This is a genomic window from Seinonella peptonophila, from assembly GCF_900129355.1.
Classification (GTDB): Bacteria; Bacillota; Bacilli; order Thermoactinomycetales; family Thermoactinomycetaceae; genus Seinonella; species Seinonella peptonophila.
Genome location: NZ_FQVL01000006.1, coordinates 115,343 through 173,013, shown reverse-complemented (window position 1 = coordinate 173,013; position 57,671 = coordinate 115,343). Strand labels below are relative to the sequence as shown.

The window sequence follows — 57,671 nt, the reverse complement described above, 5'->3', positions numbered from 1 at the left end:
TTTCCGATCCTCCTTAAATATTTGGATCGAGCTTTATTTGTACGGTTAGTATCCATAAATCATCCCCAGCTCGACCCATTAATCATGGAAGTTTTTTCAAAAATTGATCCGAGTAAGATCGCACTTACTGCTACAGATGTGATTCCCTTTCTCAGCTCACCAAATACAGAACTGGTGGAGCGTACTCGAAGGTTCATTGAGCATCATTTTACCAAGTTACAATTCGATGTCGATGCATTATTTGCACTGACGATGATCCCCGGAGAGGCACATCAAGTATTTCTGACGCAATTTTTAGCTGACCGGATTTTATGGACGGTGCCATTTCTAACTGAATACTTACAAAAGTGTTGGAAACATATGCTTGATTCAAATGTAGATGAATCGATCCGTCTTTATTTATTAGAAGATATTTTAGGAAGTCTCTTCTTCCATGAGTTAAAAGAGACATCATTAGATCGTATCCTACTGCTTCTTCATAGTGATCAAAGTGCTTTTCAAGAATTTGGGGCACGTTTGCTTGCTCTTACACAGCCTGATCCACAACAGCTTTCGTTTCAACAGCTTTTAGAGCTTGCCCATTGCCCTGTCTTTCTAGTGCGTGAAGAAGCAAGAAAGATGATCGAGCGTCGCACGGAAGGCTTGCTGGATGATTGGATTGTAAACCTCATTGAGACGGATTGGGATGATACCAGAGAATGGATGATGAAGCATCTGCAACAATTATCCGCGGTTCGCCCAGCATTAATCTATGGACTACTTGATACAGCACGTACTGATGTTCAGCAAATTGCGATGCAATTGGTTAGCAAGCATGACGCACATCTGGATCTAAAAGAACTCTTTACCCATGCAGCAGAGAGTCCTTATCTTGTCGTACAAGATTATGCTTTATCACTGGCAGAGCGTTTAGATTTGGATCAGATGCTATTAGAGAAGATGGAGTTATTTTTTAGAACAGTACTTTTACATGTGAATAAAGGAAGTCAACTCAAGCAGGGCGCTTTCAAGCTATTACTACAAATAGGTAAACAGGATCAAACCAAGGCTGAATGGGTGAGTCGGCTGCTAAGCGATGTGGCTCGAAATGGAGGGAAACGAGACTTTGAACGAATTTTGGTTGCCTTGACCCAATTACAGGAACGCTATCCAAATATCAATACACCCATCTTGATCGGATAATAGGAGTGAGCATCTATGCTGTTTGAACAGAAATATGGAAAGTCAAGCGGAATAAGTCATGCAGGTGGACAAACAACAGTCGACTTCGCTCCTGATCTCGGACGTGAACCTACTTTTTTCCAAGGACAGATTTTAGAACCTGTTCGATATCGAGAAGCGATGTGTGCGCTGCGTGATGTCGTTGTTTCTGATCTGAACTATAAGCCAAAAGATCACTCTGCTTATCAAGCTTGGGTGCAAGAACAATATATTATTGATTTGGCTGAGGTATTAGAAAAGCGCTCGGAGATTGGGAAACAGATGAAAGAGGTTCAGGAACAGTTGCGGGAGGTACAAGCAAGACAAGCACGTCGCAAAGGGGATTTTTATAAAGCGCAACGCAGATATTTTGATTATCTCTATCAAGTGGATAAGGCGGCTTGGTGGGTGCTTGATCCTGTGATCACCGTTGCACCTGATCAAGTTTTCTTTGAGGCTTTCTCCCTTGATGAATCATCTTATGGACGTTTAGCTGTTCATAATGAATTATTTGATGATGTAAAAGAGTTTCAATATGGAACGACCAATATTGATTTTTCAGACGCATTATATAATGAAATTCAACGGATTCGAAGTTATCGTAAAACAGAATTTAAGATTGATCCAACTGGTTTTGAAGTAGCAGCGGAGCATCGAGAAGTATATAAGGAGAAGAAAATTGATGTACCAACAAGCTGGATTCGCGGATTTCTACAAGTTCAATCCGCAATGAGCTTGCCAACCACTTCTTTTGATATTCAGCCGATTGATCTATATAACCTCTGTCGTTTTCTCCGCTTAAATCGGGAGAGAAGAAGTCCACGTTCACTGAAGTTTATTTTTGAACCAGGGCAGCCCGTTCGTGTCGTCATTCAGCCATGGGATGAAGTACTTGTTTTCCAGGAATCGATTTATGAAGGAAAAGAGAAGCGAGAAATTCGGACTTGGGGAAGAAGACGAATTTTACTTTTAGAACGTCTACTTCCATTGACAAAAAAAATAACGGTACATCTATTAGGTAATGGTATGCCTAGTTTTTATGTAGCTGACCTAGGATCACTTAGTTTTACCCTTGGGCTCTCCGGTTGGACACGTAATGATTGGGCAGGAGCGGGTAATTTTGATTTATTGGTCGGTACGGCGAAAGATGTATCAGCCCGCGAAAGTGCACGTGTTTTCGCCCAGTTAAAAAAGCATAAGTCATTATCTGTTGAACAATTAGCGATCTTTAGCAACTTATCTCTTTCAAAAGTACAAGCTGCACTCCGTCAACTGTGTAGCGCAGGTCGTGTGATGTTTGACTTAGAGGTGGAGCTTTATCGATTACGAGAGCTAACACGTGATCCTTTGCCAATGGAGGAATTAGCGTATACCAATCCACAGGAAGAGAAAGCAGAGGATTTGGTCACATCAAAGCAGGTTGAATTGATTCAAGTGCAAGCAAAACCAAATGGCAATACATTCCTAACAGGTCGCGGGGAGCATGAAAAACGACCCTTTACTCCTGAAGTTACTCTTGACATAGATGGTCGGATTGTTGAGGCAAGCTGTAATTGCTACTTTTATCGGCAGAATCGTTTGATGAAAGGGCCTTGTGAGCATATCTTGGCAACGATGTCACTTCATCGTCAACAATCAGGGGGGGATCGCGATGTCTGAGGAAACACAACCATTGACCAAAGAAGAATGGCGAGAACGGATTCAGCGAGAAGGTAAGGAAGAGACGATTAAGCAAGAAATGATTCGACTAGGCTTTTGGACAGATAAACCGCTCACTCCTGAAGAGATGGCATCCGTTGAGGCTGATGATCAAGCAGAAGCAGCTCTCAAGTCAGAATTAAATAAACTACGTTCAGAGAGTCGAAAGTGGTCAGATACAGATCAATTGATTAAAAAGGCTCGTCAGAAGCGGATTGAGGAAAGTAAACAACGGCGAGCAGAACGTAAAAAAGCACGAGCTATCGAACGCAAACAGCAAGAGGAAAGATGGGCTGAGTATCGCCAAAATCACTTGGTTCATTTGGGTAATGGTGTGTCAGGAGGTTTGGAACAGTCAACTACAAATCAAGAGAGGCTCAAGCAGTTAGATTTGCCCTTGATAGAGACGCCTCAACAGCTAGCGTCCGAGATGGGCATCACCTTAGGGCGACTCAAGTGGTTGACTTACCATCGCGATTTAGCTACGCTATCTCACTATTATCCTTTCACCATTCCAAAAAAGAATGGCGGAATTCGAGAAATCTCTGCTCCAAAAAAAGAGCTGCGCGCTGCACAGGCATGGGTGAAGCAATCTCTTTTGGATCAGCTATCAACACATCCCGCCGCTTATGGATTTGTGCAAGGAAGAAATACTGTTGATCATGCGAAACAACATTTGAATCAAGCCATTGTTGTAAAGATGGACTTAGCCGATTTTTTCCCAACGATAACTTTTTATCGTGTTCGCGGGTTGTTTGCTTCATTTGGCTATAGTCAACAAATGAGTACAGTGTTTGCATTACTCTGTACAGAGCCTCCACGCAAACGAGTTCGCTTTGATGGTACGTATTATTATGTCGCGATGGGTGAGCGCCAACTTCCACAAGGAGCTTCTACTAGCCCTGCGATTACCAATCTGATCTGTCAAAGGTTGGATCAACGTTTATCAGGACTTGCAGAAAAGGAGAACTTTATTTATTCTCGCTATGCCGATGATCTAACTTTTTCAACAAGTGATCAGCAGGATCGTAGAGTTGGAGCGTTGCTACAAACAGTTCGCCAAATCATTCATTTTGAGGGCTTCCAACCCAATGAAGCGAAAACGCGAATTCTAAGAAAATCACGACGTCAACGTGTGACAGGAATCGTTGTAAATGAAAAAGCAAATCTAAGTCGACAAGATCAAAGACGATTTCGTGCTATTTTACATAACGTAGGAAAGAACGGATTTGATATAGAGAATCGTGATCATCATGATGATTTCTTAGCATATTTACAAGGATATATCAGTTATGCTCATATGGTACGTCCTGACTTAGCCGAAACATGGCAAAACCAGTTAGACCGTGCGATTGCCGCACATCTTAAAGATTAACAAAGCTAAAAACCCCCTCGTTTTTTTGTGAGGGGGTTTAGCTTGTAGACATAGTCATGTGATCGGCTCGTGATCGAGGTTCACGGCGGCGCTCCGATCCGGGCTTACAAAGATGTGTTGCTGTGTCGCGTTCTGTCAGCTTTTGCGGCCGGGCAAAACTCGCCTCCTCCGGCGTCCGCCTGCGGAGACTCGAACAGTTTGCCCGAAGGGAAAAAGCCGCTACAGCTGCCATTCCGCTAAGTTGCGCCCGAAATGGAGCTTTGCCGATCTCCTCTACACTCGCTTGTTAGGTCTGTCTACACGCATGATCGGCTTATGATTGAGGTACACAGCGACACTCTGATAGATTTAAACAGTTCTTCAGCATTGCATTTGCAAGTATACAACCTGAGCAAGGATTTGCATTTAGGTTGTATAAGGTCTTCATTTATGATGATTTAGGTGGCTCAACTGTTTGTTCTTCTTGCACTTCTTCTGATTCATGCACAGGCTCAAGATTGATAGGCTCTGTTGATGCTGGTTTGCTTTGTTGAACTCCGCTTAATTGTTGAATGATCTGATTCAGATCAACGCCAGAGACTTGTTTCACCATCTCAGGTGCTTGTGCCATCAATTTTGTAACATAGTTGCTAATGCGTGTGGCCCCATCGCCTTCGCCACCAGAGGAGTCAACGACGGTAATTTGATCAATGCTGCTAATTGGACTCGCAATTTGTTTGGCTAGCTCAGGGAGCATCTTCGCAACTAAATCAAGTACTGCTGCCTGTCCATATTGTTCGAAGGCTTCAGCAAGTTTTTGCTTGGCTTCCGCTTCAGCAAGACCTTTGGCACGGATAATCTCAGCTTCAGCATGTCCGCGCGCTTGGTTCGCTTCAGCATCGGCAAGTCCTTGCGCTTTAATTGCTGCCGCTTCTGCTTTGGCTGCTGCTTCTCGAGCGAATCGAGCCGCTTCCGCTGATTGTTCCTGTGCATAACGTTCAGCATCTGCTTTTTTACGAACTTCAGCATCGTATTGTTTTTCACGACGTGTGATCTCTTTTTCTTCTAACTCAATCATTTTTTGTTTTCGAACCAATTCAATCTTCATTTCTTCATCGACAACCTGCTGTTTGTAACGATTTTCCTGAAGATGATAGGCCTGGTCAGCTTCCGCCTTTTTCATATCCTGTTCGATTTTAAATTCAGCGACACGAATCTCTTTTCCTTTGACAGCTTCGGCAATGTTTGTTTCAGCAATAAGCGTTGCCTTTGTTCCTTCTTCTTTCGCTTTAGAGGTTTGAATTTCAGTATCACGAACTGCATGCGCCTCAGCGATGTCAGCATCGCGTTTTACTTGGGCAATGCGGGGACGACCGAGTGCTTCCAAATAGCCATTTTTGTCATGAATATCTTTGATTGTAAAAGAAACAATTTGCAGCCCCATTTTTTTAAGATCGGTTGCAGCTACTTGTTGAACTTCATCTGCGAATCGTTCTCTGTTTTTATAAATATCTTCAACTGTCATGGTTCCAAGAATGGCACGTAGATGACCTTCCAGTACTTCACGCGCTTCATCACAGAGAATGTCAGTTGATTTTCCCATGAATTGCTCTGCTGCTGTTGCTACCTCTTCAATGGAACCACCGACTTTAAAGATGGCAACACCATCTACTAATACAGGCACTCCTTGTTCGGTATACACTTCAGGAGTTGAAACTTCCAATTTATGTGAAAGCAGACTTAAATGTTCTACTCTTTGAAAGATTGGGAGAATGAAACTACCTCCACCACGTATGATCTTGATCTTACGACCTGATTCATCGGCAAAAACATTTTTACGCCCTAAATAATTACCTGTGATAATCATTGCTTCATCGGCACCGACAGTACGATAGCGCATCCAAAACCAGATATAACCTACAATAAGTACGACTACAATTATCACAATCAAAGATGAGACAGAGAGAGTAAGCACGCAATAAAGTCCCCTTTCATGATAAAAATCTATGTTAATCGTAACATATTTTTGATTTACATAGGCATATTTACTTCGAATATATAGATTTTCAATAATTGATCCTTAGTGTTAAAATATATTTTGAATTGATTATGGACACAAGTGCCTACCGGCATCTGACTCCAGGAGGAAGTAATGCCCGGAAAGCCCAAGCCTGGCGGCAGTACTGGCCCGGGAAGTGGACACGGTCCCCGTCCCCAGAAGCCGATCCAGCCGCCTCCGCCGAAGAAGGGCTCATAGAGTCAACCGGGTGTTTCAAGTAAAGCATCTCGTTTAGAGAATGCTTTAGGGGTCATTGAACCTCAGCGACCGTGATATCCTCACGGTCGACTGGTTATTATTAACCCAATATTCAGATAATAGGTAAAAAAGCGCCTCAAAAGCGCTTTTTCGATATGACCAATGTTGAACAAGAACTGGCTCAGATTAAAATTTCATCGTGACAAAGAAAATTAAGATAAGCATACATAGAACCGTAATATTTAACACCATGATGTATTTGCCCAAAATCTTCTTCCCTGCTTCAGCAGTGATATTTTCTCCTTGTAATGCTTTTACAAGACGACGTCCATAAAAGAGAATGAGCAGAATAAAAGCAATGACAACAAGACTGCCAAAACGCTCCTTGACTAGCATCCACAGCGCCTTTTCACCAGCGCCCCCTTTGACTAGCATATAAATGCCTGTGATCAAAGCAAGTACAGATGTAGGAATGATCATTGTTACATTCCAGCGTTGTGTTTTTTGAATCGCTTGATTCATTGTTGCCAGTTCAGCGCTGCGAGACGCATCTCTTAAAAACATAGCCATCATTGTGATACAGCCAAACCAAGTCGCTACAGAAAATACATGAATAAAAAGTGCAATTCGTATATCCAAAACAGTACCCTCCTAGGTGTTTTCAGATCGCTTCGTACAAATGAAGCTGAGCAAACCGCTCTTCAATTGAATTTACTTATCCTTTACTATATCATTTTTTATCAGAGCAACTTGGGAGAATTTCGTGAACAGGAGCGGGTAAATGATATATGGTATTGGTACTGATTTGGTTGAGTTGAAGCGATTTCAATCGATTGATTTACAGCGTTTTGCTTTGCGTATCTGTACGAAAGAGGAAATTGAACGATTGCCGCATCATCCCACTCGTTTTCTTGAATCATTAGCAGGGAGATTTGCTGCGAAAGAGGCGTTTTCAAAAGCCTGTGGCACTGGAATTGGAGCAAAGCTGGGCTGGCTCGACATAGAGATTCTACCAAATCAAGATGGGAAACCAGTATTACAAATTGCCAAACAAGCAAAAATGCGCCTATTTCCTGGAAAAGAAGTACACGCACATGTAAGTATCACTCATACTGAAAGTTATGCAATGGCGATGGTTGTCTTAGAAGAGATTCATAACCATTCATAAATGGACATAGATATATAACACGGTTAGGAGGGTCATTGTGTATCTTTGTACAACAGAAGAGATGCGAGAGCTTGACCGCTATACAATTGAAACAATTGGTATACCTGGGACAGTATTGATGGAACGAGCAGGTTTAGCTGTGACGCAAGCGATTCTATCCCGCTTTCCACTTCCAAAACGTGCCATCGTATTGATTGGAACAGGAAATAATGGCGGCGATGGCTGGGTGATTGCACGTCATCTGTGCCAAAGTGGATGGGAAGTGAAGGCTTGGCTACTTGGAGATCCTAGTAAGTTACCAGCTGACGCACGTTGCTTTTATGATGCATATCGTCATTTTGGAAGTGTTTCTGTTTTATCGGCTCAAGGGATGGATGGATTAGAAAGCGATTTGGAAGACACAGAAGTGATTGTAGATGCCCTTTTAGGAACAGGAGCAAAGGACGGGCTGCGCTTTCCGATTGATCAAGTTGTACAAAAGGTAAATCAATGTCATCGAGCGTGGACGATAGCTGTTGACCTTCCCACAGGTGTAAATGCTGATACAGGAAAAGTGATGGATCAGGCAATTTATGCTGATTATACGGTGACTTTTGCCTATCCCAAGTGGGCTTTTTATCTGTATCCAGGTGCTGATTATGTAGGCGATTGGGATGTCGTAGAGATTGGTACAGTATTGCCTGTTACGCCAAAGGTGCAAGTGAATCGACCCTCACTATGGGACAAAGCACTTTGTCATCGTTCCCCATGGTCACATAAAGGGAGATTTGGACATCTATTGGTGATCGGGGGAGCAGATGGCATGCTGGGGGCAGTGCGGATGGCTGGTGCGGCCGCTTATCGGTGTGGAACGGGTAAAGTAACACTTACTGTTCCACAGGGAAATGAGCAGAGTTTAAAAGGTGCTGTCATGCAGGAGATGGTCTGGTCATGGTCTGGAGACGATTATTTTGCTGATGAGAGCAGTTTGTCTTATCGATTACGGAGTGAGCAATTTTCAGCGGTTGTGATTGGACCAGGCTTAGGGCGATTTCCAGGTGAAGAGAAATGGCTAGGTCATTTGCTTGAGCAGATTGAACATCCTGTTATTCTCGATGCAGATGCAATCAACATTTTAGCTGATCACCCTCATTTATTAGATTTGAAAATAGCTGCCCCCTTGATTTGTACCCCGCATCCAGGTGAAATGGCTCGATTGTTGCGAACGACGACTCAGGATGTTGAACAGCGAAGAAATGAAGTCGCACGAGAATATGCGATGTCAACAGGAATGGTTGTTGTACTCAAGGGTCGCTTTACGATCATTGCATTTCCTGATGGTCGACAAGTTGTCAATCCAAGTGGTCATCCAGCGCTAGCAAAAGCGGGTTCAGGAGATGTGTTGACAGGGATGATTGGTGCTTGGCTAGCGCAAGGTGTCTCAATTGAAGAAGCTGTTTTGATGGCGGTCTATCTGCATGGTAAGGCAGGCGAACACAGCGTCACTTCTGCTGAACAGAGTGTTTCCGTAGATGAGATTCTAGCGGCCCTGGGTCCTGTGATTCAGCAATATTCATTCTAACCGATAAGCTAGGAAGGGATGGAAAGTGGATGCGTCGGTTTTCTATTATGCTGTTACTCTGTTTCGCTCTTTTGCTGACGGGATGTGGGCAGAAGAGCGAGCAAGAGGTTCTTCAGGACTTAGCAGAGCGAAAACAGGAGATGAATACCTATCAGAGTCGAGGTAAGATGGTGATTCAAACAGGAAAAGAGCCGATTACGTATGATGTAGAAGTATGGTATAAAAAGCCTTACTTTTACCGAGTAGCCGTCAAAAATGTCCAAAAAGATATTACGCAAGTATTGTTACGAAATCATGATGGTGTTTATGTTCTTACTCCTCACTTAAAAAAGAGTTTTCGGTTTCAAAGCAATTGGCCTGAAAGTGATGGTCAGGTTTACCTCTATCAGACACTGATCAAAAGTATTCTTCGAGATAAGAGTCGGAAATTTCGGACATCCAAGCATGATTATCAATTTGATGTATCTGTCGCCTTACCGCAGCATCCATCTCGTTCGAAACAACGGATTTGGTTGGACCATGATTTAAACCCAAAACGGGTGCAAGTGTTGAATGATGAACATCAAGTTATGATCGAAGTTACATTTCAACAATTTCAAAATCGAACTTCCTTCGATGTTGACTCTTTTGATATGAAACGAAATATGCAGCAGATTGGAACAGAAGGTGATCCAAAATCAGCCGCTGATGCCGTTGCTCCCGCTTATCTGCCTGCTGGGAGTCGTCTTGAGAGCGAAAGATCACTATCAAGCTTGAATGGACCTTTGACAGTCATGCGTTATCAGGGCAAGCATCCTTTTGCGATTACTGTGAGGCGTACGGATACTCTCCACCAAGAAATAGCTGGGAATGCGGTTCCTATTAATTTGCAACAAGCATTGGGAGTTCTAACAACAAAAGGGAAAGAACGGTCGCTGTCCTGGATTTATCAAGGGAATGAATATGAGCTTCTTGGTAAATTATCTGCGGCAGAAATGGTAAAAATAGCAAATACAACTTTTCAAGAGCCAACTAAGTAACCAACTCTTTACCCGACCCAACGTTTTGTTGTAAAGTGGTTCTATGAGACATCTCTTTTGGAAGAGATGAGTTTTTATTCTATTAACATAGAACCTAGGAATGAGAAAATGAATCGATTTTACGCCAGAGATACTGTGATCGAGGTCGATCTCGATGCGATTGCCCATAATGTAAAAGAATTTAAGCGTCATATTGGACCAGAAATACAAGTAATGGCAGTAGTCAAAGCAAATGCATATGGGCATGGTGCTGTCTATGTAGCACGTGAGGCTCTAGCAGCTGGAGCCACCTATTTAGGTGTATCCTTTGTAGATGAGGCAATTGAATTGCGGGAGGCAGGCATTACAGCTCCAATTCTTGTGTTGAGCTTTACACCTCCAGAGGCGTATTCACTCGCGATTCAACACAGGCTTGCTTTGACAATCTATGAAAAAGAGTTGCTTGCGCCACTACAAGCGGCTGCATTAGCAGCTGATCAGAAAGTGAAGGTTCACATAAAAGTGGACACAGGTATGGGCAGGATCGGTTTGCAACCAGAAGAGGTTCCTGATTTTCTCCATCAGGTGCAAAGCGAGTCGCAAATCGAAGTCGAAGGTCTGTATATGCATTATTCATCTGCTGATGAGGCAGATAAATCATATACACAGAGGCAACTTCGATCCTTTCAGGCGGTGTTGAAGGAGGTTGGTGATTCTTTCCCTTTGATTCATTCAGCGAATAGTGCTGCAGCCATTGAATTGCCTGACCAGCTTCATCAGATGATTCGTTTAGGGATTAGCTTATATGGCTACTATCCTTCTGTTGAAGTGAATCACCAAGCTGTATCATTACGACCTGCATTAACATTAAAGTCAAAGGTGATTCAGTGCAAGCAGCCACCTGAAGGTACTGGGATCAGTTATGGGAAAACATTTATTACTTCGGGTAAAGAGATCATTGCAACAGTTCCTGTTGGCTACGCTGATGGTTATAATCGACTACTCTCAAATAGTGGAGTAGCACTGATCCGCGGCCAACGCGTTCCAATTGTAGGTCGGGTTTGTATGGATCATTTGATGCTCGATGTCACTTCGATCGGTCCGATTGAGATTGGTGAAGAAGTAGTCCTATATGGACGACAAGGGCAGGAGACGATCCATATTGATGAGATTGCACGACAATTAGAAACGATTGATCATGAGATCACTTGCGCATTAAACCATCGTGTGCCACGTCAATATTTTCGAAATGGACAATTGATTGCAATACTAAATCGGTTGCGCAAAGAGAGAATCAAAATATATTCAAACAATTGACAACAAAAGTTGTTGAAAAAAGTAGAAGGAATTTTATTCTGCTGCGCGAATAAGTTTTATCATACTAGCGCACGAGTAAGCGCTTATGATTTTATAGGAAATTACCTAAGTGTACTCCTTTACATGTGGTGAGGTTGGATGATCATCTGCCTTATTTTATTCGCCTATATGGTGGAAGCCACGCGGAGTAGAGAGCCATACCTTATTTTCACCGCAGAGACTGCGGGTAGAGCCTGCTTGTAACGGTCGATAGACTGTTGATTGCAGGAATCTACCACCTTAAAAATGGTGGTAGTTGTTTCAGTTCTTATCTACAATCTCATGATTGTATATTTTTGCAATGCGATTAACATAATGTTAGTATTGTAAAGGAATTGCTACGGTGATGAATGGTTGGGGGTGTACGTCAAGTTGCCAAGTACAAAAAGGATCATGATTAGCCTTCCGAACAATCTGTTACAAGAAGTGGACGGTATCGTTCAAAAAGATAATTCCAATCGGAGCGAATTTATTCGACAGGCAATGAAGTTATATCTACGCGAACGAAAAAGTCGTTTGATTCGCGAAATGATGAAACGAGGATATATGGAGATGGCTCGGATCAATTTAAATATGGCTTCGGAAGCGTTTGATGCGGAAGAAGAGGCAGATGATACCCTGGATCGATTGGTCAGCGGGGTGTAACTAATTGATAGTAAAGCGTGGCGATGTTTATTTTGCTGATCTATCCCCTGTGGTCGGCTCGGAACAGGGTGGGGTGCGACCAGTCCTCGTTATACAGAACGACATTGGTAATCGATTTAGCCCCACAGTTATCGTCGCCGCGATTACGGCCCAGATCCAAAAGGCTAAATTGCCGACACACGTTGAAATCGATGCAAAAGCTTATGGATTTGATCGAGACTCTGTCATTCTCTTGGAACAGATTCGAACCATTGATAAACAAAGACTCACCGATAAAATTACTCATCTAGATCATGACATGATGAACAGAGTCAATGAAGCCTTGCAAATTAGCTTGGGTTTAATCAATTTCTAAACAAAAACTCATCCACTATGATTGTTATGGTGGTTGGGTTTTTGTTTTTTTGATAGAATAGATAATCAAACGTAGTTATATAAATACTAACAAATCTAATAATTTATCGGTCGATGATCGATCGAAATCCCTCACAGTTATTTAATCGATTCACCGATATTACCACGTAAATCTGTTGGTATATGCCGAACTCAAGGGGATTTTATTATGGATATCGATTTACAAAAACAATATGAGAGACTGCTTACAGCATATATAGAAGATCAGCGTGAGGACTATTTATATGGTGCTCAACAGCTATCAAAATGGATTATGGAACAACGCATTCCACCCGAAGAGATCGTCAATCTTCACTATCGATTTATCAAAACCTTATTGCCTGATCTACCAGAATCAGTCAAAAATTCCTTTGACATATTAATTGAGATGATGATTGGCTATGGGGTTGCTTATCAAGAGACAGAGAAATTGGCGACACGTCATCGAGAGTTAGAATATGAAATTGAAGTTGCTGTAGGCATGCAGCAAACCTTATTGCCCGAGGGGCCTCCTACTCTTGATGGTGTGGATATTGGCGTGCTATCTGTAGCTGCCAAACGGATGAGTGGAGACTACTATAATTTTGTTGATCATGGCAAGCATCATCTAGGGGTTGCGATCTCAGATATCATTGGAAAAGGAATCCCTGCTGCTCTATGCATGTCGATGATTAAGTATGCGATGGATCGTTTAGATGACCAGCCGCTCTCTCCTTCGGAAATTTTAAAGGATTTGAATACTGTAGTGGAACGAAATGTCGATCCAAGCATGTTTATCACGATGGTATATGGGGTATATGACTCGTTGAATCATCGATTCCGCTATGCAACGGCTGGTCATGAGCCCGGATTTTTCTATCAAGCTAGTAATGATCAGTTTACAGATATGGAAACACAAGGTTTGGTTCTTGGGGTTAATCGTGACGTGGATTATCCAGAGTATACGCTTTCATTGGAGGAGAATGATGCCATTATTCTGTTTTCAGATGGGATGACAGAGTGTAGGATCGGAGGGGAATTTTTAACACGAGAGAATCTTCAAGAGATCATTCACCAATATCTCCATCTACCAGCAATGGAGGCTGTTAATCAAATCTATCATAAACTATTCGAATTGGCGGATTATAAGATTGCGGATGACCAGACGATTTTGATTATAAAACGAACTGAATCGAGCAGTGGAGCAGAGTAGAGATCGGAGGTACTAGTAAAAAATGAATTTATCGATTACAACCAGTATAGATGCGAAAGAAAGAGTAACCATCAAAGTTGCTGGGGAGGTAGATGTATTTACCGCACCCGAACTGCGAAAAAAGTTGCTTCCTCTCTGTCAAGATAGTGGAACGATTGTGGTTGATCTTTCTGATGTTGGTTATATTGATAGTACAGGACTTGGTGTATTTATCGGTGCATATAAGATTCAACAGAACTCAAACCAAGGCGGATTGATTCTCACCGGAGTCAACCAACGTTTACGACGCCTTTTTCGAATCACTGGACTACAAGATATCATTGAAATCGAAGAAAAAGCGCAAGGGGATGGCGAATCATGAATGATCAACCAATCGACTTGGTGAGCATAACAATCCCAGCAAAGCCCGATTATGTAGGGATCGCGCGTTTAACCGTTTCGGGGATTGGTACCCGAATGGGATTTTCCTATGATGATATAGAGGATATCAAATTGGCAGTATCCGAAGCATGCACCAATGTTGTTGATCATGCGTATATGGATGGAATGGGGGAGATTGATCTTAGCTATTCAATCTATCCAAACAGACTTGTCATTGATGTAGTAGATCGAGGAAATAGCTTTAATGTAGAAGAAGTGATGGCTCGTACTGGGCCTATTAGCGTCGAACCGACCATGAACACGGTTCGTGAGAGAGGTTTAGGCATATACCTAATGCAGACTTTGATGGATCAAGTGGATATCAAAGGTGATATGATTGATGGTGTAATGGTAACGATGATCAAGTACATCCAAAAGGACGAGGTGGAGTCACATGTTGAATCGTCCAAACCCTACTCTGCTAGCCAGTGAGGATATCTATCAGATTATCAAACGTTATCAGGAGGATGGCGATCCAGAGGCACAAGAGCTTCTGGTTAATCATTTTCGCGATCTGGTAGAGACATTGGCCTTTAAGTTTGCCCGTGGCTCTGAACCTCATGAAGACTTAATCCAAGTGGGGATGATTGGTCTTTTAGCCTCTATGAAAAGATATGATCCAGACCTGGGGAAAAACTTTGAAGGATTTGCTGTTCCAACAATCGTAGGTGAGATCAAGCGTCATATCCGCGATAAGACTTGGAGTGTACATGTCCCTCGTCGAATTAAAGAGCTGGGGCCACGAATTAAAAATGCTGTGGAAGAACTGACGACAGATTTACAAAGGTCACCTCAGGTAGATGAAATTGCCCGCTATCTGGAAGTTACTGTTGAAGAGGTTCTAGAGACGATGGAGATGGGACGCAGCTATAATGCGGTCTCAGTCGATAGCCCCATCGAGGCAAACAACGATGGAAGTCAAGTTACCCTCTTGGATCTAATCGGTTCCGAGGATCATGGTTTTGATCAAATTGATCGTAAACTGCTTTTGGAAAAAGCATTTCACGTGTTAACCGAGCGAGAGATGGAGATTTTGAAGCTGACTTTCTTCGATAACCTCAGTCAAAAGCAGACTGGAGAGAAGTTGGGAATTTCTCAAATGCATGTTTCACGTCTACAACGACGAGCATTGCAAAAGTTGCGACAAGCCATTCATGTAGAGCCTTCAGAGTGCATCTGATAGGGTGATCTGCTTTACTCGGTTGACGAAAACAATCTGATTTCCCGCTCTTAGTTGTAAGTGGGTTGCCAAATGGCGACCCTTTTTATATGTGAAGAAGAAGGGGTAGAAAAATGGAAGAACAATTGATGTTACGCATGATTGCAGAAGAATTAAAATTAAGAACACCACAAGTGACAGCAGCAGTCCATCTCCTTACAGAAGGAAATACCATCCCTTTTATCGCGCGTTATCGTAAGGAACAAACAGGAGAGCTTGATGAGGAGCAGTTACGGCAAATCGAAGAGCGTTATCAATATCTGACGCAACTCAACAAGCGGCGTGAGGAAATTATCCGCCTGATTGATGAACAAGGGAAATTAACGGACGAGCTCCGTCAGTCGATTGACCAGGCCGTAAAATTGCAGGAATTAGAGGATTTATATCTCCCATACCGTCCCAAGAGAAAAACGCGGGCATCTAAGGCTAGAGAGAAAGGGTTAGAGCCATTAGCTCGTATTTTGCAAGCGGAGCAGGATGAAACGAAGATCACGATTGCAGCAGAAGGGTATATAGATGAAGAACTTGAAGTACACACTGCTGTAGAAGCATTGCAAGGCGCAATGGATATTTTGGCTGAAGAATTGGCAGAAAATGCAGAGATTCGAAAATGGTTGCGTCAATACGTGTGGGAACAAGGACAGCTTGTCTCAGTAGCAAAAGACCCAGAAGTGAGCTCGGTCTATGAGATGTACTATGATTATCATGAACCCGTTCGGAAAATGCCATCACACCGTGTCTTAGCTGTACAACGCGGTGAACGAGAAGAGATTCTGCGAGTGAAAATCTCTGTGCCAGAAGAATTGATCTTCAAAAAACTTTTGGCTACTTTTTCAGGTATCAGCCATACATATATCAACCAAGTTGTCCAAGACTCTTATAAACGCCTCTTAGCTCCAGCTATCGAGCGGGAGATTCGCAATCAAATGTTAGAGCATGCAGAGGAACAGGCGATCCATATCTTTGCTGAAAATTTGCGCCATCTACTGTTACAACCTCCTTTAGCTGGTAGAACAGTGTTAGGTGTTGACCCTGCATTTCGAACAGGCTGTAAACTAGCTGTTGTGGATGAAACCGGCAAATTGCTTACGGTTGATGTAATCTATCCTACCACTTCAAAAGGAAAAGTAGAGGAAGCGAAACAAAAATTAAACCAATTTTACCAACAATACCCCATTGACTTGATTGTCATTGGAAATGGGACAGCATCTCGCGAAACAGAGATGTTTATAGCAGAGTGGTTGCAAGAAATAGATCGGGAGATCTATTATCTGATCGTGAACGAGGCTGGAGCAAGTGTCTATTCTGCTTCTAAACTAGCAAAAGAAGAGTTTCCTACGCTTGATGTAGCAGAAAGAAGTGCGATCTCCATTGCCAGACGTGTACAGGACCCTTTAGCAGAGTTAGTAAAGATCGATCCCAAGTCAGTAGGAGTCGGACAGTACCAACATGATGTTTCCCAAAAGCGATTAAGTGAAAGCCTGGGATTTGTCGTTGAATCAGCCGTAAACTATGTGGGAGTTGATGTGAATACAGCGTCGAGCGCACTGTTGCAGTACGTATCAGGGATCAGTAAATCGGTTGCAAATAATATTGTTCTTCAACGAGAAGAAAAAGGGCGCTTTCAGTCACGTCATGAACTAAAAAATATTCCACGGCTTGGTGCGAAAACATATGAGCAATGTATTGGTTTTCTGCGAATTAATAGCGGTGACAACCCGTTAGATCGAACGGCGATCCATCCAGAGTCATATCCACTCGCAGAACAATTATTATCAACCCTTCAACTATCGATGGAACAAATAGGCACAAATGACTGGTATGAGAAACTGAGAAATGCCGATGTGGAACAGCTCGCAGAGCAATTAAATTGTGGGCTTCCAACACTGCGAGATATGATCGACGCATTACGTCGTCCAGGTCGAGATCCTCGGGAGGATTTACCAGCTCCCTTGTTACGTTCTGATGTATTAAAATTAGAAGATCTAAAGGTAGGGATGGAGTTAAAAGGTACAGTGCGCAATGTTGTTGACTTTGGTGCCTTTGTCGATATCGGCTTGAAAAATGATGGTCTCGTACATCTTTCTAAGATGAGTGATAGGTTTATTCGACATCCGATGGAAGTGGTTACCGTTGGTGACATTGTAACCGTATGGGTACTGAGCGTTGATGAGCAACGAGGACGTGTCTCTTTAAGTATGCTGCCGGTTCACTAGGATTGTGTCTACTGTTTTTGACGATAAGAGAACCAACATTCATTTAAGAGACGAATTTGCCGGCGATTCTTGTTCAAAAAAGCACTTTTTAATTGTTTCATCAGCCATTTTGGCACAGGGATCGCCTCCTTTTGCTTTATTACCATTAATTTATGATTGCTGTATAAAAATGTGTACTTCGCAAATTGTATATTTATCTGGAATATGCAGAATCATGGTTACCACACCGTATGATTGAAATAATCGATGCCGCAGATTCTGACTGTAAAGATGTTTTAAAACAACGTGTCTGCTCACTAGGGCAGTATCAATTCAGCTCTTAGGAGGATGCAAACGCTGATGGGTCACTAAATTTTCCAACATAAGGTTTTTCTTTGGTCTGAAAGCTGCCACAAGTTGAATCAATGGATGAAGGAGCGCGGGACATGAGTTTACGAATAGGCTTTATCGGTTTAGGGATTATGGGGTCACATATGGCACGACATATTTATGAAGCTGGTTTCCCTGTGACAGTATGGAATCGAACGGCGAGTAAAATGGAACAGGCGAAGCAGTGGGGTGCTCATACGGCTCATTCTCCTAAAGAAGTGGCTGAGCAGAGCGATCTTGTGATTACAATTGTTGGCGATACCCCTGATGTTCGTGAAGTGGTCACTGGGGAAAATGGGGTGCTTGCAGGTGCAAACCCTGGCATGATCTATATTGACATGAGTACGATTTCCCCAGAAGCGGCAAAAGAGTTAGCAGTAGTGGCAAAGGAACAAGGAGTTGATATGTTAGATGCTCCAGTTACAGGCGGTGATGTTGGAGCGAAAAACGGAACATTATCGATAATGGTTGGTGGGGAAGAAGATGTGTTCCTCAAAGCAAAACCGATTTTAGAGACGATGAGTCGCTCACTCGTACATGTCGGACCTAATGGTGCCGGGCAAACGGTCAAGGCTTGTAATCAAATTCTCTGCGGGGTTCATATTGCAGCCGTAACGGAAGCAATGGCATTTGCAGCAAAAGCCGGGGTTGATCTGGAAAAGATGCTTGCAGTTACCACAAGTGGCTCTGGCAGTTCATGGGCGCTTGAAAATTATGGACCTCGGATACTCAAAGGTGACTTAAATCCTGGATTTTCCATTCGCTTTCAGCAAAAAGATTTGCGGATTGTATTGCAGGAAGCGGAAAAAATGGAACTGCCACTGCTTGTCACTGCTGTTGTGAATCAATTATTACGTTCTCAACAAGCGCATGGGGGAAATGAGCTTGGAACGCAAAGTTTCATTCAGGTGATTGAACAGCTAGCAAATCAATCGATTACCCCAAAATCGTGATTCATTTTTTCAAATTCTTGATAGAATGATCGAATAGTATCTACGACTGCTTGTAGGCGATAGCGGTCGTTTTTTTGTTGTTCCCATACTGAAGCAGGTAAACGAAGCAATGCGAAAAGTAAATCCCCTGGGTAATATCGTCCTTCAATCATAGGATTGGATTCAATCAGCTCAAGGGCTAGAGGAACAAGATATTGTGGAGAAAATTGTTGGGTGAGCATGATCTGTAAATCGCTTGCAGTATACGCTTCTAATGGTCGGTTTCTATATAGTTCTGTGCATTTTTGGACTAATGAAGTGGGGTAGGTTGTAGGAATTTCCCATTTCGTCTTCTCTAATTGTTGAAGAGTAAAACGCCGGTTAAAAGAGGGGGTCATGTAAAACAATCCTTCCTTCATATGTGTATTTTCTTGATTATCGTACAACATATCAAGGGTTCATGTTTATATGAAAATTGAATAAAATTCTTAATGGAGATCAGAAGAAGTGAAAAATTTTGGATAGAAGATGATTTGAGTGAGCCAATATTTCGTGGAGGGGGCATCTGAGAAAAAGTTGAAAACGACTCGAACAAAGTGATGTAAGTTATCATATCTATCTCTCTTGTGCGTGACCCAGAGCTTAAGGACTCTGAGTCACGCATATTTGGAGATTGGCGGAGGAACTTTAGCCCATCAAGGCGATGTCCCGGAATCCACCGAAGATTGTCTGGGTCAAAAGGTGCTTCAGGCTTGAAGGGTCGCTGGACAGACAGTCCAGTTCTTGGCGAACCCTCTCTTGCCAGCCGAGCCACTCTGTTAGTTCACAGCCAGCAAGTTCATCCATGCTGTTCATGAGGATCTGGATGTAGTTGAGAAACCCGACACGGTTGGAAAGTTGCTGTTCCAGCGTTTCCGGTTTTCCTGAGACTGGGATTTCGACGATGCTCACACTATTGTCTCGACGAGCGCCCTCAGTGATGGAATGCGGCGGAGCGACGTCGCAAAGCCGCATGGCGACTCCGAAGAAATCTGTGACCTTGATGTGATCGATCTTCAGCCGCTTACCTTCCTCAGTGTTACCACCGTAGGTTGTGGCAGCGATCAAGAAGGAGATGAACAGTCGTGCTGGCACGGAGAAACCGAGTTCCTTAGCCAGCTTGTCTGCCGCACACATCGAGACGTACTCGGAGGCTACATCCTCTCCCATCCAAGGAAGGAACAGCTTTGTCTTCTGAGGCGCCTGCGATCGGAAGGTGGCACCACAGTGCCCACAATCATGCATGAGCCCAGCGAACAAGAACGCCTGCACCACGATCTCTGGGAACTGGTGTCCAGCCCTTTTCTGCAAGGTGTCGATCAGGTTGATCTGTGCCTCAAAGAAGTTAGAGAAGTGCTCCACATTGTGGTAGGCGTTGTTGAGCCCTCTCACGGTCTTGTGCGCTTCGATGAACGCACGCCGGAGAATGGCCTTAAGTTCCTCTGGAGTAAACGCGTTGAGCTCGTCGTTGTCCAGTTCGTAGGATGCTCTGACCAGGGGGAACCAGCTAGCAAAGTCTTGAAGTGGGATGTGCCTTTCGAAGACACCTAGCTTGGGACCAATTTCGGTGGGGTTCCAGTACAAGGTTTCCTCACGCTTTATTCGATTGTTCGGATGGTTATGTACCTTTTATCAGATAGACTGAACTTCGATCAATCTCTTCTTGATCGATCGCTACACTTATCGAGGGAAAGAGCTTTTTTCTGCTCAACTTCTCGAATAAGTTTGTCCAAATACATCTATAATAGACAATCATATTTTTTGGAATAAGTCAAATAGACACTTTTTTCGGTATATATTTATAAACTCCTATGTTTCCAAGCATAATAGACTGATTGAGATTAGCAAGTTATTTCATTTACTGTGATTTGTCACCATTTTTTCAAAAGTCCTTTTTTGTGCAATTAGATAATGTTAAGGACTGATGAAAAGAATATGAACGAATGCGATGCTTTGCATTTATTATGGGTAAATATGATATATTATATAGTAATTAACATTTTAAGAATCGAGGGATGAAAGTGGACAATTCACGTTATCCTAGATTTGGCATGGGTGGAGAAGCCTTTGCACGTACAAATAATCGCTTGATGAGCCGAGTCTTTTCTTGGATGTTTGTCGGACTGTTGATGACGGCGATTATTGCTTTTGTGCTCAGTATGAACCCAAGAGTACCCGCTTACTTTTCCGCACATCCAATGATTTTTGTGGGAATCGTGATCGCTGAAATCGCTGTCGTCCTCTTCTTATCGGTACGTATACAAAAGATGTCAGCATTTACAGCGACATTTAGCTTCTTTCTTTATGCAGCATTGAACGGAATTACATTTACCTCAGTCTTAGCATTCTTTAAGCTAGGGACTGTTACAACCGCATTTATCATTACAGCAGGAATGTTTGGGATTGCCGCGGTCATTGGTTATGTGACAAAAGTTGATCTAACACGCTTTGGCTTTATTGCTATGATGGCCTTGATTGGGCTTATATTAGCCACACTGGTCAATCTCTTTATACACAGCAGCACATTTACCATGATCATCTCCTATATCGGGGTTATCCTCTTCTCTTTCTTAACGGCCTACGATATCCAACGGATCAAAATGATGAGTGAAGCAGTCGTAGACTCCGAAGAATCAATGGCAAAAATGGCGATTATTGGTGCGCTGACACTCTATCTCGACTTTGTGAACATCTTCTTCTATCTATTACAGATTTTGAATAATGATGACTAAGTCATGCGGATATGGCTCCCGAAATGGGAGCTTTTTTGATCACACGCGATATCATCACTTGTAGGCTCATAGATGATTGAAAGACCAACAGTTTGATTGTCATCTAAACACTGAAAAAGAAAGAATATTTATAGAAAAGTCCAAACTGATGAAAACGCTAGCGAGCGAGTGGAGGGTGAGCAGCATCGCTCTTTCAAATCAATTGTATTTGGATGGCATGCTACATGTTCTACCCCAAGAATACGGTTAAATCCCAACAAGAATTAAACCCATTCCTTTTCAATTTGCTTTTGTATTTGTGCAACATAGCGGAATGGTAAATGCAGCAGTATTTTCCCTTCGGGCAAATAGTAGTCTCCACAGGCATATGCGGAGGAGGCGAGTTTTGCCCGACCGCGTAGGTTTGACAGGATGCGATAGTCATACATCCAAAAGCTTGGTCGGAGCCTTGGAGTGAATCATGGTCACAAGCAGATCCCCTGAAGTTGTCTTCAATCTCAGCAAGTCATATTTGCTGATTCAGTTATACCCATTTACTTGATGCAATTATGAGTGAGCGGTTCCAATTGCATTCCGCGTAAATTTTTTAAACAAAGTCTTGACTTACCACCTTCATTTAGATAAAATAATGATTGTCGCCTATCAATTATTCCTCAGTAGCTCAATGGTAGAGCACCCGGCTGTTAACCGGTAGGTTGTAGGTTCGAGTCCTACCTGGGGAGCCATATGGAGAGATACTCAAGAGGCCGAAGAGGGTGGTTTGCTAAACCGCTAGGGGGAGATACCTCCCCGCGAGGGTTCGAATCCCTCTCTCTCCGCCATAATAGAGATCCGTCAATCACACTGTTTTCGGCCTAGTGATTGGCGGATTTTCCGCTATGTAAATGAAGTGCAAAACTTACTGGGATAAAGGATTTTCATTTGTATCTAACATATGATTTGAAAGAAAGTCGTCCAATTTTTGGGCGGCTTCTTGTTGCATCTTTGGCATCAAATGAGAGTAAGTGTCCATAGTGATTGAGATTGATGAATGTCCTAATCGTTCTGAGATCACTTTAGGATGCTCCACTGTTGTACAATAAACTAGCGTGACAGTGAAGAAGACTGTGGAAATGAACATAAGGGACATCAAGCTGTTTGACAAGTTGGCTAAAATCATACGAGATATTGTTCATATCTAATGGTCGCCCACTTGGTCGTGCAAACACGAGGTCAAGATCAGAATAAGCAACACCCAATTTTTCTTTATCTTTCATCTGTCGTTGTTTGATCTGTTGCAAAAGGTTCATCACTGATTGCGAAATAGCAAGTGTTCTTCGGCTTCCTTTTGTTTTGGTTGTCTCACGGAGTCGGTAGCCGATGTTTTTATGATAATGTAGTGTATATCGAATGCAGATAGTCTGTGTTGTAAAGTTGACATCCTGCCAGCGAAGCCCAAAAATCTCACTTCGCCTCATCCCTGTTTGGATCGCAAAATAGACAATTTCATACATGGTTTGGTTCGTCATATGGTGTAATACCTTATGGATCTGTGATTTGGTTAGCACATTTATGTTTTTTTGTCTTGGTTTTGGAGGCATAACCGATTTTGCTGGGTTTTTCGGAATGAGTTGCCATTTTACCGCAAATTCAAGTGCTTTATGAAGTAAACGGTGATGATGTAGTACACTTCGCGCTGATAAACCACCACTACCATCGTGCCTTCCATGTTGCAATTTACGGGTGTAGTATCGTTGAATGTCTAGGGGTTTTAACTTTTCTAAGGTGATTTTCCCAATGGAACGAGCTACAGGGAAAGTTTGTTCATCTACTCCAGAACTTCGCGAGATGATCGAACTACCGAATGATTGGTGGATCAATCTGCGTCAATCATTCGATCACTGCCCACTCCACGCAAAGAATCAAAGTGACACAAGAAAAAATCTCCCAACCTTTTCGAGACGATTATGGTAAACAAGTTGATTCCCAAGTCTCCCATTGGACAACTGTACATGGCGATTTCCACTGTGGGAATCTCATGGCTCCTCAGCTCTGCATTCTTGACTGGGAGGGATGGGTTTTGCTCCTGCTGGAACCGTGCAGAATACCTATATTGCTTTAGCCTTCTGATACCGGAAATGACAGAAAAGGTATATCAGACGTTCGCTGAGATTCTCGACAATGAGTCGGGTAGGGTTGCAATCCTTAATGCTGCTACACGTACATTTAGAAGGATCAAGCAAGGTGATTTTGTGGAATTGGAGGGGCCGTTGAAAAGTGTAGTGAGAGAGATTGTGGGTTCTGTGTCAATCAGTATTTTGTCAAGTAGGTAGGCTCTGTATATTATAACTTGTATGGGGTTATGGTTTTTATATTGTTATGAGAATAAGGTTTTAAAAATATCAAGATAAGGAATATTTGAGAGCCCATTTGTGTTGTTTGATTATATCGATATTATGTGAGCAGATTTATTGGACTAGTAGTTCACCAGAATTCTGTATAATCAGATGATATTGATATACTTAATGCAGCTAGTAGGCTTGGACCATGTGAGTATAAGGTATTAAGGAGTTTGACAGATACTATTCTAACATTTTGGATGGAGATGCAGTAAATTGGGCAGACTACTTCGAATTTTGAAAGCACAAAGGATTTATAAAAGTAGCCGAAGCTGAAGTAGCAGTTGTTTTAGTTAAATCTGATCATAAACCTTTTAACCACGTAGATATCTCTATACTGCAAAAAATGGACAATTTTATCAGAGAGTTTTATTCAAAATATGATAAACCAATTTAGCTACCCAAGTTGTATTTCACTCAACGAATCTCATAACAATCATTTTTCCTGAACCTTTGCTGATCTAATCAAATACTTCGAATCAAAGGTCTTATTTGGGAAATTTACATATACCTAAACCAACCAAAACATAGCCCATATGTACGGTATATTATAATGGAGCTCAGGATAAGCGGTCGACAAATCACCACAAATACTCCTGTAAATAAATTAAAGAAGGACGACTATATGATTCCTCTAATAGTTGGGTTGTGATTAGAGAAATAACTCACAACTGGAACCTACCCCTATTCAGTTGAGTAGTTGCAAAGTTTTTCGCATGATTTACCAGAGGAAGAGGCAATTTATTGGTTTAGAGATAAAGAGTTATTGGATTCGGAGATTGGGGATTCCTGTTGAGGTATTAGGGCAGTAGATAGAGTTGGCAGGAATTGTTTTAGAGCGAGGTTAAAAACAAACAGGTATGGAGACAGATATAAACGTCTTCTTATATCAGAGAATGAAACGATGGTTAGAACATAAATGTGCATTCCAATTAAATAAAGGAGTTTTGAGGAAGTGATTTTAACATGAGTTCAAATATAACAGAAACAGATACCTCTAATATTAAAGATGATTTTTATGTCTATGAATAAAATATATATTTGGGGTTGTTTAAATGAAAAACTATGAATATCAAGTCTACCTACCAGATACCTTTTTCGAAGAGATTTCCTTTGATCTGTGTGAAATCCTCAATTTGCCAATCGATTTTTCCATTTATGATAACTCTGGTGGTGGGATAGATAAAAGAATCAGAGGTTTTTATATGATTTATGATGGCAGGAATAGAAATAATTTTGTGTTGTGCGATTTTGTTACCCCTGATTACGTCCGCTATATTGTGGTGCGATGTGAAGAAGATAAGCATGATGCAGTTCGAAATTGTCTGGAATACTGGATACGGAATACACTTTGTGAGTATGAATATACTTACCCTACTGAAAATGAGTATATCCCTAAGAATATGATCAATGAGCCTGACAAAGCTCTGAATGAACTACTGGGGAGAACAAGATTAACTTTAGATATACTTTTTGAAAAAAGGAGTATCACTTGAATGACCTATTCTCAGTTTATGATTACTGTACCTATTGATTATCTAACTTGTGTTTTGGGGACAATGCATCGAATCTTCAATATTAAACTCGATGTGTATCTCATCGAAGAATTATATGCTGTTTGTTTAAAAGAAGATTCGAATACATGGATTGTAGCTGAAGGATCAGAAGAACTGGATTGTGATCCTAAAATTATTGTTCAAAGTTCAGAAGTATACAGAGAGCTTATTTTAAATGCAATGGAATTTTGGAATAAGACTCTCAAAAATAATGGTTTTTCTCCTCAATTCCAGATCATTCATGGAGAGAAAGAACAACATAATATGCGTCAGCGACTATTAGATGCCTATCAAAAACAATGGAAAGAGATTGTGATAGCTGAAGAACCATTGGTGCCGAACCGATAAGTCTAAAAGAACTATAAGTTGATAGGTGAAAATCGGAAGAAAAGGAATGATTAAAAGTAGTTTAGAATATTGGGAGAGGTTCATTCGAAAAGAATATAAGTCCCCAGTTATCGTTCAGTGTACAAAGGTATACAGGAATACCATAGAGGCAGCAATGAGATATTGGCATAAGAATTTAATAGCGAATGGGTATTCGTCAATGTATCACAAGCATGTACTAGTTCCAAAGAAAGAAGATTATGAGTTAAGATATCGTCAATTATTGAAACACTATCATAAGAACTGGGATGAAATTGCAAGAAAAGGTGAAAGAGTAATACCAGTAAGGTAACAATTTTTTATCTGTAATGTGTTCAAAGAAAAGTAAACAGAATTTGATAAGTATATTCAACAGAGCCTAATTTAACTGGGGGAATTTTCAATCTTGGTTGCAAACAAAACTGCAAACAAACTCTACAACCTTACATACCTCTACATTACCCAATATCACCAAAATCCTAATACCAACACTTAATATTCCATCACATTCCCCACTGTTATATCTATAAATCTATTTGCTAAACCGCTAGGGGAGATACCTCCCCGCGAGGGTTCGAATCCCTCTCTCTCCGCCAACGCAAAGTTGCCAAGGTGGCAGCTTTTTTAGATATCCGTCAATCACAGTTTCCTAGTGGTTGGCGGATTTTTCGTTTTGCGAACGAAGTGCAAACCTTTAGTGGGATAAAGGATTTTTGTTGGTATCCAACATATGATTAGAAAGGAAGTCGTCCAACTTTTGGGCGGCTTTTTGTTGCATATTGGGTATCAGATGAGAGTAGGCGTTCATTGTAATGGTGATGAAGGAATGTCCCGGTCGTTCGGAGATCACCTTAGGATGTTCCCCTTGTTGAAGTAATAAACTAGCGTGACTGTGCCGAAGATCATGAAACCGGAAATGAGAAAGATCAAGCTGTTTGATCAGAGTAGCAAATTCATTGGTCATGTTGTTCATATCCATCGGTCGACCATCTTCTCTGGCAAATACGAGATCCCAATCATCATACGCGGAACCCCATTGTGACCAATTCTTTGCTTGTTGCTTTTTAATCTTCTTCAGTAACTGAACAACCGAGTGAGCAATTGCGACCGATCTTCGACTGCCCGTTGTCTTCGGTACTTCTCGAATTTGATAACCCTTCTGTTTGTATCGCTGTAGCGTTTGCCGAATGCTCACTATCTGCGTTTCAAAATTGACATCTTGCCAGCGTAGTCCAAAGATTTCCCCTCGCCGCATCCCCGTCTGAATCGCAAATTCAATGATCGGATGAAGCGGCTTTCCTTTGGCATGCTCTAATAAACATTTAGATGGGTGAGATTATCCAAAGAATCAATGAAGGACATCCATTATAAGTGCATTATTTTTTCTGTCCAGATAAGTGTGATGATCTGGGTCAGTGTCAATCATTATCATGTAACACTTTCATACAATGAAATTCTGTATCCTAAAAGAACTGGTTGCTGATCGAGCTTATAGTAGTGTGGCAGGCATTTCATATAAGAAAAATACAAAGAGAAAGCATCGTCCACTGGACCTAGACGATACTTACAAACAACGTTGGAAGATCGAACGTTGTTTTACTGAATCGACTTTTGAAATAGCTTCTAATCTCCACCTCCACCACAGCTTGAGCAGGAACTACAGGATGAGCAAGAACCACTACAGGAGCTACCCGATCCGCAACTTGTACAACTTGATGAACTGTAGCTGCTAACTTTCATGTAACTTGAAAATTCATCATAATGGAAATAGGAAGCAGATAAGAAAGGAACGAGCATGGAGCTATATTTTTCCTCCTTTTTGCTCTTTTCCATTTTTTCTTGTATGACTTTTCTTTCATAGTCTTTTACCTTATTTACAGTTCTCTTCATGGAAGAGATCAGCGAGAAGACAGTAGTAGTGTATTTGGTATCACTTTTAAAATATAAATCTATAAGTTCGTTTTCTGGTAAATTTTTAAACTCATCAATGACAGTTGGATGTACAGGGTGCCTGAAAAACCCCTTATAAAGATGGATATTCTCTTTTCTGATGTGAAAAAGCTCAGCATACACCCAATCAAAATATCCTCGCAAATCAGGATCAGGCAATCCGTTTACATTGGGACTGTGATGAAGAGTGGTTCCTAGATATCTCTTTGAAAAATCAGCATACTCACGGGTGAACATGAGCATCAGATGCCACAGTGCATCGACTTTCTTGCTAAACATTGGAGACTCTTTTAAAAGAGAAGTCAAAATAAAATAACGCTTTAAATCCAGTAGACGCCACTGGTAATCATTTGCTTTTAGCTTAGTTCCTACCCTCTCTTCTACGTTTTCCATATAACTTTTACTAAGGGACTTCTCTACGTCATCACTTAGTTTTTTTAACCCCTTTATTTGTTTTATCTCTAATGACATTGGAGTTAAACCAAATTTAAATGAGTTTTTTTTGCGTAAAAACAAAATAAACCAAATAACAACTGGAAACAGGAATACCATTACCCGCTCCATCGAATCACTCCATTTCCTATTAAAATACATTTAATTTGTATCTATCCACTTTCCATTAGAAGCTATTTCAAAAGTCGGTTCAAGCCTAACAGTGTCGATGGTGTAATTTTTTCAATAAATGAGGGCGCAAGGATTTCGCACGGTGCGACTTTTCAGGTGCTATGAGCAGTGGTTGTGATAGTGAGGATCAGAGCGAGGACTGTTTGAGCAAAGCGGATTCCGGAAGAACGCTGCGTATTGAATACTTCTTTTTTCGTATTTTGGTTGTCGATTCAATTGGTTCGAGATAGGTACTTTTGAAATGACTTCTAATACATACAAAATTCGGTAGTGAAATGGATCAGCTCAGTAGTGTGTAAGCGAAGAATGTTCGCCTTATGGAATCGCTCAGCCATTTCGTGACACTCATTCGGATCAGTTCATCGTTAAAATATGCTAAACTTAAGATAGTCAAATAATTTGCGAGAGTGTGATAAGGATATTCCCGTGAATCCGCTGATTGTACAGGCTCTAGTGATAAGAGCCTTTTTGTTAGACAGTCGTTTAGGTAGACAAGCGAATGGTAAGAAAGGTTGCAGCGTATTTCGACTCATTTCACACGCTAAAATTCAATTGCATAGAAGTCTCATACTAGGTTCGATCATGGTTCAACCTGTTAGATACTTATCAGATAAAACAGATAGGAGATTGTAATGACTGCACATAGCAGAAAAATATAAGATTGAACTAACGAAATATATAACCCATATGTAAAATAACCATTGGGTATTTACTTAGTTTATTAAGTAAAGTACGAATGATCACACTAATTATCCGAGTCTTGTAATGATAGACGATTAAATGGAGCTAAAAAGGCTTGTGAAAATGGTGATTGTGGATCCTGTACAGTGCTTATGAATGGGAAACCAATCCACTCTTGTCATTCTTTAGCGGTAGAGCTAACTGAAAAACCAATTATCACTATTGAAGGGCTGAATGATACAACGGTTCGAAATGAATTTATAGATAAATTGGCGATTCAGTGTGGTTATTGTACACCTGGTTTTATACTAAACTGTCATGCTCTGATCAATGAACAATCACAAGCAACAGTTGATACCATTAAAGATTGGATGCCGATCTAATCTTTGCCGATGCACCGGTTATCAAGAAATAAGGGATGCTATACAATCTTTATTGAAGGCAAAGTAGCGAGTTAGCGTTTCGAATCCATGACAATCTGCTGGATTACATCATGACGCAATGTCCATGTTAGGATAGTATTTTTGAAAAATAACCTCTATCCTTTTTTAAAGCTGTTATTACCACTGGTAAGCGATTGAATCAGACTTAGTGTTTGCGAAGCTTGTTCGCTTTGTTGTTGGACTTGCTCCAGTTGTTGTTGTTGAGCAGATGCATTGTGTGTTACGGCGATCCCTTGTAATTGATTTAGTTGTTGTATGGATTGTTGAAGTTGTTGCTGAGTCTGCATGAGTGATGGAGAACTCGAATTCAGATTGCTTGTCTCCAACGTTTGTAAAGCTTGTTGTAATGCCTGTAAGGTCTGTTTTTTTTGTTGTAGAAATTGCTGTTCGAGAATTGGTTGATTTTGTTGTAACTCAGTCTGCTTCTGCTCCATTTCCTGCTGAAAACTTTGTATTTCATTTGTGTTTATGTGCTTTACTACTCGAATTTGCTATGATCAATAGTATGATAAAAACTCGATATTCTATTCCTCCAAAATACTTAACAGAACAGGACAGAATAAATAAAGTGTACTGAATCAAAACCAATAAATAATAAGAGGATGGCATTGTTAGTAAAACAAGCTGAAAAAATAAATGATGAACTTTAACAGCGTTAATGATAATAAACTGAATATTGTTTATAATCGAGCGTTCGTGCTCACTAGTAATGGTCAGACTAATGGAAAATGAAAAAGCCAACCAGGCCGTCCGCGTAGCTGGAAGCTACAGTGCCGGACTCGTTGGCTCAGTGGATTAGGCTCCATCCACGATTGCCTTCTTCTTGCGCAGTACGGAACCACGCATGGCGTAGGGGCTGATCATCATGATGATGAAGCCGATGATGAGAGCGGAGACGTCGCCGATGTCGAGGTTACCGGAGTACCCCTTGGCGATGTTTCCACACGGTAGATCGTCACCTGACTCACCTTGTATCCAATACACAGCAGAGTAGAGATGGCGTGAGCAGGGATTGTGAGCTTCAGAGCAAGAGGCTGGCGGCATTCAAGAACCGATTACCGTTGGTCCTGTTCATCAACTACAAGGAGCAGAGCGTGACATCATTCTGTTTTCCCCTGTTGTCACTTCCAGAGAATGAGAGGTATTTTATGATCAGAGTGTAAATATGTTAAATGTAGCTGTTTCCAGAGCACGAGATCATTTTTTTGTCTTTACAGATTGGAAGTATTTTGGCACTATTCCTCAAAAAAATTGCCTACTCCGAAGAAAGCAAACCGACTGTGCGGACAGCCCATTATTGGAACGTATAGCAAACAAACTCCATTCCCCACCATTCCATCCCACTACCCTATAACACTCACTAACCAATATCCCATCTCTTCATCATTACATTAATACCTATATTTAGTCAATTTTTACTTTTTATAATTAATCAAGAAATCAGTTGAGACGTGATAATGCATACCCGGGCTTTTTTGCGAAAAAAGCGAAAAACAACTTGACATTGGAGTTAACTCCAATGATATTTTGAATTCATGGAAAAACTTTATTCTATACAAGAGGTTTCTCAGATACTGGGGATGTCGAAGGATACACTTCGATATTATGACCGAATAGGGATCGTCTCGCCGTCTCGGGAAGACAATCGGTACAGGAGATATTCGAAGGACGACCTCATTGACTTGATGAATATCCAGATCATGCAGTATGCGGACTTTTCTCTGAACGAAATTAGAGGGAAGTTTAATTTCCGCAAGATGGAAAATATCGACCCCACATACTGCGTAGAGATTGCCACGTTCCTCGATGCCAAGAATGCAGAAACTCGAAAAAAGATTGCCCATTTGGAAAAGGTCAGTTTGCTGCTCGATGTCGCAGCCGAAACGCTAAGGAATTTTAATAGCAAAAGTGACCAATGTCTGTCAAAGATCGTCCGTGAGATTTATAAGGATATCCGAAAAAAGGAACCAGTAACTCCTCAGGAAGGTTGTGGTGAACATCAAGATTAGGAATTTTTATTATCTGATTGCTGGTGTCCTTGCAATATTGTTTGCCGTCACACACGCATGGAACGGACAATCCGTTGTGCTACCGAAGCTCGACATTCAGGCGATATCCGTGGATATCCGGACAATATTCACTTATGTCTGGCACATCATCACGGCGGAAAATCTGGTCTTCGGCATCACCTTCATTTTCATGTCATTACGAACTGAGCGATCAAAAATCCAGTTTGTCGCATGGTTGATCGTGGCGGTCCTGATCGTCAGACTGATGGTTATTATTAGTGTAACGGCATTGCTTGACATGTCTGGGCTTACGGATACACTTGTAGATTCGATTGCCATTGTAATCTATATCGTCCTTATCATACTGGGTACAAGAATGAAGAATAGAAATACAATGGTTAGCAACCACATTAACAAAGTGTCCGAGCCTTCTAAAGATGGATAATTGCAAACAAAACTGCAAACGAACTCTATAGCCTAACATTCCATCATACAATCCAATATCACATAAACCCTAATCCCACCAACCAATATTTCATCTCATTCATCACCACTACACCCATATCCACATTTGCTAAACCGCTAGGGGTAGATACCTCCCCGCGAGGGTTCGAATCCCTCTCTCTCCGCCAACGCGAAGTTGCCAAGATGGCAGCTTTTTTAGATATCCGTCAATCACAGTTTCCTAGTGGTTGGCGGATTTTTCGTTTTGCGAACGAAGTGCAAACCTTTAGTGAGATAAAGGATTTTCATCTGTATCCATCATGTTACTTAATAGGAAGTTGTTCAACTATTGGGCGGCTTCTTGTTGCATGTTAGGCAATCGCTGATCTAGTGAGAGTTATTTCGCTGTTATATAATATAAATAGAGACTGTATTTACTAAGAAAATACATTGAATCCCTCCCTGATTTTCCCGCAATATGGAATTCGCTGTTTCCCTTATTGAACAAGGGGTTGCTGTTTTTACATTGTTTATATGGAAAAGAGGTATGAAATAAAATATCTTTAAACGCCCCAGGTACAGAATCAGGAAAACGCCTGAAAATGGGTTCAGGCGTTTTTAAGGATCTCGTTACTCGTTTGGATCATCGTTCAAATAGAGAAGGCTCATCTTTCATTTACCTCCATTAGAAATAAGAGTTATTCATTAGGGTCATCACCAATGAGGGATTGTTGGTATATCATTTAAACTCCTCTTTCCATATCCTGGTTGTTTTTGAAGTAAGTAAAGTTCTTTGTTTCGCATAGTGAATTCAATTTCGTCTCCTAGATTGAGCAAGCAATCTAAAGAATGGAATAATGCGAAGTAATGGATGTGAAGTAAATTGTGTTCTTTGGCAGTACGAATGACCTCATTATAATATTTAAGTGCTTCCTCATATTTATTTTGGGAACGGTAGTTATCTCCGTAAGCTATTAATACCCTACTCATACGGTAAATGTCAATCTGATGATGATTGCAAATATTTAATGCAGAATCCAAAGCTGTTTTACACTTTTTCCATAATTGGCGGATCGAATAGAGGCTTGCTAAGTTTAAAAGTGCATCAACTTGCTTATTGGGAAATCCATCTTCTGGATAACTTAGCACATGTTCAAAACAACTTTTTGCTTCTTCCCAATTATCTATCTCGGTAAAAACCTTTCCAAGTATGTTTAAGAGATCAAAAAAACGATTTAATTCTTTGTTGTTCCGAGCAATTTTGATTCCTTCTTTAGCAAATTGGATCGCTTCCTCGTATCTTTTAGTTTGAAGAAGTAGCGAGACTTTTGATTTATAAAAGCTTAATTTTACTTGAGTTTTATCTATTGAATGTATATCAGGCCAGATTTTGTTTATTAATTCAAAAGCTTGAACCAGATTTCCTAAACGCTCAAGATACAGAATCTGATTTCTTTTTAGGGTATAGTAGATGTCTTTTGTCTTATTACTCTGATCACAGTGGGATAAACCGGTTATTACATATTCAAGTGCTAACGAAATTTCATCAAGATAGAAGGCACAAACACTTAAACTATTGTAGGTAGTTGGAATAAATTCGAGATCGATGGAGTAGTTATTTTTGTTATATATTTTAATTGCTTCATTGTATATTCTTATGGCTTCTTTCCAATTCTGCTGATGTCTTAAATTTCTAGCTTTAAGGTATACATAATAAGAATAGTAAGGGTGGTATTTGGGCAAGTTTATATCTTGTAGTTTTTGCTGTGCCGTTGCTATATTTCCTGATTCAAACATCATAAAAATCAGTTCTAGAGAAAATTGAACCTGTTCAATTTCTTTTTTTATTTCTTCAAGTTGGTTAGGGACCTGATTTTTTTCGATTCCCAAGTTCTCTAGATAATCATAAACTTTTTTTGGCGAAACTGTTTTTTCTTGTGTTTCTATATGTGATGCTGTTCCAGGCGAAATACTAAAGGCAACATCTTTTATTGTTTTCCCAGCAGTGATGCGTGTTTTTCTTGCTAAATAACTCACCAAATTTGTGTCGAAGGTTTCCAAGAGTAAAGCCTCCTCTCTATTCGCCATTATATTGTGATATATCAACCGGTTCAATATATAGTTTGAATAATTTGTTATTAAGCTAATGCTTTGAATGATATATCTTGATCATGTAGGTTTATCAACGGAAATTCAAAAGGGTGAGTGAATGATTGGAATCATGGAAATTATATGTGTTTGGGGCTATTATAATATTAGTAGAAAAAATCAAATCAGCAAGGAAGGTGGTATAAGATATTCAAAAAATGAAAATTTATTTTTTGAAATCGTACTGAGGTGAAATCTTCGTAACTTTAACTCTTTAAGAATGCCCAAATTTAAATTAATTCCTATAACTGCTCTGTTGATTTCACCGTGTGCTGGGAAGATCAGAGGTGAAGAAATTGAAGTCAATCACTCTTAGGATAACAGGAGATCAAGAACGTATTGCTTTTCAATGTTTGCACTTACGTAAGGAATCATTGGAAGTAAAGCTAAAAGAAAAAAGCGCTGCTCATCAATCGATGATTCGGTATGAAATTAAGTTAATCAACCAACTTCTTATTCAATTAATGGGATCAGAAGCTCAATATGATCCCATGTTGTTATAAAAAAATTTTCATACGTTGATGCTGGTTTGGAGAGAAACCAGGCAGTTACCTTTTAAAACAATGTTTAGTGTTAGGGGAGGGTAAGAGATTATTTTCAAGAGGAAGAGGGTTCCCATTTATGTTGAGCTTATCAAAATGGTATCGGGAAGTTTTTACTAATCAAAGGAAACAAGCGGGGTTACAGGATAATCTACCATCAACAATGATCCATTACACACCAAACGCACACGTTATAGATCCTGATTGGAAAAACAGTTTTTACCGATTACAAACTGGTAATCTGGATGCAGTTATTTCATCAAGTAAAACGGGGAAACAGTTGCAAGTAACTTATGATCCTTACTCAGACTTATTTGTGTTTACTATCAACGGCAAATTACTTAGTAAGTAACACGGTGTTTAAACAGTTTCGATTGCTGTGTTTTGATGATCAGACATTAGGAGGATGAGAATGGATACCATAGTGCAATCTCAATCACTTCGATTTCTCTGGCTAGAGATTACGGGGCGTTGTCAATTAGAATGTGTTCATTGCTATGCAGAGAGTGGTCCAAATGGTACACATGGAAGTATGAGTGTAAATGATTGGAAACGAGTAATTGAGGATGCTGCTTCTCTTGGGGTTTCAACGGTGCAGTTTATTGGGGGTGAGCCAACACTTCATCCTGAGTTTATATCTTTGTTAGAAACTGCAACAAAGACATCTGGATGTTGAAGTATTTACGAATTTGGCTCGTATTAGCCCCTCACTATGGGAACGATTTAGCGAATTACAGGTATCCCTAGCGACTAGTTTTTATTCGACTGACGAGAAAGAGCACGCAGCAATCACGAATCGAAGTAGTTTTCATGCAACTAAAAGTAACATCGTTGAAGCGGTTCAACGTAGAATCCCCCTAAGAGTCGGAATTATTGGCATACATGATCAGCAGAAAGTTGACAAGGCTCGGCAGATGTTGATTAACTTAGGAGTAGAAGAACAACATATTGGATACGATGACTTACGACAAGTTGGCAGAGGTGTTCGAGATCGTCAGCCCGATTATGACCAGTTGTGTGGGAATTGCGCAGATGGGGTCTTGGCAGTATCACCAACAGGTGATGTTTGGCCTTGTGTGTTTACACGTTGGATGCCTGTAGGTAATGTGTTCTCTCAATCGCTTCCACAACTTGTAAAAAACAAGGTTCTTGAGTAGACGAGAAATGAATTCAAAAGGCATTTCAATCAAGTGATTGGCCCTGTGAATCTAAATGTTAACCGAGATGTTCGCCTTCATGTAATCCATGTGCACCTAGTAATCGTTGCTGACCCTATTATGATGAGTAAGTAGGTGTAGAGATTTGATTTTGCAAGAGATATCTTGTTCGATAAAAGAAACTAAGAAGAATCAATGGTTATTTCAAATTCCTGCTGTCAATCAATTAATTAAAGAAGGGCTTCGTTTTCAGAAGCCCATTACTTTTTTTGTTGGTGAAAATGGCTCAGGTAAGTCCACCATAGTCGAAGCTGTTGCAGAGTCCTATGGTTTGGATGCACATGGTGGTCGAGGTGGACGAAAATATGTAAATGATCGACCCAAAACACCGCTTGGAGCATGCTTAAAGTTAAAAGGAATTCATCTTTCACATTATCTAAAGCATCGAAAAGGTTACTTTTTACGTGCTGAAACAGCGTTTGGGTATATGTCATTTGTATCGGGTATGCCTGGATATTGGAAAGAGAATATTCAGGAGATGAGTCATGGAGAAGGATTTCTAACTGTGCTTGAAACAATGTTTCATGAACCAGGGCTCTATTTGCTCGATGAACCAGAAGCGGCACTATCCTTTCAGTCCTGTTTACGTCTAATAACCTTATTTCAACAAATCATCAAATCAGGTGGACAGGTGATCTGTGCCACCCATTCTCCCCTCTTAACTGCCTTCCCAAATGCCGATATATTTGAATTGAACGATGGAGGAGTAAACAAAGTAACTTGGCAAGACTTAGCTCTGGTTGACCATTGGCGACGCTTTTTAGATAACCCTTCTACATATTTTACCCATCTACTTTCTACTGCTGAGGAGGATGGGCATGACTAATCATCAGGCATTTATGCTCAAGCAGTTAACAAAAGCAGCAGTACACTTTGATGTTTCTCTAAAAGGAAAGCTTGTCTATGGGTGGCGTGATCGTACCATTGGATCTGAGGTGTGGAAAAGCAGACAAGCCTATTGGTTACGACTCGTCTCGGAAAGTATCCATTGGGTGAATAAAGAATGGTGGGAGAGTAATATTACAGCCGATGCGATCCAAGGAATACCGAAACCGCGGGTACTCGAGCTCTACCGATGGCGGGAAGACGATATTTGCTATCAAGCAGAACTGATGGAACGAGCTACAGGAAAAGTTTGTTCATCTACTCCAGAACTGCGTGAGATGATCGAACTACCGAATGATTGGTGGATCAATCTGCGTCAATCACTCGATCATATCGCTGCCCACTCCACGCAAAGAATCAAAGTGACACAAGAAAAAATCTCCCAACGTTTTCGAGACTATTATGGTAACCGAGTTGATTCCCAAGTCACCCATTGGACAACCGCACATGGCGATTTCCACTGGGGGAATCTCATGGCTCCTCAGCTCTGCATTCTTGATTGGGAGGGATGGGGTATTGCTCCTGGATGTAGCATACCTGTATTGTTTTAGCCTTCTCGTCCCCGAAATGGCAGAGAAAGTTTATCAGACTTTCGCTGAGATTCTCGACAATGAGTCGGGTAGAGTTGCAATCCTTTATGCTGCTACACGTATATTTAGAAGGATCAAGCAAGGTGATTTTGTGGAATTGGAGAGACCGTTGAAAAGGGTAGGGAGAGAGATTGTGGATCTATAGAGGGATAATTTGGTTTTTTTAATGGATTAAGAGAAACAGAAACTGAGAGAACTGTGAAAGCAATGAATCCAGGATATCAGTCAAGCGGATTAAACGGGTCAAAGTGGTGTTAGAATCATGGGACTCCATAGCACCAACTCTCATATTGGAAAAGAAAAAACGAAGCAGAGTTTTTACTCTAAGTGTTAGTCTAAATTGTAGACACAGAAATAAAGACATGTAAAAATAAAACCAATGTATACGAGGTGTCCAGTCTACTTCATTGCGATCATAAATTTTAGTAAACCAACCAAAATAATTTAACCCAAAATACTTAGCAGCCAACTCTCAGACATCTAGACCCAGGTACCCACTGCCAGCGATCACAAGTCTTTATCTGCGTATCCTTTTATACCTTTCTTTTCCATTTTCGATGAATGCCTGGTTGTATTTGGAAGATGATACTGTGTTCGAATAAACAAAGCTCTATTTTAAAAGTAAATATACATTTATATCACGGAGATGAAACAATTCGCAAAAATAAAAATTCCTTAATGGTAAAATAAAATCAATCAACTAACCAGTGAATCGTATGTACTGAACTTCACACGTAATAGAAAAGGTGGGAAGTGAGAATGTCTACTAGTTCAGACCATATTGTTGCTTTAGGATATTATTATGCTGCCGCAATTCCACCAAAAGAACTGCGAGATAAACTACGAGACTATTTAGAGGAGCGAATCGAAACATTAAATAGTGCTTCATATTGGGATTCCTCTTGGGTCCAAAAAGAACAAGAGGAATTTACTAACTTTATCGAGGCTAAAAAATATGCTAATGTAGTATCTTCACTTTCTGAAGGCCAGTCCCAGCCGACTTTGGAAGCGATAAATGATTCAAAACAGATCTATCATTTATTACAAAAAGTACACGCCTCATTACTGACGCAGATGTCAAATTCTGAAAATGAAAACTTGTTACCTCGATTATTTGCTATCGTTCAAATCTATTTGGGCCTAGGAAATAAGATTGCATCACAATATGGTCAATATCTAAAAACAGAATTAAGAGAAGCACATGATTCTGAGCCATTTATAGCCATAGCTAAAATCCTAGGTGGTGCAGCACCAACCGAGAAAGATCGAAAGCTCATCACAACTTACTATCAAGAAATCATTGATCAAATTCAAGATTTTAAAAAAAATGATGTGCCTATCGAGAACTGGGAAAGATTAATGAACAATTTGAAATTCGATAGTCAAGTTGCCTTCCAATTAAAAGTGCTTTCCGAATCTAAAGTCACTCCAGAGAAAATGACCGATGTTGAAGTAGCAGCAAATCAACAATTGATTGATTTTCTAGAAGAAGTACAAAAAGAATTATATCAATTATATGATGATCTTCCAGATATCCCATTTAAGAGATATACTGGTATGTTATGGCATCTTATTCCCGAAACTACAAAGGAAATCGAGAGACAAATCAATGTTTTTCATAAATGCCCAGCCTTTTTAGCCAATCCAGATAAAGACGAGCAAGGATTAAGGATACTCACACTTGGAAAAATGATTGCTGGTCACAATGTGAGTGATGCCGAATATAACCAAGGTATTGAGTTTTTAGCTACTAAAAAGAATCAATTGATTGTATTGGCTTCCCAACAGAATACGGAAGGTTGCCAACAGTTTAAGGATGAAAGTAAAAAAACAGCTCATTTTATCCGTGTACTTTCCTCCTTGATTGGCGAAGAGAAATGGACCATAACAAATGCAGAACAAGAAGAAAAGGCCTTAATGCGGGCCAAACAAGCCCATGCAGTCAATATATATTCTTTTCCTAAAGAAACGGAAGATGCAGCACAAAAATATTTTCCAGAATGGCACTTTATTACTAATCATATTGCAAATGCTTATTATAAACGAATTAAAACCTATAATGAGTATGAAAGCAATGCTTTGTTGTGGACTGCTGGACTCGATTTCTCTGGGTTTGAACCTTTTAAAATAGAGGAGCGAGAGAAAGACCAATAAATTGTTTGTCTTTCAGGATTTCGAGAAGTATCTAAAAAGGATGGTGGCTCCCCGCGAGGATTCGAATCCCTCTTACTCAACAAATCACTTTCCGGAAATATAATAAGTGAAATGGGACTGGAAATAGGTGATTTAGCCGATATTGTTCGGAAATATCCAGAAGTCTATGTATATCTGGAAACAGCAAAGAATGAAACCTTTTTCGAAGGTCTACAAAGTGTTCATGGTGGAGAAGAGTTTGCGAAGGCTTTCCAATCCTTTCTCAAACGATTTGGTATTCGTTGCCCTGGAGAGATTGATATTACCCAACCGCGTTGGGCAGAAAAACCAACCTTGTTGATATCGGCAATATTAAGTCATATTCGTAGTGTTGAAGAAGGTGAGCATCGCCAAAATTTTGCCGAAGGTGTAGTCGAATCACAACAATTTGCAGAAGAACTTATCGCAAAGGTACGAAAAACTCCTTTTGGATCGATGAAAGCGAAAATCGCCTCTCGATTGATCTATGCTTTTCGAAACTTAATGGGGATGCGCGAACATCCGAAATATTCCTTGATTCAACATATCACACTATATAGAAAGCACATTTTGCAAGAAGCAGAGAGATTAGTGAAACAAGACATTCTTGTGGAAGCAGAAGATATTTATTACTTCCCTGAACTCAAAGATCTCCTGCAAGGGAAAATAACTTCAGTACAAGATTTAGTTCAGCAACGCAAAGATCAATTTGCACTCGATGAAAAACGAACATCACCTCGGGTGATGACCAGTGAGGGGGAAATCGTGGAGACAGCTGCCGAAAATGCATTAGCCCCTGAGGGAGCGCTAATCGGAACGCCTGTGTCCAGTGGACAAATAGAAGGATATGCAAGAGTTGTTCTGAAGCCAGAAGAAGCCGAGCTGCACGAAGGGGAAATCCTCATTGCACCATTTACAGATCCAGGTTGGACGCCTCTGTTCCAATCTGCTAGAGGCTTGGTCATGGAGGTCGGTGGTATGATGACACACGGTGCTGTGGTAGCTAGAGAGTATGGCATTCCTGCAGTTGTTGGTATTGATCAAGCGACTACAAAAATTCGTGATGGGCAATATATTCGCGTCGATGGTACCAATGGATTTGTAGAGATTATTGAGGCTGAGAAGTATGAATAAATCCAACTACCTCCCTTTTACAGGTATTTTAGTGGCAACCTTTGTCAATATGCTCATGCAGACATTAGTGGCAGTCATTCTCCCCAAATCGTTCAAGCTGTTGTAGGTGGATTTGTTCAACTATGCCATAATAGCGGTGGGACGATCGGCATTCCATCTTCACAACCATCCTATCTTTTGGGATGAAAGAGTATGTCAATAGCCTTTTGATTATCATTATTTTATTAATGATCTACTCATCTAATTTCTTAAAATAGGATAGTGTATGGATCGCCAAAAGATCATTTATGTTTAAGTTACTTTTTTAAACACTAAAAAAAAGATGCTAAGCTGTACAAACATCAGAATGGGAGGAACAACCAAAATGAAGTTGAAGATAAAAAGTACAGTTAATAAACCAATTAATAGAGCCAAGTGCGGAAACTGTATTCGATGTTTTTCGAGTCGATATTTATGAAATACCCATGTCGTTGAAATAACATAAAGGAATACTGTGGAGAAAGTTAATACCAATAAAAATCGATAATCCAGTTTGTATAATGAGGATAGTTGTATCAATGCTGCGATGACACTCAAGGATAAGCAAATAAATAAATGACCATAAATAATAGATTGACCAGTTGATGCTAATTTTTTGTCGAGCTTTTCTTCTAGGTTATCATAATATTGCCACCACATTATGATTACTATTACATAGGATACAAAAGCAAAAGCAATTGTTCTCCAATTTGGATTTTCTAAATTAAGAACTACTATTAAGCTGACGATGGATTCTCCGAATAAGATAATCGTAAACAAACCAAATCGTTCAAGCAAATGCTCTATGTGAGCAGGTACTTTTTTTAAATATTTACGACCGATCACAGGAATTAATACATCAATAAAAATCCCTGCATACAAAATCAAATATCTCATCCAGGAATCAAAAAATAATGAACATAAGGAGATAAAAATACCGATTAAAAAGCCGTAACCCAAATACGTTGCTGCTTGTTTACGTACTCCCTTTTCCCAATGGCGAATCCAGAAATACTGTAAAGATGTTAAAAAACGGATTCCAACGTATCCAATTAGAAATGTAAGATAATACTTATCAAAATCAACATGTAGACTTGCTGTCATCAATAACACAAAGAACATTTGTATAATCATAAACAATCGTTGCTTTGCAGTATCTACTCCAAATCGGTTCATAAACAGAGATTGCCCCACCCATGCCCACCATATAGGGACAAACATTAACACGAATTTCAACAAGTATTCGAATGGAATGACTTCATTATTTACTTTCAGTAATACATGGGTCGCTTTTGCGATCGCTGCTACAAAAATTAAATCGAAGAAAAGTTCCAGCCATGTCACTTTTTTAGCCATCCAATTCACCTCCGATCAATATTGAATGGATTCACAAACATGGTAACATATTCTTTTAAAATCAGCATAAACAAATGAATTATAATTAAACCCTTAGATGAACGATATCAAATAATCAGAAGAGAGAAGGTGAAAATGGATGAAACACATTTTAATTGTAGAGGATGACGCAATAATCGTATCGGGGCTTGTATACGCATTTGACAAGAGGGATATACTGTTGTCCACAGTAAGAACGTCCGTGATGCTGTGAGTGCGGTGGCGAATGGTAAATTCGATCTTGCGATACTTGATATGCAACTGCCGGATGGAACTGGCTTCGAGGTTCGAGAAAAACTTAGATGTACAGAAACTGCCGTTATCTTTCTGACCGTTATTGACGATGAAGGTGATATTATTCGTGCGTTTGAGGACGGTGCGGATGATTATATTACGAAACCGTTTCGATTGCGAGAATTGCTTGCCAGAGTCAAACGCACTTTGAACACGCACAGCGACGAGAGGCGTTCATCTATTTTAATGCTTAGCGATGTTGTTACCACACCTCTCTATCACCTGTAGAATTGGATTTCGAGATACCGTGGATTCCGATCGTTCAATGTACGCCTGGTGTAATTGCCATAACATGGGTTACAATGCGGTATTCAATGTCGCGGTTTCGCGGCAGTAATATCGTTGAAACGATACGCTCGGAACACTGGATCGAGCTGGAAAACTTCAGGCATTTTTATGGTAGCGAGATGTTATGACTAAATTGTCATTGGAATAAAATATGATCAGGGAAGGGAGACGTGCCTCTCTGGATAATATCAAAATATTAAGTTAAATAAAACGGTGTGACTGTGCAGATTTCACAGTCACCTGAGGGAAGCAATTACCCTCGCGGGCGTTTCCGCTGATGTTTCTTTTTTATGCGTTAGCCAGCATGAATGGCGCATGCGGGCTTCGTAACTCCATCAATAATAACAATGAAGTTCGCTGGGGATTTCCCACAGACCGCACATTTTGATCTCGTTCCACTTTTGCTTTTTGTCATACTGATTCCTTTGGTCAGACAACTTTACAGTGTCAGTGGCATCATTTTAGATCCCCATGAACCTCCAGCTTTCTGGGGTATGTACATAAACTTCTCTGTTATATTAACAAACTGTTGGTATTATTTCTATTTATTTGGTTAAATGAGGTGTGCCTTTTTTTATTCGTTTTGACAAGAAAGAGCACGAAAGCAATCACGAATCGAAGAAGTTTTCGTGTAACAAAGAATGGGATTGTTGAAGCAGTTCGACGTAAAATTGAAATAATAGTCGTAAAAGTGGGGATATATTATCTCCAACAAGTTGATAAGGCTCGCCAGATGTATAGGATATGATGATTTGCGGTAGGTTGGCAGAGGTGTTCGAGATCGTCAGTCCGATTATGAATTGGCCATTTATCATAGACGATTTGGATCATTCTATAAGAGGTTGTTGCATATAAAACCCAAGTGGTAATTGGTTAACTTCATGTGTTTATTGAATTAGAAAAGTCTGCCCCTTGATTGGAGTTAATAATTAATAGCCAAAATTTTGTGCTAATATAATGATGAAATCGATATTCTCTGGTCAAAAATTGGCCAAGTCCGAGAGGAGATACTCCAGATCAAAGATCTGTAGAGACACATATCCAATTCAAGAAAGAAGGAACCATGGCACTATTGTTTGGGTTCATTCTGGCCATCCTCAACTCATACGGAGCCCTGACGATCAGTCACATAAACTTATGGCTAGTCGCTCAAGATCACTCGTTTTTTATCGGACCTCTCCTAATTATAGGAATGGTCTCTCAAACAGGAGCAGCATCTCTAACATTCAAGTTGGGGAGAAAGAACCTGTTTTTGGCTGTAACACTACTCGTTATTAGTAGTCTCCTACTGATAATAGCAGTAAAAACACAGATTGTGTTGCTGTTCTTCATAGCTCAACCACTGAGCGCGTTTGTAAATACCATCTCGCTCACAAAGTTGTCAGAAATTTTCCGGGGGCTTCTCGGAGACAAAAGACAACACGGTGGGCACACGCTCAGTGCGTTCGCCAACACGTCTCTCAATGCAGTGTTCTACTCCCTCAGTTTGAGGTATTTGGACTTGGAATGGTCGGCATTCGGAACACTCCTGATACTGACCATCGTCTGGGTGGGCGTAGTTATTCTCATCCCATTCATCTCACACTTCAAGTTTTCTTATCCAATAAACGAGGTTAAAGAGTCGCCTCTGACCCTACGCCAAATCTGGATCGACCATGGGTTCAGGTTTGGGATAGGGAATGTGGGTTCGATCAGCGCCTCGTTCGCCCTTCCTATCATGCTCCCACTTGCCCTAGAAAAAGAAAGGGCAAGCTTGATCGTGTTGATAGTGGGGCTGATAGGTGGTGTGCTGGTCGCTCTTCTGGCCTGGCTCGGAAAGCTGGACACCGACAGGACAGGCTGGGTACTCCCGCTGATCGCATTCAGTCGAGTGAGCCAATTGATTGGTTTTATCTGCTTGGTGACCAATCAAACCTGGATAGCGATGATCTTTTTGATACTGGGACAGGCCAATATGCCGCTTACAGCGACTGTGATCTTCAACCGGTCTCCTAGGTTCGGAGTATCTTCAGACGCTCTAGTCACGAACGCCGCCGGGCTTTTCGGAAACCTTGTGGGGACCACGATTGGTGGCCTATACGGCTACCAATTGGGACTGGCTTTTTTTGTACCACTGATCGCTTCATCCTTCGTAGCCTCGTTAGCAGAGTTACTACGAAGATGACGATCCATTCCTCTGTCGTTCGACGTCAGAGGGAGGCGGTGAATTATTTTTAATATTAAAATAAATATGGCGATAAATAAAATAGGATCGACTATCGATTGAGATGGAGGTCTGATATATAATCTTGACTAACTCAAGATTTTGAATTTATGATAAAAGAAAATGATATCACCCATACGATAACTGTCTGGGTACGCCATTTATGGAGGCCACATAAAGATTCCTTGACTACTCAAAAGGTAATCTACATGAGCGATACGACAATCCCCTCTTGACACTCATCGTTGGAGGAAGCCGAAAAACTATCCATAAAGGATAGGACTGATCTTAGCAAGCAAAGTCCATACCATCAAGGAAAGGCAGTGCAATGACTGGAACCCAGCTCCCGATCGGTCCGTATCTGGAGGCGATTGTCTCCGCCGACGCCCCCTATATAATCGTAGTCGGGCCAAAGGGGTGTAGTAATACCACTCAGATTCCACTCGCGTATCTTCAGGCGGGTAATCGAGTGCTCGTCACTGAACCAAACATCGGTACTGCTGAGTTTGTCGCTCAACAGCAAGGCTACGAACTGGGAAACGAGGTCGGGTGGTATCGAACCACATATAACCGAAACTTTTCTTCGGAAACAGATCTCCTATTTATCGGACAAAGCTTTCAGCTCATACATGAGTTGACTGAGGATTTCGATATACTCGTTATTGACGAGTTAGAGTGGACAATGCAGCAGTCCATGATCGAGGCGTGGGCCTGGAAGGAAATCCAGGAAAACACCAGTCGATTCCAAAAGATCGTGGTCCAATCTTCCATGATCGATGCCGAAAGGCTGTCACGAATGCGGGGGAACGCTCCGATCTTCCAAATTCCTGAATCATCATCTGCTTCCTACCCGGTCACAGTACATGCCCCTGGTGACAGTATCCTTCTCGACACTGTTAGACTGGTTAGAGAGGGATATGACATTCTCATCTTCCCATCTTCTCTAAAAGCGATGGACGACTTAAGTCATGAGCTTCATTCACTCAAAGTCGACGCCGACATACACTTGTACCGCGGAGTACAATATAGAGACGAGAAAAAGAAGAAATGGATCCGCACGTTAAATACTACTAGATCTAAGGTCGTGATTAGCTCAGAGAGTCTCGAATGGGAACCACCACTTAAACCATCTCCTGGTCGAAAACTCGCCATCATCGATGCCGGTCAGGAAAGCCGAACCATCGTCATCGATGAGATGCTGACCCACGTACTTACTCCTCTTCCCAAAGCGCGAAGTTGGCGGCGGCGAAACCGTACCGGTCATTATGGTCCGGGCATCTATATCGACCATTGTCCTGTGGTCGAACGTCCTGAGTACCCGACTCCATCATTCCTTCATAGCTCAATCGACGAGCTGGTGTTAAGATTAGCATCAGTCGGATACGAAGTGCACGAGCTACTATTCGCGCACAAGATCGAGTCGAGATCTATCGAAAGAGCCCAAGAGTTGCTCCGAATACTCGGCGCATTCGATGAAAACAACCAAATCACAGAAATCGGTCAAGCCATGGCACAGCTGCCGATTTCCGTACGAAATGCCCGAATGATTATAGAGGCTCAACGCCTTGATGTCATTCAGGAGCTCGTTACCATTACTGCAACCTTCATACGGGGTCATCTCGGTGCTCCCTCTGGTGGTTGGAAACAGTTAGTCTCTACGGAGAGGGAGAGCGACTTCGTCACACAGCTCCTGCTGGAGGAAAAGACGAGAGGGATGACCCACTCACAGAGAGTGGAGATGGGAATCAACGCGAAAAGATTCTCTCTCGTTCAGAAAACTCGTCGAAGGCTGCTGAGAGAGCTGTATCTCAACCCAACGGAGAATTCGGTTTACTCTGAGCAAAAGCGGGGGAGAATCATCCAAGCCTGTCTAGCAGGTCTGGTAGATCACATCTTCTGGAAGTCAGGAGAAAGTCAGCAATCTCTCTATACCGATCGATCAGGACGCATATACACACTCGACTCTCAAAGCATCGTCAAAGATGCTGACCTGATCGTTGGATGGCCTACTGCTGTGCAACGACCGAGCGGAGAAATCATTCGCACAATCTATATGGCCACAAAGGCGGATCCGTCTTGGATTGATCCAGTAACTTCTCGGATCGTAGTCGAAAGGATTAACCCTCACACCCAACCAATACAACCGCAATCAGTTCCCACAGCTATGTTCATAGAGCCGTCTTACAGACAGAGTGAGACGGGAATCGAGGAGAAGGGTAGACGAAAGCCATCACAAAGGGCTGAGTCTCAATCGACAAACCCATCGTCTCAAACCGACGATGGTCCAGTCTCCCAAGCTGCCCTAGAAGCCCTCCTCAGAAAATTCAATCGACGGGTTTAAACTGTTCTATCTTGAGCGTCTCTCAAAAGGTGGACCCAGTCAAACCTCTGCCTGCTTACTAAACAAGAGCCCTCTGGTATTCTATCAGAGGGCTCTTGTTTCAATCGCTTGATTAACAAGTATGCTCGTAGTAGATTGCATATTGCGGATTTTTACATATTTCGAAAAGACAATTCAAATTGTTCTGGCAGATGATCAGCCCTTTATTCGGAAAGGATTGCGCTATATAATAGATGTCCAACAAGATATGCAGGTGGTCGGCGAGGCTTCAACGGGTGAAGAAGTGGTTGAGGTTGTTTTAAAAACGATTCCAGATATGGTTTTGATGGATATCCGCATGCCGGGAATAACTGGCATCGCTGCAACAAAATCCATTATTGAGGCTTTGCCTGGAACGAAAGTTGTCCTACTAACAACTTTCGATGTCGAACAATATGTCTTTGACGGGATTCGGGCAGGAACTGCTGGTTATCTGTTGAAAGATACCGAAACCGAAGAATTGCTGAGCTGCATACGAGCCATGCACCGCGGAGCAACCCTATTCAATAGTACAACAGCCAAACGTGCTTTAGATCAACTATTGGTCTCAGATAAACAAGAGTCTAATATTGGACAAGAACAATTGGTTGAAAAATTAACAAATCGGGAAATGGAAGTGTTACAGCTGCTTGCTTATGGAAAACGAAACCATGAAATATCTACACTTCTTTGCATTTCTGAGGGTACAACAAAAACACATATACACCATATCATCCAAAAACTTGGAGCAACAGATCGCACACAGGCTGTGGTTATGGCAATTCGAATGAAGCTTGTGAAATAATTTCTATACATCTATCTGACTAGAAGCGATGTCATCCAGCTTATGAGAGGCTCCCTATTTTTGTTAATTACAATATTGTGTAAATATAGCTGAATACTATGGAATTTTTAAAGTCTTTCTAGTTTGCACTCTGGCATAATTATTGTATAATTGCATACAATAGGAAATTTAATCTTCAATATTACGTAACTACTTCCACAAACTTAATAATAGTCCTATTGTAAACCAGAAGTTTTGTTGTTCAAGACCTCTCGTTGGTCGATATTACTATATTATTTTCACTTGGAGGTTCATGATGAGATTTGCATACTTTACACCAACTGCATATAAAAATGTTGATCGTGCACTCGAGATCTTGCGAACATACAAGTGTGATAAAATTATTTTCGACCAATCGACTAGTATTAATGAAAGTCGTCCCAAACTATTGGAATTATTTAATAGTATGCAACCAGGTGATACGCTAATTCTTCCTAAACTTGACCAAGTGGGTTTAACCACCCCTCATTTCCTCGGTTTTTTGGATAAGTTATTTATTAGACGAATTCGACTCATTTGCTTAGCTGAAAATATTGATACAAAAGATCTTGTGACCCAAAACCTCATTCAGGCATTAATAAAAATGGATACATCCTTAAAAAAAAGATTAGATCAGGAAAGTGGACCTTCTACATACGCAGAGGAAAATGGTATCGATATTGAAAGCGCGAATATTACTGGTTTATTTAACGAAGTAGCCAAATTTGAATCTTACGGCAAAGTCTTAAAGGATGAACACGAAGCTAGTGATTCGAATGAATCTGACCATTCCTTAGAAGACTTGACAACTAGCGATTATACTGAGGAACATATTGCAACTAATTCGGCATTGGCACGTCAGTTATATAAACGAAAAATTTTAGGAGGCAATGACTCCTAAACAAAACATGGGGTGTTTATGACAACCAACGAATGGAACGCACAAGACCCTTTTCCTTTTTATTCACAAATGCGTAATAACAATGCAGTACATTATAATGAGTCATTAACGATTACTGATGGTAGAAAAGGCGCATGGGAAGTCTTTCGTTATGAAGATGTAAAAAGAGTTTTAAGTGATTATCAGTTTTTCACTTCTGATTACTATCCAAGTGATGCTGGTGAGGGATTAAGTAAAGCATTTATTTATACTGACCCGCCTATTCATAAAAAATATCGCATGGGTTATGTGATGAAAGCTTATGGCAGTGATACAGCTGAACGTCTTACTCCTTTCGCTGAGTATATTAGTGAACGTATAGTAAACCAATTAAAAGAAAAAAACAGCGCAGAGATTGTTTCTCAATTCTCAGCAGTAATCCCGATTGAGATCATTTGTATTTTGATGGGTGTTCCATTAGAAGATGCAAAGCAATTTGGAAGATGGGCAGATATAGTAACGACAGCGGCCAATGGTGGAGATTTAGATATAAATGAATTTACTCAGGCTCAGCAGGAAATGGCCATGTATTTCATGGGGGTATTCCAAGAAAAAAGGAAGAAACCTCAAGATGACTTTATCAGTCGTCTGATGTTGACCAAAGCGGATGGTGTATATTTAAACGACACAGATCTTCTTGGCACAGCGATTCTGATGCTTTTAGCTGGTCATGAAACGACGAAGAATTTAATTTCAAGTTGTTTGTTAGTTTTAAGTGATCAACCAGAACTACAATTTAAATTAAGTGAACAACCTCAAAAAATCCCCAACTTTATTACTGAGGTTCTGCGCTTTTATTCCCCATTTCAATCAGTATACCGAAAAGCAGCACAAGATGTTGTGCTTGGGGGAATGCAGATTAAGAAAGGGGATTTAATCGTTCCGTACTTAGGCTCTGCCAATCGTGATGAACAGAAATTTGCTAACCCTGATCAGTTTGACATGGAACGGCAGCTCAATGTGAAGAATTTGGCTTTTGGACATGGTGTCCATCAATGCATTGGTATGGATCTAGCCCAAACAGAAGCGGTTATTGCGATCAAAACGCTATTAGATGCTGTTAAAGATATTCAGGTTAACAAAGATTCAATAGAAATGCATAACAGTTACATTGTATATGGAATTCGTAAAATGGAAGTTTCATGGTCAATGAAATAAAAAGTGTGAATGCGGAGAGAGTGAACAACGATGGTGAAAGTGGTCTGTTTATTTAATCAGGTAGACGAACCAAGAGAGCTTAGCGCTTTTCTCTATGATGAGCTTATCCCTATGTTAAAAGAGACTATTGAAGTAATTCGCTTTGAGGTAACCGATTTTAAACTAAATCCAGTCGCAGCTTTACAAGGAAAAAATCCCTTACCCACATTTGCTTATATGATTGAGATTTACTACCCTAGCGTTGAAATTTATGAAAAAGCTTTAAAAGATCCACAAGGACAAGAAGTCTTTAACCATCTCCTCACTGTTTGTGAAGAGATTATTGAAGTCGGTTTAGGAAACGTACAACTAGTCAGAAAGTAACCCACGCTATTTGGCTGACTCACTTTTGTACGTCGTTTAGCAAATCACAAATGATTTTATTTCAATATATTCACAACAGATGACTCACGTCGATCGTGACACTCAAATCTCCCTCAATCTAGGGGTATCCAATATTGGATATCTCTTATTGATTTTATACATTTTATGATTGACCTATATTGTTCCTTTAACAATTCGCTATGCTAAAAAGTATAGATTAATAAAATAGATCGTCCAAACAAAACTGCAAACACATTCCATAATCCTACGTTTCTCCATACTATCCAACATCGCACAAACCCTAATCAAATGAATGAATCATTTATCTATATACTCAGTAATTTCACGCAATGCACTGACTTAGTAAAGAGTGTACCATATCTAAATTGAAATCATGGTACACTTTTTTTGAGAATATGGGAAGCTATATTTTATTAATCTTTTAAGATTTTTTGACATGATCTTCTAATAGATTTAGATAGACTTACATGTACATATGAGTATGGACAAGGAAAGTCTAATTCAAAAGCTCAATTTTTAGAAAGTTGATATTTAGAACATACTTGTTAATCTCAAACCTCTCAACAAAAATTATGATATATCATCATTAGATTGCTCTTCATAAAGAGGCAAAGGCTTTAAATTCCACATGCTAGAGAAAATATTTGCTGGAAAACTGTAAATCGCCCCATTGTAATATGCGATATATTGGTTGTACATCAATTTCGATTCTAAAATGGCATTTTGTGATTCTTCAATTTGCTCAAGGATTTTGGAGATATGTTTATCTGATTTTAATCGGGGATAGTTCTCAACCGTTAGCATTAAATCAGATAATGATATATTTTCTAGATCGGTTACTACTTTTTTTGTGTCATTTCGCGAAGTAGCGATCGATTGATGAACATTACTTTCATGCTTCAAAAACGTAGCAATAACTTCTTCCGCTTTAGAGATCAGTTTTTGTTCCCGTTTATGAAAAGCGGAGATGTTACTTAGCAAAGAACTCGTCGCAAACTTCAATTGCTTCAAATAATTAAATTCACTAATAATCGAATAAACGACCATTGTCAATACAGAAAGAACTAATGCTAAAATTCCATATATATCAGGTATGTCATCCCCACTCGTAAACAATGCTGCAACAAATATGTAAAAAATCCAGCCAATGATGATTCCAATAGCAAAAACGAAGAATTTTTTGATATATGTTCGCTCTTTTATTACGATCATTTTAAAATCCTCTCCAAATAATTTATTATTAAATAATATAAACAACCATTTTATAATATCATGGTTTCAGTTTATAAGATATTGATTCTTTTGTAAGAGTGGGATTGATCAGATAAAACTTTTTGCCATAATTACGGATTCTATGATCGATAAAGTTATGATCGCTCACGAGATTGATCGATAAAATTGAATGATCTTTGTGTAGGTAAATCCAGTTGCGCTGTTCTTCTTAATTTATCTTGGAAATGATCAGGAGCCGTTTTTGTAGATCGTTCTTGAAGATGTTGTTCGAGTTTTTCCCTTGGTATCAGAGCAAGTAAATCTTCAAATAACTGTGGATCATCTCTTAGGTCTTCGGAAATGGATTGTAATTTTAATTGGCGTGTTTCATGCTTCCTCTGAATTTCCCACTCTTTCTGTTTGCTTATAATATCTGTTAATTGTTCTTCATTGCTTACGTATGAAGTGAAATCTCCAGGACATTGGTTGAACTTTTCCCCTAATCCAATGTTTTCTCTTTCCACGCGAGTGATGATTTGCTCTTTTACTAACTTGTTGATGGAAGCATGAAACTCAGTTTTGCCCATGCGATCAATCAGATGATCCTTGATGCTTTTTAAATCAACGGGTTGAAAATCTTGTCTAGTCATCTGAGAAAGGATAGCCTCAACAATTTGAACCTCATTGTTAGAGATGGAGAGAATTTTCCCTTCCCACTGTTTTTGGTCGTGCAAGAGTTGTGGAAGATGGGATAACTTTTCTCCGATTCCATAAATGTTCGGCTCTAATTGTATAATGAATCCATTAGAAAGTAGTTTATTTAAAATACGGCTGTTATAGTTTATTTCTAAGTCATCACGTAATTGCTTTCTACTAACAGGGAGAGGGAACGGTTTACTTTCAGTGATCCTTTCGATGATTCTTGCTAATAATTCTCGTTCGTCTGTTGGTAACTCATTCACTTGCTCTATCGATTGAATCCAACTTTGTTGACGCTCTGAAAGGGATTGTTGTTCTTGTGGAGATAAACGCTGATCACCAACAGATAGAGACATATCACCTAAAACATATATAGATTGTGTAAGACGTCCATTTGTATGGAAGCTTTGAATGAAACCTCGTTCCAATAGATCATCCAGAGCTCTCGTTTCTACTAATGTTTGAGTAGGCAGATCTTCAAATTGTAACGGCTTAGGAATTTGTTCATGCTGTGGATTTTCACCATTTTTAAAAAAGGAGAGAAGCTGCGACAAGACAGATTGTTCTGATTCAGTTAAAGGGCGTGTTGTTTTCCAGTGATTCTGTTGCTGAATCACATTGGCTAATTGTTCATCAGATAGTTTCATTGTAGATGTCGATTGATTAAAATTAGGACCAAGACCAAAACGACGCCCAGCCACATAAGTGATGACTTGATGATCTTGTAAATCTTTCATTATGTTATCCTGTGTGTCCCTATCAATAAAAACGTTGAAATGCTGTCTGATCTCTGTAAGGATACTAGACATATCGAGCTCGATAGGCTCACGAAAGTCCAATTCTTTCATCTGGTTAAATAACGTTTCGACAATGACATTGGCACCGACTTGGTCAATCTCTGATTGGTACATATGTTATGCACGCACCTTTAGCTCGTTTTATATAGTATAATGCTAATTCAGATCATTGGTAAATTAGGCATTTTGCGTTAACTCTATTATGTAAATAAATAATTACAATGTATTGATAAATGAATTAAACATGAAACGCATTAATTGCCTATAGGCATTCAATATCGCAAGATTTTCACTAATGATACAAGATACCTTGTAAATTCAACAAAATTTCCTCGATTACATAACTCGACTGATAACGATTAACAGGATTATTCACCAGATATCATGCTCACAAAATTATGATAGGTGGTCAAAACGATGGCATGCCCAAATAGCGATAGTTGTCTAACTTTCGATGGCAATCCGACTATGGGATTCGAATGCTACATTCGCTTTGTAATGGAACTACTAAAATTGACAGAATAAACTGTTTCAAATAAAATATTAACAAACTTATTAAAGATAGCAGCAACCTTATAGCCATAGATATAGGAATGCCTATATCGTGTCTAAGGAACTTGTCTGCGTCTTTAATAGAATCTTTTTAGTACTTATCTGTTATAGATGTGATGGAATGAGTAGTAGAGTTTACGATTGTTGACTCGCTGCTTCTGCATAAACATCTAAATAGATGAGTGATTACAGTCATATGGACGGTTTGATCGGTCAAAAGATAAATGAAGTAGACAAAGGTAAGGTATGGTTGAATCACCTGATTCCCTCTTACTTCGTCTTTCTTCCATAGTATGCCGTGTAGGCGACTGATCCTCCAAATTTCAAATGAATTTGGGGGAATGTGCAGATGAAAAAGCTTATTTTATCAACACAGGTGGCGCAAATCCGGTTCTGGAAACAATATTGTCTAGTAAGTAAGGTGTTTCTGAACCGACAAATCACTCAGTCGCAGAGAAGAAATTCTCTTTCTAGTATCTTGTGCGAAGAAAGGTCCAAACGGTTACAGACGCAACAAACCCTACTTCGGGTGCTTCGTCAGCTTTATCAGCTACAGGAAGCCTCGAAAGCACAACAACCAGAAAAACAACAACCGTGGTATTCGGCAAGTCGATTCAACTCGACATGGAAAGGAATCTTCCTGACCACTTGCCTCTTTACCAAGTTAGTGGACTATTTCTTTGAACAAGAACTAAAAATGGTTGTCTCCATCATGAAGACAACCATTTTACAAACCCTAGACTACACGGCATCGCTTTGGCCGGCTATCCGTGTATTTCTAGGACTCTAAAATAACGGAGGATCGTTGCCACACGGCGACGATCACCGTCCATTTTATTATATATGTATACAGATGTTCGAGTCAAGAAAGATGGTCGAATATTGCGTCAGATTTTTTTACAGAGAAAAAAAGCCGATCTCGCCATATAGGACGTGAACGGATTTAATCTTATATCAAAGGTAAGGGTCTATTAGTTAAGACTTCATCACTATTAGGATCTACAATACAGGCTAAATCTTCATCGTCGTTTGGGCCTACAAAAAGACTAGTGGAGTTCATAGATATCCTCCTCTCTATTTAGCTCAATTTTCTTTTGAAGATAGAAAAGTTCTTTGCTGAATTTAGTGAATAGTTTATCATTTCCGAGTGCAGCGTTGCAATCAGTTAGTTTAAATAGGGCATGATATTGTCTGTGATAAAACGCGTTTTCTTTGGCTAACATTACAGCTTCTTCATAATAAGGAATCGCCTCTTCAAGTTGGTTTTGAAAGAAAAAATAGTTGCCATTAACGATTAATGCACGAGTTAATCGATGGATATCTTGAACTTCCCTACCAATTGTGACTGCATGATCTAGAACCTCTTTTGCTTTTCCCCACTCTTGCTGATAAATATATAAGATTGCCAGGAATGAATAGGCATCAATATGTCTTCGAGGGAATTTCATTGTGTCATCAATTAAAGTAGCCGTTTTGAAACTTTTCTCAGCGCTGATACAATCTTTTTGAAGTAAATGAATAGATCCTAAAATCATTAAGAAATCAAAAATATAACGGCTCTTTGGGCTATTGTAGGCAATCTGAAATCCATGGCTTGCACATTGTAGGGCATCATCTAGTTGATGATTCTTTATCAATAAATTGGCTTTGGATTTATATAGATTGAGTTTTACTTGGAGAAATTCAACCTCATCGATATATCGCCAGATTTCTTGAACCAATTGTAGTGCCTGATTGAAATGTCCTAGTTTCTCCATGCAAATAACCTTATTCCCTAGTAAAAACCATTTGATTTTGTGATTTTCTTTCGACTCATCAAGAACTGACAATCCCTTTTCAAGATAATGTAAAGCTACTTCCAAATCGTTTTCTTGGTATTTACACTTACTTAAATGGCTATAGCATGTTGATGCAAAGTTATCGACTGGATTTAAGTAGTATTTAGCACATGTATCAAGAGCATTGAGGAAGATTTTTGCTGCTAAACAGTGCTCCTTTTTTCCTAGATAATAAAGGCCTTCAAGAAATTGATTGAACGGGTAAAGAGGGTGGTATTCACATAGATTTTGTTTGTAGAAGTCAATGTCCTTTTTTGCCTCTTCTAATTGTTGGCTGTTGATCAAAGCTTCAGATAGTTTAAGATAATATCTAATCGTTTCCTGTTCTGTATGCTCAGCTTGAATACGTTTTGGAATATCTTCTTTACGTATCCCCAATTTCTCTAGCACATGATAGATTTTATCTTCCCTAACTGTAGCTGTTCGATTGACAATATTGGATAGCGTAGCTTCAGATACCGTTTGATCTGCTAAGCATTTCGCTTTTAAGCCCTGTTTGTGACGCTCACTACGGATCAGATAGCTTATTATTCCTGAATACTCTTCAAGCAAGTTCTCATTTATTTTCATGAAGACCTCCTTTATTATGAAGTATTTACCATTTATCATAGACTATTTGTATCATTCTAGCAATTGAAATTAGTTTAAAGATGTACAGTAAATAAGCAGATCAGAAATGAAAAATGGATATTTAGATATATCCAAAAAAGGCTTTTTGTATGCCTGAAAGACCTTTAAGTATAGTTTTTCAAAAGTAAATTCTATTAATTGAACCTTGGTACGACTATTTATTTAACGGGTCGATTAAATGCAGAAAATGGGACATGTGCTTATCCTATTGATCTATAATAGTTTATACGAAGAATGGCAATTTTGAAAAAACGAAGTAGTGGAACAAAAGATGGAGAAATCACTAAAAGCACTGACAAGATGTTGAATTGGCTCACAACATCAGCACTCTTTTAGAAAAAGTTAATTGACTATATTGTAATCAATTTATTCATATTTTCATAGTATTCCCTCAACATCTCTGGCTCTATTCAACTGAAGCGGGGGTATGTAAAGGAGATTACAATGACGAAAATCACTTTATTTCTAAATGGTGATCAAGAACGTCTGTTGTTTCAAAGTCTACATGCAAAAAAGCCATCATTGGAAGAAAAACAGCATGGTAAGAGTACTTTACATCAAGAGATGATTCGAAATGAGATTCGATTGATTAACCAAATTCTGATCCAAGTGATGGGCGTTAATCCTCATCAACCTGATCCAATGTTACTTTAGGGGGAGGAGATCATTTTGCGGCTAAATGAAGAGCAACTACGATTTTTGATCATCGCATCGAAACTATATCGTCAAGTGATGGAAAAATCACTAAACCAATCCGACGCTCAAACCGTGATTGCTAATCACGAAATTCAACTCGCCGATCAAATGATCAACTTGATCGAACAACAACAACGACGCGCTTACCTATCCACCATTGTGAAACCGATGTCCCCTACTGTAGATATTGAATGGAAACACCGTTTCTATGAATTACAAAAAGGTACGAAAGACGCTCTGATCGCTTTGGGAAATCATGGTGAACAAATCCAAGTAACCTATGATGCACAGGATCAAGCATTTGTCCTCATTTATGATGGTAATTTGTTCATTAAAAATCAACACATGAAAGCAGTTTATAGGCTGTTTCGGACTTTGTGTATTGATGAATGATCAAAACGATGCCTTTAAGTGGAGAGAATCATGAAGAGACGGTATTTATCGTTTGTAGTCATTGAACAATGACATTGCTTCATGTGAGTACTTTAGCTCTATGT

General features: G+C 40.2%; 53 protein-coding genes, 2 tRNA genes and 1 pseudogene (1 of these 56 cut by a window edge). 41 read left to right on the top strand and 15 right to left on the bottom strand.

The features are described 5' to 3' along the window. The 3 genes in view from BUB71_RS11525 to BUB71_RS11515 are tightly spaced (at most 15 nt apart) and all read left to right on the top strand, a layout consistent with a single transcriptional unit that may run on beyond the window. Positions 1-1,182: the end of a hypothetical protein gene (locus tag BUB71_RS11525; protein WP_073154991.1), read on the top strand. 1,257 nt of this gene lie to the left of the window's left edge; 1,182 of the gene's 2,439 nt are visible here — the last part of the coding sequence; its start codon lies off the left edge, out of view; it ends in the stop codon at positions 1,180-1,182. 15 nt (positions 1,183-1,197) lie between these two features. Next, complete coding sequence (locus BUB71_RS11520) at positions 1,198-2,859, top strand: SWIM zinc finger family protein (protein ID WP_073154990.1); 1,662 nt, start codon at positions 1,198-1,200, stop codon at positions 2,857-2,859. Continuing rightward, positions 2,852-4,273, top strand: a complete 1,422-nt coding sequence (locus tag BUB71_RS11515; RefSeq protein WP_073154989.1) for a reverse transcriptase family protein — start codon at positions 2,852-2,854, stop codon at positions 4,271-4,273. Before BUB71_RS11520 ends, BUB71_RS11515 begins: the two co-directional genes overlap by 8 nt. Positions 4,274-4,700: 427 nt before the next feature. Here BUB71_RS11515 and BUB71_RS11510 read toward each other — a convergent pair whose 3' ends face one another. Next, complete coding sequence (locus BUB71_RS11510; RefSeq protein WP_073154988.1) at positions 4,701-6,227, bottom strand: flotillin family protein; 1,527 nt, start codon at positions 6,225-6,227, stop codon at positions 4,701-4,703. 468 nt (positions 6,228-6,695) lie between these two features. After that, positions 6,696-7,148 (bottom strand): DUF2269 family protein, encoded by a 453-nt coding sequence (locus BUB71_RS11505; RefSeq protein ID WP_073154987.1) that lies wholly within the window; start codon positions 7,146-7,148, stop codon positions 6,696-6,698. Between the two features lie 142 nt (positions 7,149-7,290). Between BUB71_RS11505 and acpS the strand changes: the two genes are divergently transcribed. The 11 genes from acpS (at position 7,291) to BUB71_RS11450 (ending at position 17,677) form a co-directional block, all read left to right on the top strand. Beyond that, positions 7,291-7,677, top strand: a complete 387-nt coding sequence (gene acpS / locus BUB71_RS11500; RefSeq protein WP_073154986.1) for a holo-ACP synthase — start codon at positions 7,291-7,293, stop codon at positions 7,675-7,677. 37 nt (positions 7,678-7,714) lie between these two features. Next, entirely contained in the window at positions 7,715-9,238 is a 1,524-nt protein-coding gene (locus tag BUB71_RS11495; RefSeq protein ID WP_073154985.1) for a bifunctional ADP-dependent NAD(P)H-hydrate dehydratase/NAD(P)H-hydrate epimerase, read from the top strand. Positions 9,239-9,267: 29 nt separating this feature from the next. After that, positions 9,268-10,257 (top strand): outer membrane lipoprotein-sorting protein, encoded by a 990-nt coding sequence (locus tag BUB71_RS11490; protein ID WP_073154984.1) that lies wholly within the window; start codon positions 9,268-9,270, stop codon positions 10,255-10,257. A gap of 108 nt (positions 10,258-10,365) precedes the next feature. Further along, positions 10,366-11,553 carry an alanine racemase gene (alr, locus tag BUB71_RS11485; RefSeq protein WP_073154983.1) on the top strand — a complete coding sequence of 396 codons (1,188 nt, stop codon included), beginning with the start codon at positions 10,366-10,368 and terminating at the stop codon, positions 11,551-11,553. 432 nt (positions 11,554-11,985) lie between these two features. Next, positions 11,986-12,237: a CopG family ribbon-helix-helix protein gene (locus tag BUB71_RS11480; protein WP_073155022.1), complete on the top strand. Its 252-nt coding sequence runs from the start codon at positions 11,986-11,988 to the stop codon at positions 12,235-12,237. 4 nt (positions 12,238-12,241) lie between these two features. Beyond that, positions 12,242-12,592 carry a type II toxin-antitoxin system PemK/MazF family toxin gene (locus BUB71_RS11475; protein WP_073154982.1) on the top strand — a complete coding sequence of 117 codons (351 nt, stop codon included), beginning with the start codon at positions 12,242-12,244 and terminating at the stop codon, positions 12,590-12,592. A 207-nt stretch (positions 12,593-12,799) separates the two neighbouring features. Then, positions 12,800-13,822, top strand: coding sequence for a PP2C family protein-serine/threonine phosphatase (locus tag BUB71_RS11470; RefSeq protein WP_073154981.1), 1,023 nt, complete (start codon positions 12,800-12,802; stop codon positions 13,820-13,822). A 22-nt stretch (positions 13,823-13,844) separates the two neighbouring features. Beyond that, positions 13,845-14,183, top strand: coding sequence for an STAS domain-containing protein (locus tag BUB71_RS11465; protein WP_073154980.1), 339 nt, complete (start codon positions 13,845-13,847; stop codon positions 14,181-14,183). Next, positions 14,180-14,674, top strand: a complete 495-nt coding sequence (gene rsbW, locus BUB71_RS11460) for an anti-sigma B factor RsbW (protein WP_073154979.1) — start codon at positions 14,180-14,182, stop codon at positions 14,672-14,674. The genes BUB71_RS11465 and rsbW overlap by 4 nt, the downstream gene beginning before the upstream one ends. Then, a complete protein-coding gene (sigB, locus tag BUB71_RS11455; protein ID WP_073154978.1) occupies positions 14,637-15,422 on the top strand; it encodes an RNA polymerase sigma factor SigB in 786 nt (261 codons plus the stop codon). The genes rsbW and sigB overlap by 38 nt, the downstream gene beginning before the upstream one ends. Before the next feature lie 113 nt (positions 15,423-15,535). Further along, a complete protein-coding gene (locus tag BUB71_RS11450; RefSeq protein WP_073154977.1) occupies positions 15,536-17,677 on the top strand; it encodes a Tex family protein in 2,142 nt (713 codons plus the stop codon). A gap of 8 nt (positions 17,678-17,685) precedes the next feature. Here the strand turns inward: BUB71_RS11450 and cmpA are convergent, their stop codons facing one another. Next, on the bottom strand, positions 17,686-17,793 hold the full coding sequence (gene cmpA / locus BUB71_RS19115; protein WP_139279073.1) for a cortex morphogenetic protein CmpA: 108 nt from the start codon (positions 17,791-17,793) through the stop codon (positions 17,686-17,688). Positions 17,794-18,102: 309 nt separating this feature from the next. Here cmpA and BUB71_RS11445 point away from each other — a divergent pair, with 309 nt between their 5' ends. Continuing rightward, on the top strand, positions 18,103-18,999 hold the full coding sequence (locus BUB71_RS11445; RefSeq protein WP_073154976.1) for an NAD(P)-dependent oxidoreductase: 897 nt from the start codon (positions 18,103-18,105) through the stop codon (positions 18,997-18,999). Here the strand turns inward: BUB71_RS11445 and BUB71_RS11440 are convergent. Both BUB71_RS11440 and BUB71_RS11435 read right to left on the bottom strand, forming a co-directional pair. Continuing rightward, the gene (locus tag BUB71_RS11440; RefSeq protein WP_073154975.1) at positions 18,975-19,376 is read right to left on the bottom strand and encodes a contact-dependent growth inhibition system immunity protein; all 402 of its coding nucleotides are present in this window, start codon (positions 19,374-19,376) and stop codon (positions 18,975-18,977) included. The genes BUB71_RS11445 and BUB71_RS11440 overlap by 25 nt on opposite strands. A gap of 289 nt (positions 19,377-19,665) precedes the next feature. After that, positions 19,666-20,601 (bottom strand): hypothetical protein, encoded by a 936-nt coding sequence (locus BUB71_RS11435; protein ID WP_073154974.1) that lies wholly within the window; start codon positions 20,599-20,601, stop codon positions 19,666-19,668. 437 nt (positions 20,602-21,038) lie between these two features. Between BUB71_RS11435 and BUB71_RS11430 the strand changes: the two genes are divergently transcribed. The 3 genes from BUB71_RS11430 to BUB71_RS11420 all read left to right on the top strand — a co-directional run bounded on the left by BUB71_RS11430 (position 21,039) and on the right by BUB71_RS11420 (position 22,570). After that, a complete protein-coding gene (locus tag BUB71_RS11430; protein WP_175552357.1) occupies positions 21,039-21,749 on the top strand; it encodes a Bax inhibitor-1/YccA family protein in 711 nt (236 codons plus the stop codon). Positions 21,750-22,399: 650 nt separating this feature from the next. Next, a tRNA-Asn gene (locus BUB71_RS11425) sits at positions 22,400-22,474 on the top strand. 3 nt (positions 22,475-22,477) lie between these two features. Further along, a tRNA-Ser gene (locus BUB71_RS11420) sits at positions 22,478-22,570 on the top strand. A gap of 77 nt (positions 22,571-22,647) precedes the next feature. On the opposite strand, the gene BUB71_RS19605 is transcribed toward BUB71_RS11420, so the two are convergent. Together BUB71_RS19605 and BUB71_RS11415 are read right to left on the bottom strand one after the other, a co-directional pair. Continuing rightward, positions 22,648-22,803, bottom strand: a complete 156-nt coding sequence (locus BUB71_RS19605) for a hypothetical protein (protein ID WP_175552356.1) — start codon at positions 22,801-22,803, stop codon at positions 22,648-22,650. Position 22,804: 1 nt separating this feature from the next. Then, positions 22,805-23,608 (bottom strand): site-specific integrase, encoded by an 804-nt coding sequence (locus BUB71_RS11415; RefSeq protein WP_073154973.1) that lies wholly within the window; start codon positions 23,606-23,608, stop codon positions 22,805-22,807. A 1,574-nt stretch (positions 23,609-25,182) separates the two neighbouring features. Here BUB71_RS11415 and BUB71_RS11405 point away from each other — a divergent pair. Beyond that, positions 25,183-25,623 carry a hypothetical protein gene (locus BUB71_RS11405; protein ID WP_073154971.1) on the top strand — a complete coding sequence of 147 codons (441 nt, stop codon included), beginning with the start codon at positions 25,183-25,185 and terminating at the stop codon, positions 25,621-25,623. After that, entirely contained in the window at positions 25,624-26,031 is a 408-nt protein-coding gene (locus BUB71_RS11400; protein ID WP_073154970.1) for a hypothetical protein, read from the top strand. It abuts the gene before it with no gap. A gap of 712 nt (positions 26,032-26,743) precedes the next feature. On the opposite strand, the gene BUB71_RS11390 is transcribed toward BUB71_RS11400, so the two are convergent. Next, positions 26,744-27,328, bottom strand: coding sequence for a site-specific integrase (locus BUB71_RS11390; protein ID WP_281248201.1), 585 nt, complete (start codon positions 27,326-27,328; stop codon positions 26,744-26,746). Positions 27,329-27,672: 344 nt separating this feature from the next. After that, positions 27,673-28,563, bottom strand: coding sequence for a glycine-rich domain-containing protein (locus BUB71_RS11385; protein WP_073154967.1), 891 nt, complete (start codon positions 28,561-28,563; stop codon positions 27,673-27,675). Between the two features lie 893 nt (positions 28,564-29,456). Here BUB71_RS11385 and BUB71_RS11380 point away from each other — a divergent pair. Continuing rightward, on the top strand, positions 29,457-29,687 hold the full coding sequence (locus tag BUB71_RS11380; RefSeq protein ID WP_245815584.1) for a 2Fe-2S iron-sulfur cluster-binding protein: 231 nt from the start codon (positions 29,457-29,459) through the stop codon (positions 29,685-29,687). 155 nt (positions 29,688-29,842) lie between these two features. Here the strand turns inward: BUB71_RS11380 and BUB71_RS11375 are convergent, their stop codons facing one another. Further along, on the bottom strand, positions 29,843-30,181 hold the full coding sequence (locus BUB71_RS11375) for a hypothetical protein (RefSeq protein ID WP_073154966.1): 339 nt from the start codon (positions 30,179-30,181) through the stop codon (positions 29,843-29,845). Positions 30,182-31,282: 1,101 nt separating this feature from the next. Here BUB71_RS11375 and BUB71_RS11370 point away from each other — a divergent pair. Both BUB71_RS11370 and BUB71_RS11365 read left to right on the top strand, forming a co-directional pair. Further along, positions 31,283-31,756, top strand: coding sequence for a MerR family transcriptional regulator (locus BUB71_RS11370; protein ID WP_073154965.1), 474 nt, complete (start codon positions 31,283-31,285; stop codon positions 31,754-31,756). Next, a complete protein-coding gene (locus BUB71_RS11365) occupies positions 31,737-32,201 on the top strand; it encodes a hypothetical protein (RefSeq protein ID WP_175552355.1) in 465 nt (154 codons plus the stop codon). The genes BUB71_RS11370 and BUB71_RS11365 overlap by 20 nt, the downstream gene beginning before the upstream one ends. A gap of 713 nt (positions 32,202-32,914) precedes the next feature. Here BUB71_RS11365 and BUB71_RS11360 read toward each other — a convergent pair. Continuing rightward, positions 32,915-34,261: a tetratricopeptide repeat protein gene (locus BUB71_RS11360; RefSeq protein ID WP_073154964.1), complete on the bottom strand. Its 1,347-nt coding sequence runs from the start codon at positions 34,259-34,261 to the stop codon at positions 32,915-32,917. Positions 34,262-34,635: 374 nt separating this feature from the next. Between BUB71_RS11360 and BUB71_RS11355 the strand changes: the two genes are divergently transcribed. The 8 genes from BUB71_RS11355 to BUB71_RS11325 all read left to right on the top strand — a co-directional run bounded on the left by BUB71_RS11355 (position 34,636) and on the right by BUB71_RS11325 (position 40,888). Then, positions 34,636-34,851, top strand: a complete 216-nt coding sequence (locus tag BUB71_RS11355; protein WP_073154963.1) for a hypothetical protein — start codon at positions 34,636-34,638, stop codon at positions 34,849-34,851. A gap of 118 nt (positions 34,852-34,969) precedes the next feature. Continuing rightward, positions 34,970-35,242 carry a hypothetical protein gene (locus BUB71_RS11350; RefSeq protein ID WP_073154962.1) on the top strand — a complete coding sequence of 91 codons (273 nt, stop codon included), beginning with the start codon at positions 34,970-34,972 and terminating at the stop codon, positions 35,240-35,242. A 60-nt stretch (positions 35,243-35,302) separates the two neighbouring features. Next, positions 35,303-35,566 (top strand): radical SAM protein, encoded by a 264-nt coding sequence (locus BUB71_RS19860; RefSeq protein WP_217653552.1) that lies wholly within the window; start codon positions 35,303-35,305, stop codon positions 35,564-35,566. Positions 35,567-35,579: 13 nt separating this feature from the next. Continuing rightward, complete coding sequence (locus tag BUB71_RS19855) at positions 35,580-36,047, top strand: SPASM domain-containing protein (RefSeq protein ID WP_217653551.1); 468 nt, start codon at positions 35,580-35,582, stop codon at positions 36,045-36,047. Positions 36,048-36,192: 145 nt separating this feature from the next. Continuing rightward, positions 36,193-36,933: an AAA family ATPase gene (locus tag BUB71_RS11340; protein ID WP_073154961.1), complete on the top strand. Its 741-nt coding sequence runs from the start codon at positions 36,193-36,195 to the stop codon at positions 36,931-36,933. Next, on the top strand, positions 36,926-37,543 hold the full coding sequence (locus tag BUB71_RS11335) for a hypothetical protein (protein WP_084731469.1): 618 nt from the start codon (positions 36,926-36,928) through the stop codon (positions 37,541-37,543). Before BUB71_RS11340 ends, BUB71_RS11335 begins: the two co-directional genes overlap by 8 nt. 798 nt (positions 37,544-38,341) lie before the next feature. Further along, positions 38,342-39,736 (top strand): hypothetical protein, encoded by a 1,395-nt coding sequence (locus tag BUB71_RS11330; protein ID WP_073154960.1) that lies wholly within the window; start codon positions 38,342-38,344, stop codon positions 39,734-39,736. A gap of 111 nt (positions 39,737-39,847) precedes the next feature. Then, entirely contained in the window at positions 39,848-40,888 is a 1,041-nt protein-coding gene (locus BUB71_RS11325; RefSeq protein ID WP_073154959.1) for a PEP-utilizing enzyme, read from the top strand. 291 nt (positions 40,889-41,179) lie between these two features. On the opposite strand, the gene BUB71_RS11320 is transcribed toward BUB71_RS11325, so the two are convergent. After that, positions 41,180-42,262, bottom strand: coding sequence for a low temperature requirement protein A (locus BUB71_RS11320; RefSeq protein ID WP_073154958.1), 1,083 nt, complete (start codon positions 42,260-42,262; stop codon positions 41,180-41,182). A 216-nt stretch (positions 42,263-42,478) separates the two neighbouring features. On the opposite strand from BUB71_RS11320, the pseudogene BUB71_RS11315 reads away from it, so the two are divergent. The 7 genes and pseudogenes from BUB71_RS11315 to BUB71_RS11285 form a co-directional block, all read left to right on the top strand. Beyond that, positions 42,479-42,823 (top strand): annotated as a pseudogene (locus BUB71_RS11315) (response regulator transcription factor); the annotation flags it as partial. A 1,123-nt stretch (positions 42,824-43,946) separates the two neighbouring features. Further along, positions 43,947-45,047 carry a hypothetical protein gene (locus BUB71_RS11310; RefSeq protein WP_073154956.1) on the top strand — a complete coding sequence of 367 codons (1,101 nt, stop codon included), beginning with the start codon at positions 43,947-43,949 and terminating at the stop codon, positions 45,045-45,047. Between the two features lie 1,486 nt (positions 45,048-46,533). Then, complete coding sequence (locus BUB71_RS19600; RefSeq protein WP_175552354.1) at positions 46,534-47,427, top strand: hypothetical protein; 894 nt, start codon at positions 46,534-46,536, stop codon at positions 47,425-47,427. Between the two features lie 142 nt (positions 47,428-47,569). Continuing rightward, positions 47,570-48,250, top strand: a complete 681-nt coding sequence (locus BUB71_RS11300) for a response regulator transcription factor (protein ID WP_281248200.1) — start codon at positions 47,570-47,572, stop codon at positions 48,248-48,250. A 292-nt stretch (positions 48,251-48,542) separates the two neighbouring features. Next, positions 48,543-49,169 carry a recombinase family protein gene (locus BUB71_RS11295; RefSeq protein ID WP_084731465.1) on the top strand — a complete coding sequence of 209 codons (627 nt, stop codon included), beginning with the start codon at positions 48,543-48,545 and terminating at the stop codon, positions 49,167-49,169. Between the two features lie 18 nt (positions 49,170-49,187). Beyond that, positions 49,188-50,366: a cytochrome P450 gene (locus BUB71_RS11290; RefSeq protein ID WP_073154952.1), complete on the top strand. Its 1,179-nt coding sequence runs from the start codon at positions 49,188-49,190 to the stop codon at positions 50,364-50,366. 30 nt (positions 50,367-50,396) lie between these two features. Continuing rightward, entirely contained in the window at positions 50,397-50,729 is a 333-nt protein-coding gene (locus BUB71_RS11285) for an EthD domain-containing protein (RefSeq protein ID WP_073154951.1), read from the top strand. 591 nt (positions 50,730-51,320) lie between these two features. On the opposite strand, the gene BUB71_RS11280 is transcribed toward BUB71_RS11285, so the two are convergent. After that, entirely contained in the window at positions 51,321-51,962 is a 642-nt protein-coding gene (locus BUB71_RS11280) for a LemA family protein (RefSeq protein WP_073154950.1), read from the bottom strand. A 155-nt stretch (positions 51,963-52,117) separates the two neighbouring features. Beyond that, positions 52,118-53,572: a hypothetical protein gene (locus tag BUB71_RS11275; RefSeq protein ID WP_073154949.1), complete on the bottom strand. Its 1,455-nt coding sequence runs from the start codon at positions 53,570-53,572 to the stop codon at positions 52,118-52,120. Between the two features lie 787 nt (positions 53,573-54,359). Between BUB71_RS11275 and BUB71_RS11270 the strand changes: the two genes are divergently transcribed. Next, positions 54,360-54,800 (top strand): hypothetical protein, encoded by a 441-nt coding sequence (locus tag BUB71_RS11270; RefSeq protein WP_073154948.1) that lies wholly within the window; start codon positions 54,360-54,362, stop codon positions 54,798-54,800. Positions 54,801-55,056: 256 nt separating this feature from the next. Here the strand turns inward: BUB71_RS11270 and BUB71_RS11265 are convergent, their stop codons facing one another. Continuing rightward, positions 55,057-56,418, bottom strand: coding sequence for a tetratricopeptide repeat protein (locus BUB71_RS11265; protein WP_073154947.1), 1,362 nt, complete (start codon positions 56,416-56,418; stop codon positions 55,057-55,059). 504 nt (positions 56,419-56,922) lie between these two features. Here BUB71_RS11265 and BUB71_RS11260 point away from each other — a divergent pair. After that, a complete protein-coding gene (locus tag BUB71_RS11260; RefSeq protein WP_073154946.1) occupies positions 56,923-57,132 on the top strand; it encodes a hypothetical protein in 210 nt (69 codons plus the stop codon). Between the two features lie 15 nt (positions 57,133-57,147). After that, complete coding sequence (locus BUB71_RS11255) at positions 57,148-57,567, top strand: hypothetical protein (RefSeq protein WP_073154945.1); 420 nt, start codon at positions 57,148-57,150, stop codon at positions 57,565-57,567. Positions 57,568-57,671 lie beyond the last annotated feature (104 nt).

Bases quoted from the DNA above. Each gene is read 5' to 3' on its own strand.
- BUB71_RS11490 (WP_073154984.1), top strand. From the start codon at position 9,268: ATGCGTCGGTTTTCTATTATGCTGTTACTCTGTTTCGCTCTTTTGCTG.
- BUB71_RS11450 (WP_073154977.1), top strand. From the start codon at position 15,536: ATGGAAGAACAATTGATGTTACGCATGATTGCAGAAGAATTAAAATTA.
- acpS (WP_073154986.1), top strand. From the start codon at position 7,291: ATGATATATGGTATTGGTACTGATTTGGTTGAGTTGAAGCGATTTCAA.
- BUB71_RS11320 (WP_073154958.1), bottom strand. From the start codon at position 42,262: ATGGCTAAAAAAGTGACATGGCTGGAACTTTTCTTCGATTTAATTTTT.
- BUB71_RS11515 (WP_073154989.1), top strand. From the start codon at position 2,852: ATGTCTGAGGAAACACAACCATTGACCAAAGAAGAATGGCGAGAACGG.
- BUB71_RS11385 (WP_073154967.1), bottom strand. From the start codon at position 28,563: ATGGAGCGGGTAATGGTATTCCTGTTTCCAGTTGTTATTTGGTTTATT.
- rsbW (WP_073154979.1), top strand. From the start codon at position 14,180: ATGAATGATCAACCAATCGACTTGGTGAGCATAACAATCCCAGCAAAG.
- sigB (WP_073154978.1), top strand. From the start codon at position 14,637: ATGTTGAATCGTCCAAACCCTACTCTGCTAGCCAGTGAGGATATCTAT.
- BUB71_RS11265 (WP_073154947.1), bottom strand. From the start codon at position 56,418: ATGAAAATAAATGAGAACTTGCTTGAAGAGTATTCAGGAATAATAAGC.
- BUB71_RS11330 (WP_073154960.1), top strand. From the start codon at position 38,342: ATGTCTACTAGTTCAGACCATATTGTTGCTTTAGGATATTATTATGCT.
- BUB71_RS11375 (WP_073154966.1), bottom strand. From the start codon at position 30,181: ATGGAGCAGAAGCAGACTGAGTTACAACAAAATCAACCAATTCTCGAA.
- BUB71_RS11370 (WP_073154965.1), top strand. From the start codon at position 31,283: ATGGAAAAACTTTATTCTATACAAGAGGTTTCTCAGATACTGGGGATG.
- BUB71_RS11280 (WP_073154950.1), bottom strand. From the start codon at position 51,962: ATGATCGTAATAAAAGAGCGAACATATATCAAAAAATTCTTCGTTTTT.
- BUB71_RS11310 (WP_073154956.1), top strand. From the start codon at position 43,947: ATGGCACTATTGTTTGGGTTCATTCTGGCCATCCTCAACTCATACGGA.
- alr (WP_073154983.1), top strand. From the start codon at position 10,366: ATGAATCGATTTTACGCCAGAGATACTGTGATCGAGGTCGATCTCGAT.
- BUB71_RS11440 (WP_073154975.1), bottom strand. From the start codon at position 19,376: ATGACCCCCTCTTTTAACCGGCGTTTTACTCTTCAACAATTAGAGAAG.
- BUB71_RS11285 (WP_073154951.1), top strand. From the start codon at position 50,397: ATGGTGAAAGTGGTCTGTTTATTTAATCAGGTAGACGAACCAAGAGAG.
- BUB71_RS11275 (WP_073154949.1), bottom strand. From the start codon at position 53,572: ATGTACCAATCAGAGATTGACCAAGTCGGTGCCAATGTCATTGTCGAA.
- BUB71_RS11290 (WP_073154952.1), top strand. From the start codon at position 49,188: ATGACAACCAACGAATGGAACGCACAAGACCCTTTTCCTTTTTATTCA.
- BUB71_RS11400 (WP_073154970.1), top strand. From the start codon at position 25,624: ATGACCTATTCTCAGTTTATGATTACTGTACCTATTGATTATCTAACT.
- BUB71_RS11520 (WP_073154990.1), top strand. From the start codon at position 1,198: ATGCTGTTTGAACAGAAATATGGAAAGTCAAGCGGAATAAGTCATGCA.
- BUB71_RS11335 (WP_084731469.1), top strand. From the start codon at position 36,926: ATGACTAATCATCAGGCATTTATGCTCAAGCAGTTAACAAAAGCAGCA.
- BUB71_RS11445 (WP_073154976.1), top strand. From the start codon at position 18,103: ATGAGTTTACGAATAGGCTTTATCGGTTTAGGGATTATGGGGTCACAT.
- BUB71_RS11325 (WP_073154959.1), top strand. From the start codon at position 39,848: ATGGGACTGGAAATAGGTGATTTAGCCGATATTGTTCGGAAATATCCA.
- BUB71_RS11380 (WP_245815584.1), top strand. From the start codon at position 29,457: ATGAATGGGAAACCAATCCACTCTTGTCATTCTTTAGCGGTAGAGCTA.
- BUB71_RS11465 (WP_073154980.1), top strand. From the start codon at position 13,845: ATGAATTTATCGATTACAACCAGTATAGATGCGAAAGAAAGAGTAACC.
- BUB71_RS11470 (WP_073154981.1), top strand. From the start codon at position 12,800: ATGGATATCGATTTACAAAAACAATATGAGAGACTGCTTACAGCATAT.
- BUB71_RS11260 (WP_073154946.1), top strand. From the start codon at position 56,923: ATGACGAAAATCACTTTATTTCTAAATGGTGATCAAGAACGTCTGTTG.
- BUB71_RS11350 (WP_073154962.1), top strand. From the start codon at position 34,970: ATGTTGAGCTTATCAAAATGGTATCGGGAAGTTTTTACTAATCAAAGG.
- BUB71_RS11480 (WP_073155022.1), top strand. From the start codon at position 11,986: ATGATTAGCCTTCCGAACAATCTGTTACAAGAAGTGGACGGTATCGTT.
- BUB71_RS19860 (WP_217653552.1), top strand. From the start codon at position 35,303: ATGGATACCATAGTGCAATCTCAATCACTTCGATTTCTCTGGCTAGAG.
- BUB71_RS11405 (WP_073154971.1), top strand. From the start codon at position 25,183: ATGAAAAACTATGAATATCAAGTCTACCTACCAGATACCTTTTTCGAA.
- BUB71_RS11270 (WP_073154948.1), top strand. From the start codon at position 54,360: ATGAAAAAGCTTATTTTATCAACACAGGTGGCGCAAATCCGGTTCTGG.
- BUB71_RS11295 (WP_084731465.1), top strand. From the start codon at position 48,543: ATGATGAGATTTGCATACTTTACACCAACTGCATATAAAAATGTTGAT.